The sequence below is a fragment of the Vibrio sp. 2134-1 genome (assembly GCF_033339495.1).
In genome coordinates, this window is the sequence record NZ_JAWOUS010000009.1 from 1 (window position 1) to 57,671 (window position 57,671).

40 protein-coding genes (1 of these 40 running past the window's edge) are annotated in these 57,671 nt (G+C 45.4%); 16 read left to right on the top strand and 24 right to left on the bottom strand.

Annotation, left to right across the window (positions count from 1 at the left end; genetic code table 11):
* Positions 1–87: 87 nt before the first annotated feature.
* From panC to sfsA, 7 genes are all read right to left on the bottom strand, one after another.
* Positions 88–993, bottom strand: a complete 906-nt coding sequence (panC, locus tag R7R78_RS11845) for a pantoate--beta-alanine ligase (protein ID WP_005380005.1) — start codon at positions 991–993, stop codon at positions 88–90.
* A gap of 11 nt (positions 994–1,004) precedes the next feature.
* Complete coding sequence (gene panB / locus R7R78_RS11850; protein ID WP_005386592.1) at positions 1,005–1,799, bottom strand: 3-methyl-2-oxobutanoate hydroxymethyltransferase; 795 nt, start codon at positions 1,797–1,799, stop codon at positions 1,005–1,007.
* Between the two features lie 24 nt (positions 1,800–1,823).
* Positions 1,824–2,309, bottom strand: a complete 486-nt coding sequence (gene folK, locus R7R78_RS11855; protein WP_017635910.1) for a 2-amino-4-hydroxy-6-hydroxymethyldihydropteridine diphosphokinase — start codon at positions 2,307–2,309, stop codon at positions 1,824–1,826.
* A complete protein-coding gene (gene pcnB, locus R7R78_RS11860; protein WP_225473645.1) occupies positions 2,306–3,673 on the bottom strand; it encodes a polynucleotide adenylyltransferase PcnB in 1,368 nt (455 codons plus the stop codon). The genes folK and pcnB overlap by 4 nt, the downstream gene beginning before the upstream one ends.
* A gap of 102 nt (positions 3,674–3,775) precedes the next feature.
* On the bottom strand, positions 3,776–4,639 hold the full coding sequence (gluQRS, locus tag R7R78_RS11865; RefSeq protein WP_005386586.1) for a tRNA glutamyl-Q(34) synthetase GluQRS: 864 nt from the start codon (positions 4,637–4,639) through the stop codon (positions 3,776–3,778).
* A gap of 95 nt (positions 4,640–4,734) precedes the next feature.
* Positions 4,735–5,181, bottom strand: a complete 447-nt coding sequence (dksA, locus tag R7R78_RS11870; protein ID WP_005386584.1) for an RNA polymerase-binding protein DksA — start codon at positions 5,179–5,181, stop codon at positions 4,735–4,737.
* Positions 5,182–5,317: 136 nt separating this feature from the next.
* A complete protein-coding gene (gene sfsA / locus R7R78_RS11875) occupies positions 5,318–6,034 on the bottom strand; it encodes a DNA/RNA nuclease SfsA (RefSeq protein ID WP_017635909.1) in 717 nt (238 codons plus the stop codon).
* A gap of 66 nt (positions 6,035–6,100) precedes the next feature.
* On the opposite strand from sfsA, the gene hrpB reads away from it, so the two are divergent.
* The 10 genes from hrpB (at position 6,101) to R7R78_RS11925 (ending at position 22,427) form a co-directional block, all read left to right on the top strand.
* Entirely contained in the window at positions 6,101–8,569 is a 2,469-nt protein-coding gene (gene hrpB / locus R7R78_RS11880) for an ATP-dependent helicase HrpB (RefSeq protein WP_225473648.1), read from the top strand.
* Positions 8,562–10,934 carry a penicillin-binding protein 1B gene (gene mrcB / locus R7R78_RS11885; protein WP_005380020.1) on the top strand — a complete coding sequence of 791 codons (2,373 nt, stop codon included), beginning with the start codon at positions 8,562–8,564 and terminating at the stop codon, positions 10,932–10,934. The genes hrpB and mrcB overlap by 8 nt, the downstream gene beginning before the upstream one ends.
* 122 nt (positions 10,935–11,056) lie before the next feature.
* On the top strand, positions 11,057–13,387 hold the full coding sequence (locus R7R78_RS11890; protein ID WP_064376528.1) for a patatin-like phospholipase family protein: 2,331 nt from the start codon (positions 11,057–11,059) through the stop codon (positions 13,385–13,387).
* 268 nt (positions 13,388–13,655) lie between these two features.
* Entirely contained in the window at positions 13,656–16,253 is a 2,598-nt protein-coding gene (acnB, locus tag R7R78_RS11895; protein WP_005380009.1) for a bifunctional aconitate hydratase 2/2-methylisocitrate dehydratase, read from the top strand.
* 99 nt (positions 16,254–16,352) lie between these two features.
* Positions 16,353–16,721: a YacL family protein gene (locus R7R78_RS11900; protein WP_017635908.1), complete on the top strand. Its 369-nt coding sequence runs from the start codon at positions 16,353–16,355 to the stop codon at positions 16,719–16,721.
* Between the two features lie 188 nt (positions 16,722–16,909).
* Positions 16,910–17,248, top strand: coding sequence for a P-II family nitrogen regulator (locus R7R78_RS11905; RefSeq protein WP_005386570.1), 339 nt, complete (start codon positions 16,910–16,912; stop codon positions 17,246–17,248).
* Positions 17,249–17,275: 27 nt separating this feature from the next.
* Entirely contained in the window at positions 17,276–18,505 is a 1,230-nt protein-coding gene (locus tag R7R78_RS11910) for an ammonium transporter (RefSeq protein ID WP_005386568.1), read from the top strand.
* 152 nt (positions 18,506–18,657) lie between these two features.
* Complete coding sequence (locus R7R78_RS11915; RefSeq protein WP_005386566.1) at positions 18,658–19,671, top strand: Fe(3+) ABC transporter substrate-binding protein; 1,014 nt, start codon at positions 18,658–18,660, stop codon at positions 19,669–19,671.
* A 99-nt stretch (positions 19,672–19,770) separates the two neighbouring features.
* On the top strand, positions 19,771–21,396 hold the full coding sequence (locus R7R78_RS11920) for an ABC transporter permease (protein WP_005386564.1): 1,626 nt from the start codon (positions 19,771–19,773) through the stop codon (positions 21,394–21,396).
* The gene (locus R7R78_RS11925; RefSeq protein ID WP_005380055.1) at positions 21,396–22,427 is read left to right on the top strand and encodes an ABC transporter ATP-binding protein; all 1,032 of its coding nucleotides are present in this window, start codon (positions 21,396–21,398) and stop codon (positions 22,425–22,427) included. Before R7R78_RS11920 ends, R7R78_RS11925 begins: the two co-directional genes overlap by 1 nt.
* Before the next feature lie 157 nt (positions 22,428–22,584).
* Here the strand turns inward: R7R78_RS11925 and R7R78_RS11930 are convergent, their stop codons facing one another.
* From R7R78_RS11930 to hemL, 14 genes are all read right to left on the bottom strand, one after another.
* On the bottom strand, positions 22,585–23,997 hold the full coding sequence (locus R7R78_RS11930) for a phosphoglucomutase/phosphomannomutase family protein (protein ID WP_225473651.1): 1,413 nt from the start codon (positions 23,995–23,997) through the stop codon (positions 22,585–22,587).
* 125 nt (positions 23,998–24,122) lie between these two features.
* On the bottom strand, positions 24,123–26,531 hold the full coding sequence (locus R7R78_RS11935) for a GH36-type glycosyl hydrolase domain-containing protein (protein WP_086047029.1): 2,409 nt from the start codon (positions 26,529–26,531) through the stop codon (positions 24,123–24,125).
* Positions 26,532–26,616: 85 nt separating this feature from the next.
* Positions 26,617–28,536 carry a beta-N-acetylhexosaminidase gene (locus tag R7R78_RS11940; protein WP_225473653.1) on the bottom strand — a complete coding sequence of 640 codons (1,920 nt, stop codon included), beginning with the start codon at positions 28,534–28,536 and terminating at the stop codon, positions 26,617–26,619.
* Positions 28,537–28,544: 8 nt separating this feature from the next.
* Positions 28,545–29,435 (bottom strand): N-acetylglucosamine kinase, encoded by an 891-nt coding sequence (locus R7R78_RS11945; RefSeq protein ID WP_225473656.1) that lies wholly within the window; start codon positions 29,433–29,435, stop codon positions 28,545–28,547.
* 2 nt (positions 29,436–29,437) lie between these two features.
* On the bottom strand, positions 29,438–31,177 hold the full coding sequence (locus R7R78_RS11950) for a glycoside hydrolase family 9 protein (protein WP_225473658.1): 1,740 nt from the start codon (positions 31,175–31,177) through the stop codon (positions 29,438–29,440).
* A 63-nt stretch (positions 31,178–31,240) separates the two neighbouring features.
* Positions 31,241–32,236 (bottom strand): ABC transporter ATP-binding protein, encoded by a 996-nt coding sequence (locus R7R78_RS11955; protein ID WP_005380041.1) that lies wholly within the window; start codon positions 32,234–32,236, stop codon positions 31,241–31,243.
* A gap of 47 nt (positions 32,237–32,283) precedes the next feature.
* On the bottom strand, positions 32,284–33,267 hold the full coding sequence (locus R7R78_RS11960) for an ABC transporter ATP-binding protein (RefSeq protein ID WP_005386550.1): 984 nt from the start codon (positions 33,265–33,267) through the stop codon (positions 32,284–32,286).
* Between the two features lie 2 nt (positions 33,268–33,269).
* The gene (locus R7R78_RS11965) at positions 33,270–34,295 is read right to left on the bottom strand and encodes an ABC transporter permease (protein WP_005380039.1); all 1,026 of its coding nucleotides are present in this window, start codon (positions 34,293–34,295) and stop codon (positions 33,270–33,272) included.
* A 2-nt stretch (positions 34,296–34,297) separates the two neighbouring features.
* Positions 34,298–35,284 carry an ABC transporter permease gene (locus R7R78_RS11970; protein WP_005380038.1) on the bottom strand — a complete coding sequence of 329 codons (987 nt, stop codon included), beginning with the start codon at positions 35,282–35,284 and terminating at the stop codon, positions 34,298–34,300.
* Between the two features lie 170 nt (positions 35,285–35,454).
* Positions 35,455–37,137, bottom strand: coding sequence for an ABC transporter substrate-binding protein (locus tag R7R78_RS11975; RefSeq protein ID WP_005380037.1), 1,683 nt, complete (start codon positions 37,135–37,137; stop codon positions 35,455–35,457).
* Positions 37,138–37,919: 782 nt separating this feature from the next.
* Positions 37,920–41,306 carry a response regulator gene (locus tag R7R78_RS11980; RefSeq protein WP_225473659.1) on the bottom strand — a complete coding sequence of 1,129 codons (3,387 nt, stop codon included), beginning with the start codon at positions 41,304–41,306 and terminating at the stop codon, positions 37,920–37,922.
* Between the two features lie 226 nt (positions 41,307–41,532).
* A complete protein-coding gene (gene rsmC, locus R7R78_RS11985; protein WP_017820412.1) occupies positions 41,533–42,558 on the bottom strand; it encodes a 16S rRNA (guanine(1207)-N(2))-methyltransferase RsmC in 1,026 nt (341 codons plus the stop codon).
* Between the two features lie 76 nt (positions 42,559–42,634).
* Positions 42,635–43,720, bottom strand: a complete 1,086-nt coding sequence (locus R7R78_RS11990) for an AI-2E family transporter (RefSeq protein ID WP_005386541.1) — start codon at positions 43,718–43,720, stop codon at positions 42,635–42,637.
* Between the two features lie 345 nt (positions 43,721–44,065).
* Positions 44,066–45,361, bottom strand: coding sequence for a glutamate-1-semialdehyde 2,1-aminomutase (gene hemL, locus R7R78_RS11995; protein ID WP_005380032.1), 1,296 nt, complete (start codon positions 45,359–45,361; stop codon positions 44,066–44,068).
* 246 nt (positions 45,362–45,607) lie between these two features.
* Between hemL and erpA the strand changes: the two genes are divergently transcribed.
* From erpA to vmeK, 3 genes are all read left to right on the top strand, one after another.
* The gene (gene erpA, locus R7R78_RS12000) at positions 45,608–45,949 is read left to right on the top strand and encodes an iron-sulfur cluster insertion protein ErpA (RefSeq protein ID WP_005380031.1); all 342 of its coding nucleotides are present in this window, start codon (positions 45,608–45,610) and stop codon (positions 45,947–45,949) included.
* A gap of 105 nt (positions 45,950–46,054) precedes the next feature.
* A complete protein-coding gene (locus tag R7R78_RS12005; protein ID WP_005386537.1) occupies positions 46,055–47,170 on the top strand; it encodes an efflux RND transporter periplasmic adaptor subunit in 1,116 nt (371 codons plus the stop codon).
* A gap of 9 nt (positions 47,171–47,179) precedes the next feature.
* Positions 47,180–50,284 carry a multidrug efflux RND transporter permease subunit VmeK gene (vmeK, locus tag R7R78_RS12010; RefSeq protein ID WP_005380029.1) on the top strand — a complete coding sequence of 1,035 codons (3,105 nt, stop codon included), beginning with the start codon at positions 47,180–47,182 and terminating at the stop codon, positions 50,282–50,284.
* 64 nt (positions 50,285–50,348) lie between these two features.
* Here the strand turns inward: vmeK and R7R78_RS12015 are convergent, their stop codons facing one another.
* Positions 50,349–51,641 carry a peptidoglycan DD-metalloendopeptidase family protein gene (locus R7R78_RS12015; protein WP_005386530.1) on the bottom strand — a complete coding sequence of 431 codons (1,293 nt, stop codon included), beginning with the start codon at positions 51,639–51,641 and terminating at the stop codon, positions 50,349–50,351.
* 130 nt (positions 51,642–51,771) lie between these two features.
* Between R7R78_RS12015 and tyrS the strand changes: the two genes are divergently transcribed.
* Both tyrS and R7R78_RS12025 read left to right on the top strand, forming a co-directional pair.
* Complete coding sequence (gene tyrS, locus R7R78_RS12020; protein WP_017820416.1) at positions 51,772–52,959, top strand: tyrosine--tRNA ligase; 1,188 nt, start codon at positions 51,772–51,774, stop codon at positions 52,957–52,959.
* A 418-nt stretch (positions 52,960–53,377) separates the two neighbouring features.
* Complete coding sequence (locus R7R78_RS12025; RefSeq protein ID WP_005380062.1) at positions 53,378–54,223, top strand: magnesium transporter; 846 nt, start codon at positions 53,378–53,380, stop codon at positions 54,221–54,223.
* Here R7R78_RS12025 and dacB read toward each other — a convergent pair.
* Positions 54,202–55,623 (bottom strand): serine-type D-Ala-D-Ala carboxypeptidase, encoded by a 1,422-nt coding sequence (dacB, locus tag R7R78_RS12030; RefSeq protein ID WP_005380063.1) that lies wholly within the window; start codon positions 55,621–55,623, stop codon positions 54,202–54,204. The genes R7R78_RS12025 and dacB overlap by 22 nt on opposite strands.
* Positions 55,624–55,809: 186 nt before the next feature.
* Positions 55,810–56,832 carry a porin gene (locus R7R78_RS12035; protein ID WP_005380064.1) on the bottom strand — a complete coding sequence of 341 codons (1,023 nt, stop codon included), beginning with the start codon at positions 56,830–56,832 and terminating at the stop codon, positions 55,810–55,812.
* Positions 56,833–57,378: 546 nt separating this feature from the next.
* Here R7R78_RS12035 and greA point away from each other — a divergent pair.
* On the top strand, positions 57,379–57,671 hold the 5' portion of the coding sequence (gene greA / locus R7R78_RS12040) for a transcription elongation factor GreA (protein ID WP_005380065.1). 181 nt of this gene lie beyond the right edge of the window; the window shows 293 of its 474 coding nt (coding positions 1–293); it begins with the start codon at positions 57,379–57,381; the stop codon falls past the right edge of the window.

A 57,671-nucleotide genomic window follows, 5' to 3' on the forward strand; every position in this document is an offset into this window, starting at 1 on the left:
TTTAAAATACAAAACGCCCGATGAAGTACATCGAGCGTTTTAGTTAAAAAGTGTCAACCCATATCAGGACGGGTCATGACTCAGAGCTTACTCTGCGCTCTCTGAGTTTGTATTGTTAGATTCAGCTTCTTCCTTCGCTTCGACAACCATATCTACCGTTTGGTTATCGATAAGACGAGCCTTGCCTAGGAACGCAGACATCAGAATGACAGCTTGTGTCGTTTCTGGTGTGATCACTTGTAATGTACGAGCATCACGAATGAAGATCTCATCAGGGTGCAGACCTGCAGCTCGAAGTTGGTCGCTTGCATCTTCGATGATCGATGCGTAGTCATCGCGTCCACCACGAATGGCACTGCTGATCCAACGCATTGTACGAGCAAGTACAGGCGCACGTTGACGCTCGTCCAGCGTAAGCAAGCCATTGCGTGAACTCATTGCTAAACCGTCCATTTCACGTACGGTTGGTACACCGATGATTTCAATGTCCATTGCTAGGTCATCAACCATCTTGCGGATAACAGCAAGTTGTTGGAAGTCCTTCTCGCCGAAGCACGCGACATCCGGTTGTACGATGTTAAACAGCTTATTCACAATCGTCGTCACGCCACGGAAATGACCTGGTCGAGATGCGCCTTCGAGAATTGTTGATAGGCCAGGGACATCGACGAAGGTTTGCTTATCCAGACCTTCAGGGTAGATAACTTCTGGTGTTGGCGTAAATACCACATCGACCCCTTCAGAGGTTAACTTGCTTAAGTCTTCCTCTAGCGTGCGTGGGTAATTATTTAAATCGTCTGCACGATCAAACTGCATCGGATTAACAAAGATGCTTACGACAACGATATCAGCGTATTCGCGTGCTTTACGCACTAAAGTTAAGTGGCCTTCGTGAAGGTTGCCCATGGTAGGGACAAACGCCACTTTACGACCTTCACGTTTAAAGGTTTTAAGGTGTTCACGAACTGCTGAGATTTCCGCAAAAGTTTGCATGCATTTATCCTCTAGGCAATGGTATGAGCGTCGTCTGGGAATACACCGTTGGCTACATCTTCAATGTATTTAGTAACGGCTTTGCGCATATCACCTGTTTCAGCAAGAAAGTTTTTGGAGAATTTCGGCATGTAGTTGGCAGAAATACCAAACATATCATGCATTACGAGAATTTGACCATCTGTTACGTTACCTGCACCAATACCGATAACAGGAACGTCAAGCACTTGCGTAATACGTTCAGCAAGCTCAGCTGGTACGCATTCTAGTAAGACGATTTGAGCGCCTGCTTCTTGCAGCGCTAATGCGTCTTTTACCATGCGGTCTGCTTTTTCTTGATCGCGACCTTGGATTTTGTAACCACCAAAAATATTAACAGCTTGAGGAGTTAAACCAAGATGAGCACAAACTGGAACTGATCGTTCAGTGAGCATTTTCACCGTGTCGACAAGCCAGTCACCACCTTCAATTTTTACCATATTGGCACCAGCACGCATCAGTTTAGCCGCATTTTCGCAAGCTTGCTCTGGCGTGGTGTAGCTCATGAATGGCATGTCTGCCATCAACAAACAATTTGGGCTACCAGCACGTACGCAACGAGTATGGTAAGCGATATCATCGACCGTTACTGGCAGAGTATCGTTGTGACCTTGCAAAACCATACCTAGAGAATCACCGACAAGAAGTACTGGCATTTCTTGGCTTTCAAACAGTTGGGCAAAGCTCGCATCATAAGCGGTTGAAGTAGCAAATTTACGACCTTCTTGCTTCCACTTGATTAGGTCGTTGATGGTCATTTTTTTCATGGTTTTATCCTTACTAGGAGTTGGCTATGACTGCCAGATACTGAGGCCGTTTCTATCTACTTGTTCCAGTAGTTCAGAGACCTCGGTCCCATCAGGGAGTTGTAAACTTGGTGCAATTTCCGCAAGAGGGTAGAGTACGAATTCACGCTCTTTCATTCCATAATGAGGAACGATCAGCCTCTCGGAATTAATCACCTCATTGCCATAAAGCACAATGTCGAGGTCCAAGGTTCTTGGTCCCCAGCGTTCGTCTTTACGGACACGCCCTTGTTCTTGCTCTATAGCTTGTGTGCAATTGAGCAATTCAATAGGCGTCAAACTGGTGTTAATAGACACAACCGCATTGATGTAATCCGGTTGGTTTTGTGGCCCCATTGGCGTGCTGCTGTATAGCGAAGAAGCTTGAACAAACTCTGATTTAGGCAGCGTTTTTAATGCTTCAATCGCTTGCTTCGCTTGGCTGACAGGATCAGCCAAGTTACTGCCTACCGCAATGTACGCTGTAATCATGATTTGGGCTTACTCTTTTTCTTGCGATAAGTTTTACGGCGGCGCTGGCCTGTTTTCGGTGATTGACCGTCTAAGTCGGCAGCCATTGCTTGACGCATTTCTCTGCCTGCATTTTGAAAAGTTTCCCACCACTTGGCAAGCTTCTGAGTGTCACCACCTTCAATTTCACCGCGCATTTCAAGAAAATCAAAGCCAGCTCTAAATTTATTGAGCTCCATAAGACGGAATGCACGTTTACCGCTACGTCGTGGAAGACGAAGCTGTAACTGCCAAATCTCGCGAATGGTTGCGGTGTGGCGTCTTGGAATGGCAATTGTGCGAACTTGCTCGTCAAGAATGATGTTGCTCGCTTCCATAATGGCGTCGTAATGGCCTAAGTTGCGCTCTTCCATCAGTTCGTCGGCTTTCGCACACAGTGGGTACCACAGCATTGCAGCAAACATAAATGCTGGATTGATGCGTTTCCCATCTTCGATGCGCATGTCGGTAGAATCTAGGACAAGATCCAACATCTGCTCAGTGTGAGAGGAGTAATCTTCTGTAAAGTGCGCTGCAATCGTCGGGAATAGTTGCTGGAATAGGTTGTACTCACGCAGTAGGTGGTAGGTTTCTAAGCCATGACCGGATTGCAATAATTTGAGTGACTCTTCAAAAAGACGCGCTGACGGAATGTCACCGAGCAACGGTGCCATGTGTTCGATTGGCGCTGCGGTGTCTTCTTCAATATCAAAGTCTAGTTTTACCGCGAAACGAACCGCACGCAGCATGCGCACAGGGTCTTCACGGTAGCGTGTTTCTGGATCACCAATCAGTCGAATTAGGCGATCTTCTAAATCTTCAATACCACGTGCGTAGTCGTGAATCGAGTAATCTGCGATGTTGTAGTACATCGAGTTAATCGTGAAATCACGGCGCTCAGCATCTTCATCGATGGTGCCGTAGACGTTGTCACGCAGCAGCATACCCTCTTTTGATTGCTGAGAAATGCTCTTATTCTTTTGCTCTTGGTGGTGACCACGGAATGTCGCAACCTCAATGATGTCTCGGCCAAACATAATATGAGCCAAGCGGAAGCGGCGACCAATCAAACGGCAGTTACGAAATAGCTGTTTGATCTGTTCCGGCGTTGCGTTGGTCGCAATGTCAAAATCTTTTGGTTTTTGTCCAAGCAGTAAGTCTCGAACCCCGCCACCCACAAGAAAAGCATCGAAACCAGCACCATTTAGGCGGTACAGTACCTTCAGCGCATTATCACTGATCTGCTTACGCGAAATGTTGTGCTCTTCACGAGTTATTACATTGAGAGCGAGCTCTGGAATTGTGGCAGGTTCGCTTGGTGTATAGTCGTTTGTATTCATGTGCATCTGGCAATAACTGGGTTTAATCCAATCTTGCTTTGGTTAGTTTTATACGCCTCTAGGGCCTAATTTGCGGCTAATGATAGCCTACACAATGCCATTTGAGAATCACGGTGTGATCTCGATCTCTGCTGGAAGCTGTTCCAAGCGCCAGTTTTCGCAGCCCCAACGAAGAATATCTTCTATGTTGGCCGCCCTTACGGTTTCAGGTATCTCGAAACCTAAAAATGTCATGGCGCGCAATAGAGTAGGTTTTGGTGTATCTATATCAATAGCCGTCGCGTGATTTTGTTTCGACAATTTATTGCCGTTGTTGTCCATCGCCAATGGTAAATGCAAGTAGCTAACTTCAGGCTGACCAAGTATTTGGTACAGGCTAATTTGACGCCCTGTCGGCTCGATTAAGTCTGCACCTCGCACGACTTCTGTGACGCCTTGGTCGATGTCGTCCAATACTACCGCAAGATTATAAGCAAATAATCCATCTCGACGTTTAATAATGAAATCTTCATTAACGAGTTGCTCTGGAATAGTAATGGTTCCCCGCTTTTGGTCGAGGAAATGAGCGACAGGCTTGGTCATTTTTAGGCGAATCGCGCCGTCTTTCAAGTTTTTATCGCGGCAAGTGCCAGGATAAAAACCGCCATGCTCTTTAATTTGCTTACGAGTACATTGGCAATAATAGGCTTCCCCATTTTCGAGCCATTTGTTTATTTGAGCTTGGTAAAGGTCGTGACGTTCGCTCTGGTATACCACTTCTCCATCCCAATGCAGCTGATAGGCCTTGAGTGCCTCTAGGATAAGTTGCGCTGCACCTGGCATTTCTCTTGGTGGGTCTAAGTCCTCAATACGTACTAACCAAGCTCCGTTTTGTGCTTTCGCTTGAAAATAACTGCCAAGAGCGGCAATCAGTGAACCAAAATGCAGTGGACCAGAAGGAGATGGGGCGAATCGACCTACATAGCGTGTCATGCGTGTATCTCGAATTTAGTAAACAAATAGGGTGCGAAGATAGCCAAAACAAAAAGGGAGCCTGAGCTCCCTTCAACAATCATAATGCTGGGTGATTAACCTTGCATTTGCTTCTCTTTGATTTCTGCAAGTGTTTTACAGTCAATACAAAGGTCAGCGGTTGGACGTGCTTCAAGACGGCGAACGCCAATCTCTACGCCACAAGACTCACAGAAGCCAAAATCGTCTTCTTTGATTTTATCCAAAGTCTTTTCAATCTTCTTGATCAAACGGCGTTCGCGGTCACGGTTACGCAGTTCTAGGCTGAACTCTTCCTCTTGAGAGGCGCGGTCAACTGGATCTGGGAAGTTTGCTGCTTCGTCCTGCATGTGGTGAACAGTACGATCCACTTCAGCTCTTAGCTGGTCGCGCCAAGCTGTTAAGATTTTCGTAAAGTGTTCAACCTGCTCTGGTGACATGTACTCTTCACCAGGTTTTTCCTGATATGGCTCCACGCCGGCAATGGCTAGGATGCCTATCGTTTTCTTCTTTGATTCTGGCATACAGCATCTCCTACTTACACCTAGTCAACTGCTACGCAGTCAATTTAAGGCGGGTATCTATAGCAAAAAGAGGCGGTGCAAGCAAATACTGAATCGCAAAGTTATCGTCAATGTGAAGACGACATCATTTTTTCTCTTAATTGATAAAATCAATAGCGGAAATCAGCTTCATTCCAGTATCGCTCAGTTCAGCTTTGTAGCAGAGAACTTCCACTCCAGCGTCTTGTGCTTGTTTGAGTAATAGTGAATATTTCGCGTCTATATGGTGCGCCGCGGATACTTTTTCAATACCTGAATGTAAAACAGTGAATAAAAGTATGGCTCTACTTCCATTTTGTGCCATTTCTGTGAGCTCTCTCAGGTGTTTTTGTCCCCGAGTCGTGACCGCATCTGGGAAGTATCCTTGTCCAGTAGAGTCGGTCTCATCAAGAAGAGTGACGCTTTTCACTTCTATATAGCACTTTGGCTTGTCGTCTGCGCTGAGCAAGATATCAATTCGGCTATTTTCATTGCCGTATTTCACCTCAGTTTGAAGTGTGTCATAACCACAAAGCTCTGAAATGACATTATTTTCAATAGCCTCTACGGCTAATTGATTGGCGCGCGCGGTATTGATACAAATACGGTGGCCTTGTTCGGTTTCACTCAACTCCCAACTATTGGGGTATTTTCGTTTCGGGTTGTCGGAAGTAGAAAACCAAACCTTGTTTCCGGGCGTTGCACAACCCGTCATTGCACCTGTATTTGCGCAGTGGATTGTACGGATTTCACCAGTATCGAGCTCGATATCGGCAAGAAAGCGTTTATAACGTTTGAGTAGAGTGGCGGACTCTAAAGCGGGTGTGAAATGCATTTGCTTATTTAGACAAAAAATTTTTTATGTACAATGTTGCCACCATTACACCATAAGGTATTTTCTTTGTCACAATTGCCGATTGAAGCCGTGATGCCTGAGTTGCTGACGGCGGTCAAAAATCAACATCAAGTGATCTTAAAAGCGGCGCCTGGTGCCGGTAAGTCGACTTACTTCCCTTTGCAGTTACTCTTAAATCATTCGGTTGCTGGAAAAATCATCATGCTTGAGCCAAGACGACTCGCGGCGCGTAACATTGCCCGTTATCTTGCTGAGCAATTGGGAGAACAAGTTGGTCAACGCGTGGGTTATCGAGTTCGTGGCGAGGCAAAGGTAAGTTCTGCAACGCAGCTGGAGATCGTGACCGAAGGGATCATGACCAGGATGATCCAAACTGACCCTGAACTGGATGGGGTTGATCTACTGATCTTTGATGAGTTTCATGAACGCAGCATTCATGCCGATACCGCTTTGGCATTCAGTTTAGAAGTTCAAGAGGCATTGCGAGACGATCTCAAGCTGGTGGTAATGTCGGCAACGCTTGACCAACAAGCATTACAATGGTTGTTGCCAGAAGCCAGTTACATTGAATCTGAAGGGCGCAGCTTTGATGTGGCAATGCGCTACCAGCCGTTAGGTGTGAACGAGCATTTACCTACGAGTATGGCAAAAACAATAGAAAGTCTTATGAACAAAGAGTCTGGATCTTTGTTAGCTTTCCTACCGGGTGTTGGTGCCATAAAACAAGTTGAAGAGCGGTTGTCTCATTTAGCGGATGATATCGACGTATGCCCACTTTATGGTCAACTGAGCTTTGCAGATCAACAAAAAGCGATTACGCCAGCAGAACAAGGTAAGCGTAAAGTCGTTCTAGCGACCAACATTGCAGAAACTTCACTAACGATTGAAGGCATTCGCCTCGTCGTTGATTCTGGGTTAGAGCGTATTGCCCGCTTTGATTTGAAAAACGGTTTAACACGCTTAGAGCAAACACGCATTGCACAGTCTTCAGCGATTCAGCGTGCAGGACGAGCGGGACGAATAGAAGAGGGCATTTGTGTTCGTCTTTATTCTGAAAACCAGTTCAAGCAGCAACCGCTGGTTCCCCAACCCGAAATTTTGCATTCCGATTTAGCTAGTTTAGTTATGGAGCTTGCCTTTTGGGGAGCGAGTGATATCCACGATCTAAAGTGGCTTGATGTTCCCGCTAATGCGTCATTGGAACAAGCGAAGCAGCTATTGGTGTCATTGGGACTACTGACGGAACAAGGGCAATTAACGTCCGAAGGAAAACAGGCGCATGAACTAGGCGTTGAGCCTCGTGCGGCTGCGATGCTAATTAAAGCGCAATCTTACAGTGATAAGATGTTAAATGCTGCTTTGGCGGCGGTCGCACTGATTGAAGAGCCAGAGAGAAATGTTACCAATATCGCTCATAGCTTGCATCGTTGGCTTGTTGGTACTCATCCAAAAAAGTCGATGTTGTTCAAGCGTGCTCAATCTCTGGCGTACAAATTGGATACGGTATTTGACCTGAAAGGCGTGGATGAAGATGCATTACCGCTGGTGTTAAGTTTGGCATTTCCAGATCGCATTGCGCAGCAGCGCACAAATCAATTTGGGCGATTTACTTTGGCTAATGGTCATGGTGCAGAATGTCATCAGGAAGACATGCTAGGTGGCTGTGAGTATTTGGTTGCCGTTGACTTAATGCGTTCTCATTCTAATTCAAGTCAAATTCATTCGGCATGTGAATTGGATGTCAATATATTGCGAACGACCTTTGATACGCTATTTTCGTCTGAAGAAGTAGTGGACTGGGATGAAAAAAGAGGCCGTCTAATAGCTGAGCGACAAACAAAACTCGGTCTGCTGGTCGTTGAACGCGAGCCGTTGCCAAGCCCGGGCAAAGAAAAAATGACACAAGCTTTACTCACGTATGTCCGCCGCCAGGGCTTACAGAGTCTAAACTGGACACCGGCAGCGGAGAGCTTGTTGGCTCGGATTCGTTGTGCGGTGGAATGGTTACCTGAGCAGTCATGGCCAGTGTTTGATGAAGCCAGTTTGCTGGATTCATTAGAGGAGTGGTTAGAACCATACATGACGTCTGTCAGCTCGGTTAAAGACCTGAGCAAGATAAACTTGGTCGAAGCGCTTAATGCTCTATTAGGTTGGCCACTCAATCAACAACTGGATGAATGGTTACCTGAGCATTACCAACTACCCACAGGTTCAAAGAAGCGTATCCGTTACCAATATGGCCACGAGCCGATATTATCGGTGCGTATGCAAGAAGTATTTGGGGAGAGTGGTTCCCCAACGGTAGCTCTTGGCCGCAAGCGTTTGGTGCTTGAACTGCTTTCACCGGCACAACGTCCATTGCAAGTAACGTCGGACTTGGCGGCTTTCTGGAACGGAAGCTACAAAGACGTTCAAAAAGAGATGAAAGGGCGCTACCCAAAACACGTTTGGCCAGATGATCCTGCCAATCATGTAGCAACAACGAAAACAAAAAGACAATTGAATAATGACTGACAGCAAGAAGCCTAGCGCGAAAAAAGCGCCAGCGAAGAAAAGTACAACCAATAAAGGAACCGCAAAACAGACTCGACGTACGCCGAGTAAAAAGCCGACTAACGAGAAACGTTCGTGGTTGAAAGTTCTGTGGTCGTTTAGCTGGAAAGCTGGCGTTGCACTTGCCGCTGTTTTGCTGTTTGTTGGGATTTACTTAGATAGTGTGGTGAAAGAACGCTTTGAAGGTCAGCTGTTTGAGCTGCCAACGGTGGTTTATGCCCGTATCTTGAATCTAAGCCCTGGTGAGAATATCACCATCCAAGAACTGCGCAACGAGCTAGATGTGTTGAATTACCGTAAAGTGAGTCAACCTCGTTACCCAGGCGAATATTCCTCTTCTTCCACTCGGATTGAATTGATTCGTCGTCCATTCGAGTTTGCCGATGGTCCCGAGCCGGATCGTCACATTATGCTGCATTTCTCTGATTCCGGCTTGCAACGTATTCAGTCTTTAGAATCTCGAGGAGACCTTGGTTACTTGCGCCTAGAACCGAAGATGTTGGGCATGCTGGAGAAAGACCGTGATGAACAGCGCCTTTTCTTACGTCGTGATCAGTTCCCTGAAATTTTGGTGGATGCACTGCTTGCGACCGAAGACCGGGATTTTTATCAACATGACGGGGTGTCACCGCTCGCGATTGCACGTGCATTGGTTGCGAACATTAAGGCGGGTCGTACTGTTCAAGGTGGTAGTACGCTGACTCAGCAATTGGCAAAAAACCTGTTTTTGACTCGTGATAAAACACTGTGGCGTAAAGTTCGAGAAGCGTATATCGCGCTAATTTTGGATTACCGTTACAGCAAAGATCGTATCTTAGAAGCCTACCTAAACGAAGTGTACCTAGGTCAAAGTGGAGGTGAAGCGATCCACGGGTTTGGCTTGGCGTCGCGTTACTATTTTGGGCAGCCAATTCAGGAGTTGCGAATCGATCAGCTGGCGATGTTAGTTGGGATGGTAAAAGGACCGTCTTACTACAACCCAATTCGTTACCCTGAGAGAACGAAAGAGCGTCGTGATCTCGTTCTGCGCCTGTTAATGCAGCAAAACATGTTGACTTCAGAGCAGTATGAACAAGCTGTAAGTCGTCCACTCGATACGCAAAGCAAGCCACGTATTGCGAGCCGTCAGCCAGCTTATTTCCAACAATTGAGTATTGAATTAAAAGAAAAAGTTGGGGAGCGATTTAAGGCAGAGACCGGACTGCGCGTATTTACGTCTCTGGACCCAGTATCGCAAAGCAAAATGGAACAAGCTATCGCGAAAAAGATCCCAGAACTAGCTAAACGGGGTGGTAAAGAGTTAGAAGCCGCTGCTGTGGCCGTTGATCGCCATAGTGGTGAAATCCGTGCGATGGTTGGTGGTAAACGTGTCGGTTATGAAGGCTTTAACCGAGCGCTCAATGCCAGTCGTCCAATTGGTTCTTTAGTGAAACCAGCGATTTACTTAACGGCTCTAGAACAACCGGATAAATACAACCTAGGCACGACGCTACACGACACGCCGTTAAGTCTGAAGAGCAGTAAAGGTAACGTGTGGACGCCGCGCAACTACGATAGAAAATATCGTGGTGATGTGCCACTTTACATTGCTTTAGCGAAATCACTTAACGTACCAACCGTGCGCTTAGGTATGGCACTTGGCATTCCTGAAGTGTCCAATACTTTAGAGCGTTTGGGCGTGAACAAAGACGAAATTCGCCCAGTGCCTTCGATGTTTTTGGGTTCGTTTTCTTTGACGCCATTCGAAGTTGCACAGATGTATCAGACTCTGACGAATTCAGGTAAGCGTGCAAAACTGACCGCTCTGCGCTCAGTCATGGATATGGAAGGTAATGTGCTGTATCAATCCTTGCCTCGTTCATCAAGAGCCGTGGATGAACAAGCTGCATGGCTAACGACCTACGCGATGAAACAAGGGGTTGCTCAAGGCACTGGCCGCTTCTTACAAAGCCAGTTTGGTTGGGCTGCATTGGCAGGAAAAACGGGTACCAGTAATGACAACCGCGATAGTTGGTTTGTCGGTGTTGATGGTCGTGAGGTGACGACAATTTGGCTAGGCCGCGACGATAATAAACCCGTGAATCTAACGGGGTCGAGTGGTGCATTACGAGTGTACGCAGAGTACTTGAAGCAGCGTATTCCTGAGCGCTTAGAGCTCCCATGGCCAAGAGAAATCACCACATTAGGGTTCAAGCCTACATCTGATGGAGGTTTAGAAATGAACTGCCGTAGTGATTACAAACTGCCGGTTTGGGATAAAACCGGTCAGATAAAGCAACAGTGTGAGAAGAAATCAAACTGGTTAAATAGCATATTTGATTGGTAGCATCGCCAAATCAACAACATTAGCTTGTTTATCTGATTAATTCTTAGTACATATTAGGGCGTGTTAGTACAGTACTGCTAGCACGCCCTACTTGATCAGATATTCAATAAAGGAAGAAGTGAATGTTCAAAAAGCTGTTATCAAGCCCATCGGTTCGCAACTTTGCGCTTTGGGTTAGTACCTTTTTGATGATCACTCCTTCTGTTTCCCTCGCAAACTCTCTAACAAAAACGGATGACTTGGAACCTCGACCAAAGGTGGCGGTTGTGCTCGCTGGTGGAGGAGCGAAAGGGGCGGCACACATTGGGGTTTTAAAAGCATTGGAAGAAATGCAGATCCCTGTCGATATTGTGACCGGTACCAGTATGGGCGCCTATGTGGGTGGGCTTTATGCCACGGGTATGAGTGCTGATGAAATCGAGAGTTTTATCTACACCGTCGATTGGGGCAGCGGTTATCGAGATCGTGTTGACCGTAGCCAACGTCGAGTTCGTGACAAAGAGTATGAAGACCGCTATCAAATTAATACCGATCTCGGCTTAAGGTTCGGTGAGGTACGAGCACCAACGGGTGTGGTGCAAGGCCAGAACATGTTGCGAGTATTGCGTGAGACTACAGGGAACTTAGGGCGATTCGATTCTTTTGATGATCTTGCCATTCCTTATCGTTCTGTTGCGACTGATATTCTTGCCCTAGAAGAAGTCGTACTGGGCAATGGTTACCTTGTGGACGCCATGATGGCTAGCATGTCTGTACCAGGAGCGCTTCCTCCCTATAAGCTCAATGGCCATATGCTTGTTGATGGCGGCGTCGTCAATAACATGCCTGTCGATGTGGCTCGCGCCATGGGGGCTGATGTCGTTATTGCCGTCGATATTAGCACCGACTACAAAACCGAAGATGAATTTACGGGGCTGTTTACTGTCGCGGACCAACTCTCTAACTATCTCGTTCGTCGTAGTACACAACAGCAAGTGGACGAGCTTGAACCTCAAGATATCTATATTCGTCCCAATGTGGGCACCATGGAAACCGTCGAGTTCGACAAAATGCCTTGGGCTTTTCAAGCTGGGTACGATATTACCAAGCAATTAAAAGACAAGCTGAAAGAGTTACGCTTGTCCAACGCGGACTATCAAAAATACATCGACCGCAAACAAGAAGTTCGTAAAACTCTGATTTATGGCGATCAGCGTGTGGTTGATGACATTGTGATTGTAAATAACACGCACTACAGCGATGTGTTGTTGACGAATCGTATTGAATTAGAAACCGGACGTCGTATTTCAACGGCCGAAATTGAGAAAGCCGTTGAAAACCTCTACGCGTTAGATCGGTTCGAGCTCATCACTTATCACTTTGAAGAGGTTGATGGTGAGACATTGTTGGTTTTTGATGTTAACGAGAAGTCGTGGGGGCCTAATTATCTCAACTTCCGATTTTTTCTTGAAGATGACTTCGATACAGATAGCCAGTACGGCATAGGGATATCAACCAACTTTACCAACTTGAACTCTCATGGCGCGGAGTTGGCGTTCAACGTAGAAATGGGCACGGATAAGCTGATTGAAGCTGAGTTGTATTCCCCTGTTTTATCTAGCCAAGAACTTTTTGTATCGGGGCGTATTTCCTATGGCAGTGAGAGCCGAAACTTACCTTTAACAGAGCCTCAAGCACCAGATTTAGAGTCAGTAAATGACTTTTTTCCGGTCACTTACGATGATTTTACAACAGAGGTAGCGATAGGTATCCAACCCACATTGTGGCAAGAACTTCGATTTGGCGCTCGCTACTCAACCGGAGATATTGAGCTTTCTACTTTGGCTTCTGCTGGTAAATTGGATTTTGAACGTCGTGGCCTGTTTGCCAATTATCGCCTAGATACACTCGATGATTTCGCATTTCCGACTCGTGGGCTTTTAGTCGATCTCGAATATTTAGTGTCTCATGATCAAAGTCCTCAGGGCGTTAGCCTTTTAGAAACTGACAAAATTATTGAAGATACCGTTTATGAAATCTCTGCACGATTTAAAGGTGCAGTGAGTCATCAGCGTCATACTTTAGTCGGACATGCTGAATATAGTTTTGTAGAGAGTAAAAACTCATCTTTACCGCTTGATCCCAGAGAGTTGGGCGGCTTTTTAAGTCTATCTGGAATCCCAAGAAATAGCCTGATCGGACAGAACTTATTTTTCAGCAGTTTGGTGTACCGATATAAGTGGTTTGATAATGATTTCGGATTGTTTGAAGCTCCAGTCTACCTGGGCGCATCGGTCGAATATGGCGGTGTTTGGTCTGATAATGATCTGAAACTAAACGAAGCGCCGCTTTACAATGCTGGCTCCATCTTCTTTGGTGTTGACTCACCAATAGGACCAATAATGTTGGCATACGGTCGTACCGAGCAAGATTTGGATGCTGTGTATTTGATCGTAGGAACATCGTTTAATTAATCGGGTATGAGAAAGCAAAAACTTGGCATATTTGGTCAAAATTAGCAGAACTTTAGTCGTAAGTTGCTATGTTGGTCAAAATGATAAGATTTTAATTTAAGGTTAAATTTGCTATTATTTTGCCCACAGTTTGGCCTCTACGGCGCTGTTTCTCAATCATAATTGAATGAAAACAAGGGCAATGGAGAGCCAAGTTTCCAAGGATGTTCACTCCTTTACTTTAACAATAGTAATAATAGAGGAGGAACCGCAATGAGAGGAAAAAGTCGTGCTTGAAGCCTACCGTAAACACGTCGAAGAGCGTGCTGCTGAAGGAGTTGTTCCTAAACCGCTAGACGCAGAACAAGTTGCTGGACTTGTAGAACTTCTGAAAAATCCCCCGCAAGGTGAAGAAGAAGTCATTCTTGACCTACTTGAAAACCGTATCCCTCCAGGTGTTGATGAAGCTGCTTATGTAAAAGCGGGTTTCCTAACAGCAGTAGCAAAAGGTGAAGTTAAATCACCATTAGTGAGTCGTGAAAAAGCGGCTGAACTGCTAGGCACTATGCAAGGTGGTTACAACATCGAACCGCTAGTTGAGCTATTGGATGATGAAGCACTGGCAGAGATCGCAGTAAAAGCGCTGTCTCATACGCTGCTGATGTTTGATGCTTTCTATGACGTAGAAGAGAAAGCGAAAGCAGGCAATGCGCATGCACAGAAAGTACTTCAATCATGGGCTGATGCTGAGTGGTTCCTTTCTAAGCCTAAGCTTGAAGAAAAAGTCACTCTAACCGTATTTAAAGTAACAGGTGAAACGAACACGGATGACCTTTCACCTGCACCTGACGCTTGGTCTCGCCCTGATATTCCAGTACACGCACTGGCGATGCTTAAAAACGAGCGTGAAGGAATAAACCCTGATCAACCGGGTACTATTGGCCCGATCAAGCAAATTGAAGAGTTAAAAGACAAAGGTCATCAATTGGTTTACGTTGGTGATGTTGTTGGTACTGGCTCTTCACGTAAATCGGCAACCAACTCAGTGCTTTGGTTTATGGGTGATGATATCCCTTACGTTCCAAACAAACGAGCTGGTGGGTATGTGCTTGGTGGCAAAATTGCCCCTATCTTCTTTAACACAATGGAAGATGCTGGCGCACTACCAATTGAAGTTGACGTAACTAAGCTCAACATGGGCGATGTTATCGATGTTTACCCATATGAAGGTAAAGTTTGCAACCACGAAACTGGTGAGGTTCTAGCTGAGTTCTCGCTAAAAACAGAAGTACTGATTGATGAAGTTCGTGCTGGTGGTCGTATCCCATTGATCATCGGTCGTGGTTTGACAGACAAAGCGCGCCAGTCTCTAGGTCTTGAGCCTTCGGACGTATTCCGTAAACCTGGTGAAATCGCAGATTCTGGCAAGGGTTACACGCTTGCACAGAAAATGGTTGGTAAAGCGTGTGGCGTAGAAGGCATTCGCCCTGGTACCTACTGTGAGCCGAAAATGACGACAGTAGGTTCGCAAGATACTACTGGCCCTATGACTCGTGATGAACTTAAAGACTTGGCGTGTCTCGGCTTCTCTGCTGATCTTGTCATGCAGTCTTTCTGTCACACATCGGCTTATCCAAAACCAGTAGACGTTAACACTCACCATACACTTCCGGACTTTATTATGAACCGCGGTGGTGTATCTCTTCGTCCTGGTGACGGTATTATCCACTCATGGCTGAACCGTATGCTACTGCCGGATACTGTTGGTACGGGTGGTGACTCACATACTCGTTTCCCTCTGGGTATTTCATTCCCAGCTGGCTCGGGCTTGGTTGCCTTTGCAGCTGCGACAGGCGTTATGCCGCTAGACATGCCAGAGTCAATCTTGGTTCGTTTTAAAGGTGAAATGCAACCGGGTATTACACTGCGTGATCTTGTTCATGCCATCCCTTACTACGCGATTCAGCAAGGGCTACTAACGGTAGAAAAAGCGGGCAAGATCAACGAATTTTCTGGCCGTATCCTTGAGATTGAAGGCTTAGAAACGCTAACGGTTGAGCAAGCATTTGAGCTTTCTGATGCATCTGCAGAGCGTTCTGCGGCAGGTTGTACTGTGAAATTGTCTCAAGAGTCGATCGAAGAGTACTTAAACTCTAACATCGTGATGCTGAAGTGGATGATCTCTGAAGGCTACGGTGATCGCCGTACTATCGAGCGCCGCATTACTGCAATGCAAGAGTGGCTAGCAAACCCTGAGCTGATGCAAGCAGATAAAGACGCTGAATACGCACATGTGATTGAAATCGATATGGCTGAAATCAATGAGCCAGTACTATGTGCACCGAATGACCCAGATGACGCTCGTTTGTTGTCTGAAGTACAAGGCACAGCGATTGATGAAGTGTTCATCGGCTCTTGTATGACGAACATCGGTCACTTCCGCGCAGCAGGTAAATTGCTTGATAAGTTCAATGGCCAGTTAGCAACGCGCCTTTGGGTAGCGCCACCAACAAAGATGGATAAAGACCAACTGATTGAAGAAGGCTACTACGGTATCTTCGGACGTGCAGGGGTTCGTATTGAAACGCCAGGGTGTTCACTTTGTATGGGTAACCAAGCGCGTGTTGCAGATAAATCAACAGTAATGTCGACTTCAACGCGTAACTTCCCGAACCGTCTGGGTACTGGTGCGAATGTTTACCTGTCGTCAGCTGAGCTAGCTGCAGTAGGTGCAATTCTAGGTAAGATTCCAACCAAAGAAGAATACCTAGAATACGCGAAGCAAATCGACGCTACGGCAACGGATACGTACCGCTACTTGAACTTCCATAAAATGGATCAATACACCAAGAAAGCGGACGAAGTGATCTTCCAAGAACCGGCATAATCAGAAATGCACAATTCGAAAGCACCTCATATGAGGTGCTTTTTTTATGGGAGCAATTCGCTATACTCGCACCAAATTGATACGAAATAGGCAATCTCGGTGGAATTTGAATTCATTCGTAACACGTTGATGGGCGAGTACTACGTAAAATGTAGCATGGGACATGAGATTGTAGGGCGCTGGTTGCAAGAAGAAATTGGCAAAGATCCGATGAAGATTGCACAGGTTGAAAAGCTAATTGAGCGGTCATTTTCAGCGCCTTCTCAGGAGCATAACCTAACAGGCACGGAAATTAGCTTGATGATTCAGGGCGACGAAGTTCTTGTACAAGAAAACGCATTAGCCCATGAATATGATGTCGAGATGGAAAGTGAGTTCGACTTCTACAATGCAGAAAGTACAGCAAGTTGTGGGATAGAGGATTTCATGGCACTTATCGAACAGTGGAAAGACTTTTTGAACATTTAATGCACAGTTTTGGGTAACTTCTCTGCCGTTGCTTTAAATTTGTGAAAAGGGCGCACCGATATGGTGCGCCCTTTTTGTTTATAGATATGTAAATTGAGGTTAGTTTTTATTATTCAATAACTTAAAAACTTGGCACGTAGATTGGATTATAAGAAGTGTTTCAGGATGAAAGCTTCGGAGATAACTCAATGAAAATAATCAATGCCATTATTAAGCCGTTTAAATTAGACGATGTACGAGAAGCATTGGCTGATGTCGGTATCGAAGGGATGACAGTATCAGAAGTTAAAGGGTTCGGTCGTCAAAAAGGTCACACGGAATTGTATCGCGGTGCAGAGTATCAAGTCGATTTTCTACCAAAGGTGAAAATTGAAATCGCGACTCACGCAGACAATGTAGATCGCGTTGTTGAAGCAATTACAAAAGCTGCGCAAACCGGAAAAATCGGCGACGGTAAAATTTTTGTTTACGATCTGAACCAAGCGGTGCGTATCCGAACTGGCGAAATGGACGCAGAAGCACTTTAAGAATTCAAAGGATTGGAGATACTTATTATGGAATTAACAACAACAGTAACCGAGTTACGTTACGCACTTGACACCTTTTTCTTCCTCATTTCCGGTGCGTTGGTAATGTGGATGGCAGCAGGTTTTGCGATGCTAGAGGCTGGCCTTGTGCGCTCTAAAAACACAACAGAAATTCTTACGAAGAACATCTGTTTGTACGCCATCGCATGTACGATGTTTCTGATTGTCGGTTATAACATCATGTATGTCGATAATGGAGAAGGAGGCTGGTTACCTTCATTTGGTACGCTAATTGGTACTCAAGGTGAAGGGGCCGACCACTCTTTAGAGTCTGACTTCTTCTTCCAAGTTGTCTTCGTTGCAACTGCCATGTCCGTCGTTTCTGGTGCGGTAGCTGAGCGCATGAAGCTTTGGTCTTTCTTGATTTTCTCTGCGATTTTAACTGCGTTTATCTATCCAATGGAAGGTTACTGGACATGGGGTGGAGGCTTCCTAGCAGAAGCTGGATTTAGTGACTTTGCGGGTTCTGGTATCGTACATATGGCAGGTGCTTCTGCTGCTCTTGCTGGTGTGTTACTGCTTGGCGCGCGTAAGGGTAAGTACGGTAAAAATGGTGAAATCTATCCGATTCCAGGTTCTAACATGCCTTTGGCAACGTTGGGTACTTTTATCCTTTGGTTTGGCTGGTTTGGATTTAACGGTGGCTCTCAGTTGATGGTTTCAGATTTTGAGAATGCTACAGCGGTAGGTCAGATCTTTCTAAACACTAACGCAGCAGCGGCTGCCGGTGCAATTGCGGCGCTATTCGTTTGTAAAACTACTTGGGGTAAAGCCGATTTAACGATGATTCTCAATGGCGCGCTAGCTGGCTTGGTTGCCATCACTGCAGACCCTCTATCGCCATCACCACTGTACGCGGTTGCGATTGGTGCGGTGTCGGGTGCACTAGTAGTATTCAGTATCATTGCTCTAGATAAACTTAAAATTGACGATCCAGTAGGTGCTATCTCAGTTCACGGTGTGTGTGGTTTCTTCGGCCTAATGGTAGTGCCACTGAGCAACGGTGATGCAACGTTTGGTGCACAGCTTTTAGGTGCCGTAGTTATCTTTGCTTGGGTATTTGGTGCCAGCCTAGTTGTGTGGGCAATCTTGAAAGCAACCGTTGGGATTCGCGTTACAGAAGATGAAGAAATGGAAGGTATGGACATGCATGATTGTGGTGTTGGTGCTTACCCAGAGTTTGTTACGGTGAAATAATCATTAGCTTGTAATAAATGGTTACACACTTAACACAATAAAACCTGCTCCGATGAGCAGGTTTTTTAATATTCGTCATTGTCTTCTTATTGAACATACATATAATAACGCAACTGATAAACGTTATCATTAGCATGGTAAAGGATTAAACAATGAAAAAACTGCTAACTCTTTCAGCACTAACTTGCGCTACTCTAGCTCCAACAGCAATGGCTGCTGAAGAAGTGAACGTCTACTCTTACCGTCAACCTTTCCTAGTTGAACCTATGTTCAATGAGTTCACTAAAGAAACTGGCATCAAAGTAAACGTAAAATTTGCTAAAAAAGGCTTAGCAGAAAAGCTAGCTCAAGAAGGTGAGTACAGCCCTGCTGACGTTATTCTTACGACAGACATCAGCCGTCTAGCTGAACTGACAAACAAAGGTTTAGTTCAGAAAGTCGATAGCAAAATCATTGAAGAAAACGTACCTGCTCAATACCAAGATAAAGAGAATGAGTGGTTTGCTCTAACTCTACGTTCTCGTAGCGTTTATTCATCACGTGATCGCGTAGGTAAACTAGGCGCAGATTTCAACTACGCAGACTTAGCTAAGCCAGAGTTCAAAGGTAAAATTTGTACTCGTAGCGGTAAGCACCCGTACAACGTTTCTCTAGTTTCAGCAATGATTGCTCACAATGGCGAAGCAGAAACCAAAGAGTGGTTGGAAGGCGTGAAAGCAAACCTTGCTCGCAAACCACAAGGCAACGACCGTGCACAAGTTAAAGCGATCAAAGAAGGCCTATGTGATGTTTCTCTGGGTAACAGCTACTACCTAGGTAAAATGGTTAACGACAAAGAGCAAAAGGCTTGGGCTGATGCAGTTTACATCAACTTCCCTAACCAAGAGACTACAGGCACTCACGTGAATATCTCTGGTATGGCGATGGCGAAGTACTCTCCAAACAAAGACAATGCTGTGAAGCTAATGGAATTCCTAACGGGTGACAAAGCGCAGCAAATGTACGCAGAAGTTAACTATGAGTACCCAGTTAAAGAAGGCGTGAAGCGTTCTGAGCTTGTGGAATCTTGGGGTGACTTTAAAGCAGACAAGCTTTCTCTAGACGATATTGCAGCCAACCACGAAGCGGCAATTAAGCTATTAGACGAAGTGAAATTTGACCTTTAATTCCTTGTGGGGGTATAACAGTACCCCCATTTGATTAAAGGATATGAGATGTATTTGCAACAGCATTTGTATTTCATACAGCCTTGCAGTAATTAGGCGATGAAAGATAAACACTCTTTATGGAAAACCAGTAGTGGGGTAATAACTCTGCTACTGGTTTTGCCGATCTTAGCGATCTTCTACACCGCGATTGGTGAAACGGATGATTTGTTTGCTCATTTAATGGCAACGGTCATGCCGACTTATATTTTTAACACGGTTGCGCTAACTGTTGGCGTAATGGTGCTGTCCTTAATTCTTGGTATTCCAAGCGCTTGGATAATGGCCATGTGTAAACTGCCGACCGAAAAATGGTTGCAGTGGGCATTGGTACTACCTCTTGCAATGCCAGGTTATATCATTGGTTATATTTTTACTGATTGGTTTGATTTTGCAGGCCCGATTCAGATCTTTTTGCGTGATGTAACCGGATGGGGACCTGGCGAGTATTGGTTCCCTGACATTCGTACGTTGCCTGGTGCGACCTTTGTGTTGGCTTTGGTGTTGTATCCTTACGTGTATTTATTGTGCCGGGCTGCGTTTATGGAGCAAAATGTCTCTTTATTGCAAAGCGCGCGTTTGCTCAAGTGCTCTCCATGGGAAAGCTTTTGGCGCATCTCGATGCCGTTAGTAAGACCCTCTATCGCAGTGGGTTTATCATTGGTCGCAATGGAGACCATTGGCGACTTTGGTACGGTAAGTTACTTCGCGGTGAATACGTTAACCACAGCGGTCTACGATACTTGGTTGGGGTACTCTAATCTTAATGCGGCAGCCAAGATTTCTGCCATGATGCTCGTCATTGTAGTACTGCTTCTTAGTGCAGAACGATACAGCCGCCGTAAACAAAAGCTTTTTCAAAGCCAATTTAACAGTCACGAAGATTTTCGTTACGAGTTGACGGGCTGGAAAAAGTGGACCGCACTAGTTTGGTGCTGGGGCTTGGTTTCGGTCGCGTTTATTTTGCCGCTACTACAGCTGATTGATTATGCGATCACTTATTTTGCACAGAGTTGGACCTCAGAGTTTCGTGAATACGCATGGAATAGCTTAGTTGTGTCTGTTATTGCTGCGATTATTGGTGTTGCTGTCGCACTGATCGTTAACTTTACCCATCGAGTCAATGGTAAACGAGAAAGCTTGGCATTTATGCGTCTTTCTTCTATGGGCTATGCAGTACCAGGAACGGTACTAGCCATCGGTGTGATGGTCGCTGTGCTGTTTATGGATCATCGTGTCAACGACGTTGCTAAAGCCATGGAGTGGGGAAGGCCGGGACTTATCTTTTCTGGTTCCATGTTCGCACTAGTATTTGCCATGGTTGTGCGCTTTTCCGCGGTAGCGATTGGTAGTATCGAAAGTAATTTAAATAAAATTTCTCCGTCGTTAGATATGGCATCGCGCACTATGGGTTGTAAGCCCAATGCCATGCTGTGGCGCGTGCACTTTCCGCTGGTTAAGCGCGGTGCACTGATTGCGGCTTTATTAGTGTTTATCGAGTCAATGAAAGAGCTCAATGCGGCTTTGTTACTTCGTCCGTTTAACTTTGAAACACTAGCCACATACGTTTATAACTTCGCCTCGGATGAGCATTTAGAATTGGCCGCTTTGCCAGCGGTTCTGTTGGTTCTTGTTGGGTTGATCCCGCTTGTTGTTGTTAACCGTTCACTGGAGCAAAATCACTGATGAGCTGTGCATTATCAATTAAAAACCTAACGTGCCAATATGACGATCAAACCGTACTCGAATCATTGTCTCTTGAGGTAGAACAAGGGCAGATTGTCTGTTTGCTAGGAGCTAGTGGCTGTGGGAAAACAACACTATTAAAGGCCGTTGCGGGATTATTGCCGTTAACGTCAGGCGAAATGAGTCTAAATTGCGTCACAATTGATGATGGGGAAAACTGGTTGCCGCCAGAACAGCGTAATATCGGGATGATTTTCCAAGATTACGCACTTTTTCCTCACTTGACGGTGGAGCAAAACATTGCCTTTGGCTTAAAGCAGTGCTCGACAAAAGAGAAAAATGCCAAAGTTCAAGAGATGTTAGAACTCGTGCATCTTCAAGGTTATGGCGATCGTTATCCTCATCAATTGTCTGGTGGACAGCAGCAGCGTGTTGCGATTGCTCGCTCATTAGCTTACAGCCCAGACTTATTGTTACTTGATGAACCGTTTTCTAATATTGATACGCAAGTTCGCCATGAGTTGATAAGTGAGATCCGTAAGATTTTTAAGGCCCAAGGTGTGACTGCCATTTTTGTTACGCATAGCCGTGAAGAGGCTTTTGCTTTCGCCGATAAAATGGCAGTGATGAACAATGGAGTCATCGAGCAATATGGCACAGCATCTGAGCTTTACTACCAGCCTTCAAGTAAATTTGTCGCTGATTTCTTAGGTGGTGGCAGTTACCTTGCTGCTAAACGGGTTTCGAATTCAGAATATGAAACCCACTTGGGCGTGGTTGAAGCCACGGCTCAACAAGATATTCCAGTACAGGCGGAGTGCTCTTTACTGCTAAGACCGCAGCATGTGCAAATTCAATCCGATGAAGATAGTTCGGTAACCGTATTGGAACAGCATTTTATGGGTGATCACTGCCGTTATGTGATTAACGCGAATGGTGACCGTTTGTTAGCTACAGCTTCGCAAGCATTAAATATAGGTGAGTCCGTCGCGGTGAAAATTGAAACGCAAGGCGTCCTGGCATTTGCTTAACGCTCCTGAGTATCTTTTCTATCTCGTTTACGACTTCCCAACATACAATAAAAAAGCCCGGCTGTGGAGCCGGGCAAGTGCTCTTCTCCTGTTGATGAGCGCCTTTTCAGACAGCGTTGACTCTCATCATAGTGCTCGAAGCGGGCACAAGGTTCAGTTATAAAGACAAGAAGTCTTTAAACTGTTGAAGAACACGTTCCGCAGTGTCCTTATCTTGCATCTCTGCAAAAATTCGTAGCAGTGGCTCAGTGCCAGAGAAGCGAGCGATGATCCAACCGCCGTTCTTGAAGTAGACTTTCGCACCATCTTCATAGCTGACTTTTTCGATTTCAAACTCAAACTCAGGCAACTGCTTTTCAACATAAATCTTGTTGAACAGTACGTCTTTTTGCGCTGGTTTGAACTTGCAATCGCATTCTGCCATGTAGGCATAGCCGTACTTGCCGTAGATTTCATCCAGCAACTCAGACAGCTTCTTGCCGGTTACTGAAATCATTTCTACCAATAGGCTTGATGCGAATACGCCGTCTTTACCTTTGATGTGGCCGCGAATGGTTAGGCCACCAGAGCTTTCCCCGCCAATCAGTGAGTCATCCGCTTCCATTTGGGAGCTGATGTGCTTAAAGCCTACAGGAACCTCAAAGCATTTCTCGCCATGATCTTCGGCGACTTTATCGAGAAGGTGGGTGGTTGCGATGTTACGTACCACGGAGCCTTTCCAGCCTTTGTATTCAAGTAGGTAGTAGTAAAGCAGCAGTAGCACTTCATTTGGATGAATGAAGTTACCTTTTTCGTCGATAATACCAAGACGGTCCGCATCGCCATCAGTACCGATGCCAATATCGTAACCTTGCTCTTTCACTAGGTGCATCAAACGGTAGAGTGTTGCAGCGCTTGGCGAAGGCATTAACCCACCGAAGTCTGGGTTTTTGCCATCGTTAATCACATCAACGTCACAGCGGCCGTTGATTAATACGGTTTGCAGTGCGTTTTTCGCGACACCAAACATTGGGTCGATCAAAACACGTAAATTCGCCTTCTTGATCGCTCCGATGTCGATAAAGTCGATGATTGAGTCAACGAATTCGTTCATCGGATTGATGATTTCAATCAGCTTATCTTCAACCGCTTGTTCAAAGTCGACGCTTTTTACATCTTGCGCAGTGAGCGCGTCTATTTGTGATTCGATTTTTTGGGTGATGATTTCATCTGCGTCACGACCACCTTCAATGAAGACTTTAATGCCGTTGTAATCGGCAGGGTTGTGTGATGCGGTAATACATGCCGAGTATGCGCAGCCCATTTCTTTCGCTTTAAACATTACGATAGGTGTTGGGACAAATTTGTCGATAAAGCTAACCATAATGCCGTTTGCTGCTAGAACTTCAGCGAACCAACGACCTGCTTTATCGGAAAGAAAACGACGGTCATAGCCAATCACAAAACCGCGATCAGCAACCGATTCGTTATTCGTGATGTTTGCAACTGCTTGGGCAACCAAGCGTACGTTATCTTTGGTGAACTCCTCACCAATAAATGCACGCCAACCGCCTGTACCAAATTTGATCATGATTCGATCCTCGATAAGAGCGGCATCCCACCGCGTCTTAAATCTTTGCTAGCGAACCGATGCACTTGTAAAACATAAATGCACCGGATAAATCAAAAGGGGAGAAGGACTCCCCCAAAAGATGATTAACCTAGAGTAACGATAACTTCGTTTACTGAACCTTCCGCTTGAACTGGTACAGATGCACCATTTACAGCTTCACCGTTCACGGTAATCGACTTAACGCCTTTGCTTACTGAGTCTGGGTTAACGACTTTGATGTTGTACGTTGCTCCTAGCCATTGGCGAGTCACTTCGAAACCAGGCCAGTTCGTTGGGATACATGGATCGATAGTTAGGCCATCGAAGCCTGTACGCACACCAAGAATAAAGTTGGTAACAGCGAAGTAAGCCCAGCCTGACGTACCTGTTAACCATGGGTGGTTTGCACGACCGTGGTCTTGGTGGTCACGACCCATGATGAACTGAACGTATGAGTATGGTTCTGCAATACGTTTTTCGATGATGTCGTTCTGGTTGTATGGGTTTAGCGCATCGTAGAACTTCATTGCACGATCACCACGACCCAGTTTCGCTTCAGCTACCCAAGCCCATGGATTTGGATGCGAGAAGATCGCACCGTTCTCTTTTACGCCTTGGTAAACACGAGTTACGAAGCCGATATCATCATTCGGTGTTGCAAAAGATGGTGAGTTTAGGTGGAGGCCGTATTCAGAGAATAGGTTCTCATCGACAGCGTCCATCGCTTTTTCGCCGCGCTCTTGAGATACCGCACCAGAAAGTACCGCAAGTGTGTTTGACTCTAGGTGTACTCGGCCTTCCGATTGTTGCGCAGTACCGATCTTGTCGCCATTCTTCGTCAGACCACGGATGTACCAACCGCCTTCGTCATCCCAAAGGTGGGTTTCACACGCTTCACGAACGTTTGCTGCCATCACCGTGTATTTTTCAACGTCGGCTTCTTTGCCTAGGTATTTAGCTAGGTCGATGAACTCCTGCAGTGCCCAGAAATGTAGGAACGACACCATTGACGATTCGCCGCCACCTAGGTTCAGACAGTCGTTCCAGTCTGCACGCAGACCTTTACAGATACCGGTTTGACCTACGTATTCAGCCGAGAAGTCTAGCGCGGCTTTCATGTGGTCATAAACCGTTGCATCGCCACCGTCGGCGTAAGGGATCACTTCGTCGAAGAAGCTGTGCTCACCGGTTTCCATCACGTACTTACAGATGGTTGGAACTAGCCATAGATGGTCATCGGAACAAGTGTCTTCGATGCCGTGAATCTTGTCTTCATCAGAAGGTGTTGGAACTACGGTTGGGGATTTCGATGGTTTAACATCCGCTTTTTCTGGATCAAACCAATCTGGATCGAATAGGTGTAGACCGTAGCCCGCTTTTACTTGGCCGCGCAGTAGGTCAACGATACGTTTGCGCGTCATTGCTGGGTTAGCGTGAGGAACTGAGATTGCATCTTGCGCTGTATCGCGGTAACCAAGACCAGTACGGCCTCCCACCTCGATGAATGAAGCAAAGCGAGACCACACCACACACGTTTCCGCTTGGTATAACGTCCAAGCGTTGATCATGGTATCTAGACCTTCGTTTGGTGATTTCACTTGGAACTTGCCACAGCGTTCATCCCAGTGTGCTTTGATACCCGCAAATGCATTGTCGACTTCTGCAAGGTCTTGGTACTTAGCACGTAGACGGTCACCATTGCCTTTACCGATACCTAGAATGTAAGCAAAGCGAACTTCTTCACCCGGCTGGATAGTGAATTGCTTGTGCAGAGAGCCACAGTGGTTGTAACACGTTTGTGCTGTATTGAAACACTTGCCTTGTTCTACCGCTAGCGGGTTTGCTTCGTCACGGTATAGGCCAAGGAAGCTGTCACGTTGACCGTCGTATGAATCTGGGTCAAATGTTGAAGCTAGGTAGTAGAAGCCTTCGAAATCGTTGGTGTTGTAGTACAGGTCGTACTCGATCACGCCTTCGTTGTAAGCCGTACCTGCCGAGTACAGAGACATCTGATGGTTTTGATTATCAGATTGAATGTGGCTGAATGAGAACTCAACAAATGAGAATGCACTGATCGTACGTGGTTTGTCAGAGGTGTTTTTAATCACTACATCCCAGATTTCAGCGTCTTCGCCTTTTGGCACGAACAGAGTTTTTGTTGCGGTAATACCGCTGTATTCACATTTGAACTTAGAGTAAGACAAGCCGTGACGAACTTCGTAGTTTGCTTCGTCTAGGCTCTTCGCAACTGGTTGCCAAGAGATTGACCAGTAATCACCTGTCTCATCATCACGCAAGTAAACGTAGTGTCCTGGGCGATCGAATGTCGCATTTGGACGGAATTTAGTAACACGGTTGTATTCTGGAGAGTTGTAGAACGAGTAGCCACCCGCGTTGTGCGAGATAACCGTACAGAACTTCTCAGTACCTAGGTAGTTGGTCCATGGTGCTGGTACGTCAGGGCGAGTGATGACGTATTCGCGATTCTCGTTATCGAAATAGCCGTATTTCATTTGTGTCTTTCCTTTTTTACGAAGCTGCATCAGCAGCCAAAATTTAAAAACTCTTCAAGCGTGATGTTTCGACATCAGTTTTGTATTACTTCCACGGTTTACGGTAATTCACTCCCTGCAAATCAAGCAGAGGTAGATGGCCTTTCAAGCGTGATAAATAGTCGGTCCAATCTCGGTGTTGTTTGTCTGTCCAACATGCTTCTGCCATTGCAGTTAAACGAGGGAAGATCATGTAGTCCATGCGAGGTTGGTTATTGATAATTTCGCACCATAATGCTGTTTGAATGCCCCAAATGCGCTTACGTATTGGGTCGTCAGCAGGCACTTCAGCGAGCGGCTCGTAGTTGTAAGCTTTTTCTAGTGGCAGTGGGTTTGCCCAGTCCACGCCCGGTTCTTCAGGTGCGTAGTCTTGGGTCATATCTAGGTAAGTGGTTTGTGCTGGTTGCAGCACCACATCAAAGCCTTGGCGAGCACAGTTCAATGCCGCTTCTTCGCTTAGCCATGAGTAGATCACCGTATCTTTACTGACTTTGTCGCCGTGTTGAGCTTCTTCCCAGCCCAGCATGCGTTTGCCCAATTTACGAAGTTTGTCTTCGGCATAACGCAAGAAGTGTCCTTGCAAATCTTTGTAGTCGCTGTAACCCAGTTGTTCCATTAGTGCTTGGCATGCTGGGCTTTTTGACCATACGCCGTTAGGTACTTCGTCGGCACCAATATGAACGTAAGGCGCAGGAAAAAGCGCAGAGACCTCTTCTAGCACTTTGTCGATAAATTCATAACTCCCCGGCAGAGCAGGGTTAATGACGTTGTCGTTGTAATGCTGAATACTGCGGTATTCGGTGGTATCTTCCGCTTCTACCAATAGGTGTGGTAACGACTTGATGGCGGCTCGGCAATGACCAGGTACATCAATTTCAGGAATGATGGTGATGCCGCGTTGCGATGCAAATTCGATAACGTCTTTGATGTCTTCTTGCGTGTAGAAGCCGCCGTAACGTTCATTAAAGTGCGTGTACTGTGGTTCATTGATCTCATCCAATCCGCGCCAAGCACCAATATCGGTCAGTTGAGGCAGTGATTTGATTTCAATTCGCCAACCCTCATCGTCGGTAAGATGCCAATGGAACGTATTGAACTTGTAATGAGCCAGTTGGTTGATCAAGCGTTTGACTTGCTCAACGGAGTGAAAATGACGAGCACAATCCAGCATCATACCGCGGTAACGAAAACGTGGCCTGTCCTTGATTGAACAACAAACTACTTCCATTGAGTTAGGTTGATCGCCAACTTTGATTAGTTGTAATAACGTTGCACAAGCATGGGTAAAACCAGACGAAGATCCTGCTTCAATTTGGATTGACTCTTCGGCTACTTTCAGTTTGTAAGCGCCTTCATCCAAGGTTGGGTTGCCTTTGAAGATGATCTGACTGCCATTGTCTGATGCGAACTCAAATTGGTGAATGCGCTTAAGCTCTTCAAGTAGCCATTCTTTAGCTGAATTGGCCAGGCTTGAATAGACCGCGACGCCAGCATGATGATCAAAGCTAAAATAGTGATCGCTGACCTCAATATGGTTTGGTTTTGGCAGCAAGGGCTGTGCATGGGTTAAACTTGCCGGAATCTCACTGCGTTCACGGTATGGTGAAGCTAATACGATAGGCGTGACATCCACTTGTGCGCGCTGTGGGTTTCCATCAACGACAAAGTTGATCATCGCTTCGTTAAAGCCATCCGAGTAATAACGGAATGGGTTCGAACCAATACTGAATTCACAGTAATAGTGATGGTTGGCAGCCAGTACCACCCCTTCTGGTTTAAGTGTGCAAAAACTACCAATTTGAGTCAGTTGACCATTTGAAACGCTGTCTGGAAGAATGTAACGATCGAAAGCGAAAGTTAAGCTCCAGCTGTTTAGGTCTTGGTCGCTCAAGTTATGAAAGGTGAGGCCAAAGCGGCAGTTTTGTTTCTGCTCAGAAAGGACTACGAGATCAACACGATATTCCATATCTACTCCTACGCCGCACTGAGCGAGTAAAGGTTATGTTCTGGTTTGCCTGCAAACATAATTGCGCCTTCAATCGCGTCAAACTGTGGCTCAACAATCCATTGCTGAACTGGTGGTGAAAGCCAACGTACAATGCGTTCAGCTATGCTGCCCATTAAACAAATACGTGTTGCGCCGCGCTTGTTTAATGCCACGAGAAACATTTCTATATCCGCTGCGGTTTGCTTCAGCATTTCAATGGCCAGTGCATCGCCTTGTTCCGCATGTTGGAAAATAGCCGGAGAAAACTGCCCATAATCACGAGGAAGCGCCTGTTTTGACCACGCCACCACGTTGTCGACCTCATTTTCGAAATGCGTCATAACGTATTGTGCTAGGGGCGTTTTTTCTCTGATGCCGTCTTCAGCTAACAAAACTTGCTGAACTAGGCGTAGCCCCATCACTGCGCCGCCACCTTGATCCGAAATAGGGAACTCACGACCACCGACAACGTGTTGCTCCAATCCTTTAAGGTAGATGCCACAAGAACCGGTGCCCGCAATCATGATTGCGCCATCTTCGCCATTGTGCGCACCAACGCACGCACCGTAAGCATCGGTATTCAGAGTTATACTGGCAAATGGATGAGGAAGAGACATGAAGGCTTGCCAAGATGCTTTGTGCTCTGCGCCAGCAAGGGCTAAGCCGACGTGCATCGACGCGAAATCTTGTTGTGTTAGACCGCCTTGCTCGGTAGCCGAAGTGATGGATTCAAGAATCGAAGCCATTGCTATTTCAGCACCTAGCATGATGTTGGCACTGCCGCTTTTGGCCTCGCCAAGAAAATTACCTTGTGAATCTTTAATCCTGGCTCGACATGACGTGCCGCCACCATCGATACCGACAAAATACATTCCCATGATTATTCTTCCTTCATATTTTTAGAGGTCGCCAACTGAGAAACATGCTGAGCTTGACTGATTATCGCGAGTAAGTACCAAGCGCCATGCGGGATCCATTGTTCGCCCCAGCGCCAGTTTTGTAACACGTCTTCTTTTTGTGCAGGTGGGTTAAATGCAATGTCTTCCTCGTCTTCAAAGCCGCCAGTGATTCCGTTACACACGCCACCTTTTGCGTTGAAGAAACCATATTGAGGGAGGTAATCAGGGTTGTTACGACCATGGCCATCTAGCATGCACATGTCGTATGGGTTTAAGCCTACAACCCAGTTCAATGCATCTTGAGCAAACACAGAAAGTTGTTGCTGTACTTCTTGCGACGCTATATGCGGTTGAGCAAGGTACGCCATGGTCGCGAGTGAGCCCAGTCGAGCATTCTCGCCTTGCCACCAATAGCCGGATTCATTGTTGTGTGCGACAAAAAATGCCTCGCGTTTTGACTCATTTACGCCTTTAACATATTGGCGAGGGTAACCGAATGGGTTGATCACTTTATTCGATATTGTGATCTCAAACTCACACGCTAGGTTGACGATACGTTTTACCGATTCCGCTCGTGCTGAGTCGTCTTCAATAGATAGATATTCGCATAGGGCAATAACTGGTAGACCAGCTTCGGCTGCGTGAAAATATGGACGGCTGCCGTTTTGGTTTGCTGACCAAAAGTGTTGAATCTGCTCGTCGCTCATTTGGCGTGCAACTAAACGTTGCGCCCACAAACGGCTCTCTTCCAAGTAGCGAGTTTCTTTGGTTGCTTTAAACAGTTCTACACAAGCCAGTAGCGCACAGTATTCGTCGATAATGTTTTCTTCCCCATCATTGAGGTACTGCGTATTGTGCTCTTTTAAGTGCCAGTAACCATTTTCGGCAGCGTTGCGGTATTTTTGTTGATCGTATTCACCGTGAACACTTAAACGCGACGCTGCCGCTAGCGCTGCAATGGCGACACCGCCACCTTGTCGAAAGCCTGCTTGATAGTCGTCAAATTTGTGACCAAGTTGAGTTTCGTACGCGCAAATCTCGCGTTGCGCAGTATCTTTGCTCCACTTGTCAAAGACCGTCATGTAGAAAAAGCCTTTTTCGTTTTGCATACGCACAAGAAAGTCTGCACCGAACAGGGCTTCTTCAATCAGACGTGTACGTGTGAAAGCTGCAATGTCTTCGCTTCCTTCAAGCAATGAAACCCCTTTTAGGATGTTCCAAACCACCATTGGGGTTTGTTGAGGATTCAAATAATTCGCGTATGAAAGGTGGCTTAAATACTTGCTAACGTCTCCTGATGCGTCGTACCAGCCGCCGTGTACATCAACCTTTTTATTGGAGTTTAGTACTGGAAGTTGTCGATCTTGTTGATCGAAGATCCCGCCGCAACGTTGCGATTTGAAGTAGTGGATCACATCTGACAAAGTTTTATCCAACAGAATGTGTTCGCCAATGATGAAAGAGGAAGAGCGCGTATCTTCTACTTGCAAGAAATAGTCACCTGACGTTGTGAAAGAGGAAAAGTCGATGAGGTAGAAATAGCCCTGATGCCAGTTCGCCACTTTACCTTGTTCTTCAACCGCAAAAGTTGCCACGGTTTGCTCGCTAGTGGCACAAATCAATTGAGCAGTGTAAGAAGACAAGTGTGGTTGTTCGGTCTGGATAATGGCTTTCTTTGGGCCCAGACGTTCATAACCAATGTGGTTAGTCAGTAGCAGCATTCAATGTCTCCGGGAAACGATAAAAACAGGAATGGGCCAGGCTGAACCTGACCCTCGTTATGATTAATCTTCAAATAAGTAACAGCGGACAAAGTGGTTGTCGGACAGTTGAGTGACGCCCGGTAGTCGTTCGCGACATTTGTCGGTAGCGTGTACACAACGTCCAGCAAATGGACAGCCGACAGATTCTGGTGTCCAAAGTGGGATTTCCCCTTTGTTGCCTTTCAGTTTCTCGTGAATAGACTTCGATGGATCTGGAACCGCAGATACCAACAGTTGCGTATATGGGTGTTGAGGATCGTGAATGATTTCTTCAGTATCGCCCCATTCAACCATGTGACCTACGTACATGACCGCGAGATCTTCAGCAATGTAACGCGCTGTTGCGATGTCGTGAGTGATGTAAAGCAGAGACATTTGTTTCTCGAACTTCATCTCTTCCATCAAGTTCAGAACACCGGCACGGATTGATACATCGAGCATCGATGTTGGCTCATCCGCCAATACCACTTCTGCACCAACTGCGATGTTACGAGCTAGGTTTACACGTTGACGCTGACCGCCAGATAGCTGGTGCGGGAACTTTTGCGCCGTTTCTTTTGGTGGAATAAGGCCAACTTGTTCAAGTAGGTCGTACACACGCTCTTCCAGTTCTTTCTTGTTGCCCGGTGCTACTTTCTTATGAATCAGCAGCGGGCGCGCAATATGGTGGAAAATGTTGTGTGTTGGGTTTAGCGAGCCGAATGGGTCTTGCCACACCATTTGTACACCTTCACGGTAGGTCATTAAATCGTGACGAGAGGTGATGTCTTGGATATCACGACCTTTGTATTCAATGATGCCATCGGTTGGTGCGTACATTTTTGCAATCATTTTTGCAGTAGTAGACTTACCTGAACCAGATTCACCTACCACTGACAAGCCGCGGCTCTTGTACATTTTGAAAGAGACGTCGTTGATTGCGCGCATCTTAGATTGTTTGATTGAGTTACTGTTTAAAGGGAAGTCCTTAACGACATTTTTACCCTCAATCAGCAGTTCGCCGAATTGTTTGCTCATAATTCTCTCCAGTGTAATTTTTGTTCTTAGCTAGCGTTTTTTTGTTGTTAAACCTTAGCTTGAGCAATGGTGTCGCCGTACAAATGGCAATTTGAGAGGCGACCTGGTTCAATTTGACGTAATTGGGTTGGTACACGTGTACATGCTTCATGTACGCGGTCGCAACGAGCTTGGAAGCGGCAGCCTTGTGGAACTTCTAGCAAGTTCAACGGGTTACCTGGAATACCAGTCAATTTGGTCTTTGGTCCAGTTAGTGGAGGGAAAGAGCTACCCAAACCTTTGGTGTAAGGGTGGTAAGGACTTTCCAGAATTTGCTTAGAAGGCGCGACTTCAATCAACTCACCTGAGTACATGATGCCGATACGATCCGAGAACTCGACCATCAATGACAAGTCATGTGTGATGAATAGAATTGAGAAACCAAACTCTTCTTTAAGCGCGTAAATTTTTTGTAGAATTTCACGTTGAACCACTACATCCAATGCGGTAGTCGGTTCGTCCATGATGATCATTTTTGGGTTCAGAGCCAAAGCGATTGCGATTACTAGACGTTGACGCATACCACCAGAGAACTGGTGCGGGTAATCACTCAATCGGCTAGGGTGGATATCAACGATTTCCAGCAGACCTTCAGCGCGTGTTTTTGCTTGAGCGCGAGTCATATTGGTATGACGCATGATGACGTCACAGAACTGCTCTTCCATGGTTAAAACAGGGTTCAAAGCGTTCATCGCACTCTGGAATACCATCGACATTTCACTCCAGCGGAACGCTTGCATGCGATCATCGCTGTACTGAAGGATATCTTCACCGTTGAAGATAACCTCACCACCTGTGATAAACGCTGGCGGCTTATGAAGGCGCATTAGTGAGAAGGCAACAGTGGATTTACCACAGCCAGATTCACCAGCCAGACCGAATACTTCACCTGGTGCAATGTCGAAGCTCACGTTGTTACAGGCGCGGACATCGCCCGCGTCTGTGATGTAGTCTACGCATAGGTTACGGATGGAAATTAGTGGTGCAGTCATGATTATTTATCTCCGCTCCATAGTGCATTTTGTGGTGCCAGTTCAGGCTCACGCTCTTTCTTGTCTTTTGCTGCTAGTTTTTTCCAGCGTTTCATGCCTTTGTGAGAACGAAGTTGAGGGTTCGCAATTTCGTCAACGGCAAAGTTCAACAGAGCAAGACCAGTAACCAGTAGTGTTAGGGCAATACAAGGTGCTAGTACTTCCCACCATGCGCCAATCAGCATGGCTGATGAGGTTTGCACGTTGTAAAGCATGATGCCCCAACTGATCGTGTTGGCATCACCCAAACCTAGGAACGAAATGACCGCTTCAGTGTTGATCGCCAGCATTACTGAGCCAATGAAGCTCGCACCGACAATCGGGATAAGGTTTGGTAAAATCTCAACGAAGATGATACGGAATGAAGACTCTCCCAATACTTCGGCAGCTTTAACGAACTCTTTCTCGCGTAGTGCCATAGTTTGAGAGCGGACAACACGTGCACCCCATGCCCAAGAAGTACCAGCGATAATCAAGGCAATGGTGAGTGGGCCTGCTTCACCGATAAAGGCCGCCAGCACGAATAGCAATGGATACTGCGGAATTACTAACATGATGTTCATTGCGGCACTCAATATGTCATCCACTTTACCGCCGAAGTAACCTGCCGATATACCAATGACTGTTGCTAAGAAACACACGATGATGCCAGCACCAAAGCCTACACCCAGTGATACTCGTGCACCGTAAGCCACCTGCGACCAGATATCGCGACCCATTCGGCTAGTACCTAATACGTGGTCGGCCTTTTTAGACATAAGCAGTGTACGACGATCGTCTGCTAGGTTTTTAGCGACCCAACCATCAGGGTTGTTTTGTGCCTGTTTTACAACAAAGCTTGGGTATTCGTGTGGGTTACCGGTTCGCTTGTCTGGCGCATGTTTCGTAAGTAAAGGAGCTGCGATCGCAACGAATACGAATACGGTAACAATACCAAGACCGATTCGAGCGAATGAGTTACCTAAAATAAGTTTGAATAGTTCTTTCATGATTATTTGCCTCCCGTACGTAGGCGAGGGTCTAGAATCATGTACAGCATGTCAGCCATTAAGTTGAAGCACAGCATGAACATCGTCATGATAATTAACTGACCTTGAAGTACTTGGTAGTCACGAGCGTGAATTGCGTTCAATAGAACAGTACCTAGGCCTGGGTAGTTGAAAATCATCTCGATGATTAATTGACCTCCAATGGCCATACCTAAAGACATAGACAGTGCGGTAACACTTGGAAGTAGTGCGTTACGTGCGGCGTAATTAAAGACGACGCGGTTTTCACTCAGCCCTTTACCTTTAGCCATCGTGATATAGTCTTCGGCGAGAAGGTTGATCATGTTGTTACGCATGTTAACTAGGAAGCCACCAATTTGAACGATGGTTGCACAGAATAGAGGTAGTACAGCGTGGTAACCCACGTTCTTGATGAACTCCCAGCTTGTCCAATCAGGAATAGTACCTGGCGTGTAAGCATAGCCAGATGGGAACCATTTCAGGCCAATCGCAAAGGTAAACAGCGCTAACATTGCGATAACCATTTGTGGAATAGCTTGAATGATCAATGTGCCAGGCGTTACGAATGCATCGTACTTACTACCGCGCTTCCAGGCGGCAAAAATACCAAGGACAGAAGCGATGGAGAAAGAAAGTACAACCGCAGTACCAGCTAGAAATAGTGACCAGCCAAATGCACTACCTAGTAAAGAATTAACTGAAAGTGGGTAGAACTGGATTGAGGTGCCCAATTCCCAACTTAGAATGTTTTTAATGTACGAGAAGTACTGAATGTAAATTGGCCCATCAACGAAACCGAGCAGTTCTTTCATTGCTGCGATTCGTTCTGGAGTCACCTGTACTGAAGCATTAGCAAACATCATGGTAACTGGGTCACCAGGCATTGCTCGCGGAATAATAAAGTTTAACGTCGCTGCAACTAAGAGCGCGACAAGATAGAACGACAAACGTCTTAAAAAATAACCCATAACTCACACCTTACTCACCCAGATTTTTTCCCTGTTTCTGGTTTCAGGTCGCTCCTAGCGAAATTTAGAGCGAAAAATCCCCTGACGACGAGCGCCACATATTGGTTTCGTTAACAAGGGATTTTTATAGGCGGCACACGGGATGTATGCCGCTTGAAATGAACTTCTACTTATTTAACTGGTTTTAGGTCCAGTACGTGAAGTAGACGCTCTGGGATACCTGCCCAAATGTTTGGACGGCCCTTAGGGTTTTCTTCGTTCCACCAACCAGTGAAGCGAGTTGTGTTGTATTGGTACATGTACGCGCCAGATAGCACAGGAATAGTTACTTGGTCTTGAGCAATGATCTTCTGAATGCCATGAGCGATCTCTAGCTGTTCTTGCTTATCTGCTGTCTTGTAGAAGCTGTTAAGAAGACCGTCTAGCTTATCGTTCTTGTAGAAGTGCATTGCAAAGCGAGGCATGCCGTCACCAGCTTGTAGCTTCGAGTTGTAGCCACTATCCCAGTACAAGTGTGGATCTGCACCGTGGAAGTAGTTGGTGTAAGCAACGTCGTAAGTACCTTCTAGCATAGCTTGGTTGTATACCGAGAAGTCCGGTGTACGAGCACGAGCTTTAATGCCCACTTCTGCTAGTTGCTCAACGGCTAGTTGTACCGTGTTGTTGAAGTCAGTCCAACCGTTTGGTGATTGAATTAGAAGCTCGAAAGACTTGCCAGATGGTGTATCCACAAAGCCATCTTTGTTTACATCTTTGAAGCCAGCTTTAGCTAGAAGCTTTTTCGCACCTTCCGCGTTGTATGTGTTGTAGCCTTTGTACTTGTTGTGCGTCTCTTCATCAGACCAAGCTTCGAATGCGTAGCCAAGGCCAGATGCGAAGTCGTTCACTGTACCGCCGCCGTAGAAAGCGATATCAATGATAGTTTGACGGTCTAGCGCCATAGAGAACGCACGACGGAAGTCAACGTTAGTTAGTGCTTCGTTTTTCGCAGCGTCTGGGTTTTTGAAGTTCACTACAAATGCTTGAGTACCCGCTGGTGGGTACCAGTAGTGGTGATTCGGACTTGCTGCAGCGTACGTACGGTCGATGTCTGGTACGAATGAAGACGTCCAGTCCATTTCGCCGTTAACGATTTTGCCCAAGAATTGGTCGTTGTTCGCGATTTGTGGCACACGCAGACAATCTACATCTAGGTTGTCAGCATCCCAATAATTCGGGTTCTCACACTGGATATATAGCTGCGGTGTGAAAGTGTCGATTTCAGTAAATGGACCACTGCCTACTGGATTTTCGTTTGTGAATGTTGCTGGATCTTTTACTTTGCTCCATACGTGCTTAGGTACGACTGGTACTTTCGCAATTTCGTAAGGAACGTTTGAGTTTGCTTCGCTTAGACGGAATTTAACTTGGTAGTCGTTAACTTTTTCTACGCCAGTCACCCAAGAGTTGATACCAGATTGGTCTAGCTCTGGCTTCTCTTTAACTAGGTTGAAAGAGTAAACAACATCATCAGCGGTAAACGCTTTGCCATCAGACCATTTTACGCCCTTACGGATATCGAAGGTTACGCTCATCAGGTCATCAGCCATGGTAAAGTTTTCTGCTAGACGAAATACAGGCGTATTACCGTGCATTTCGTTAAAAACAACGAGCGGCTCGTAAATAAAGTCGGTTGTTGTGTGCAGGTTAGTTGCACCCAAGAAAGGGTTAAAGTTACGAACGAAAGTTGTAAACTCTTTAGGGTGGATAGTCAGTTCACTGCGTTCAGCCGCAGTAGCTACCGATGCAAAACCTGTAGTAGCCGTTGCAATAATTGCTGTTGCTAGTGCTGTTTTTTTAATATTGGCAAGCATAGCTGTTCCTTACTATTTGCTTTCATTTCACTAAATGGAATTGAATGTCATCAATTGATAAACACTCTCTAAGACCTACCTCTTGTACATGCCTTACTCATTACAACATTGAGTTTCGCCAAGAGTGGCCTGTAGGCCTTAGGCAGGAGTAAGAAAACACCTTATCCATAAAATAATCAAACTTGATTCCCGTTAAAAACGTTAAAATCTCTGAGCTCTCCGTTATAAACGTTATTTTGGCTAATTTTAACCAGCATTGGGCCAAAAAATAAACGTTGATATGCGTCGCAGTTTATATCCTTGTTAATAATTAGTGTTGGTGATTACTAACCTGCTGGTCCTTTTTAAATATACGTTTCCTGCTTGTTTTCTAGGTTCGGAGATCTCGCTCACATGCAGAAATGGTGTTAATTAATCAGCTAAAAATTAATCTGCCGTTCTGTTGTGATTAAGTTCGCAATCTCTATCAATAGTTCGTCAAAATCCGCTTGTTATCTGAAAAATGGCCTTTTTTATCGACAGTTTTCTTCCGTTTGTTGTCCTTTTTTTATTATATGAATGAAGTTTTTTCGGTTGCTCGAACTTACCTAGTTAAGACAAGTAAAATGGATAAGGTCGTACGTTTTGAAGACCAACAATAGATAGCGTTGTCTAACCGAATGTTCGTTATTGGAAATAGGGTAATGGGGTAGGAAGAGGCGGTCTCTTTTATCTCTAGGAAGGGAATACTCGAATAACAAAAAAGCCCAGCATGCACGCTGGGCTAGTTTTTTTGATAAATATTAGCTGGTCAATAGTCGCTGTAGTTTATCTCGTTGTGCTTCTATGTATGCTCTCTCGGGGCTCTGTTCTTTGCAGTGTTCGAGAATGAACTCTATCGAGCTTAGCACCGTTCTCCAACGTGGTGTTTTGGGTAATGTTTCTATACGCATGTATTTATCTAAGGTGCGTGTTTGTAAAGTACTTCGGTCTAGATAAACGCGCCACAAGCCACTTTGCTCTGCAAATGCGAATTTACTTTCACCCGTTACAGATTCCCAATACTCTAAAGCATGTGTCATTGCGTCGACTAGAACTTCCCGCATAAGTTCTTGCTTGTCCTTTTTATTACCGAGTGCTTTGTCTGCAAGGCGCGTAAATTCTCCGCCAAGCTCTTTTAGCTTTTGCAATTGGTCTTTGTCACCATCAAATGCATAACTTGAAAGCACTTCTACGGCGGTTTCTAGATTATGTATGCGAGCGGCACTGGCTCCACCGCCGACATTAAAGATGTACATGATATCTAACCCTGAACCTTCAGGGAGCTTAAGAATGTCTGTTTCGATGTTCTGACGAATATCTTCAATATAGATATCAATCTTGCCACAGTAATGAGGTTGTTTGACGGTTAGATATTTAGGGGCAATCAGCTCATCAGCAGATGAGCGCTTTAGCTGTTCTAAGCTGCGCTTGAATAGCTTACAAGCAGCTTCGTTAGCAAAGCGAATACGCTTGTCTTCACGTAGACAGATGATAGCTTCAGGAGCCGATTCTAGCTGTTCCAACAAACGACCTTGAGTCTCAAGTAAGCTTGCTTCAACGACTGCTCGCTGTCTAAGTTCAGACTCTAGCACTTTGTTTTCCATATGGCGCATTTCTGCTTTACTTGCCGTTAAATGCGCTTGGATACGTGCCGCCAACTCTTGTTTATTAAATGGTTTCGATAAATAGTCGTTGGCTCCTGCTTCAAAACCTCTTACACGATCTTCTGTTTGACTGAGTGCGGTGAGCATAATGATTGGCAACTCGGCATGATCATAGGTTTCACGTAGTTCACTACAAACTTGGTAGCCGCTCATGCCTGGCATCATGATATCCAATAACAGAAGTTCCGGCTTCTCTTGCTCGACGAGCGCTAACGTTTCTGGCCCATCGGAGACGGTACGCACACGATAGCCCTCTAAACGTAAAAAGCTTTCAAGCACGCGTAAGTTTACTGGTTCATCGTCAGCAACATACAGTAACGGGCCGTCTGGGTTCTCTGGAAGTGATAAGTCTTCGCTGTTCTCTACATTAACTTCAGGAATTTGGAAGTGCCCGTGCGCAGCTAGAGTCTGGGTTGCTTGGATTTCTTCTTCACTGGCGAGCGGTAAAGTGAAACTGAAGGTAGTTCCGACCATTGGTTGGCTACTGACGTATAACGAGCCTCCCATTAACTCGATCAATTGACGGCTAATGGAGAGCCCAAGTCCTGCACCTTGACGATAACGGCTCGCGTCTTGCCCTGCTTGGATGAGTGGTTCAAAAATATGTTCAAGTTGTTCTGCGGGAATTCCTTGTCCAGTATCCACGACTTGTACGCGTACATGATCATCTACCACATTAGCGGAGATAACAATTTTACCTTCTGAGGTGTATTTAATCGCATTGCCAATCAGGTTATATAGCACTTGTTCAAGGCGTTGCGGGTCAGCTGACACTGCTTTTAAATCCGCTGGGACTTGGTTGATGATGCGGATGGTTTTACTTCCGAGTAAATGGCTAGAAAGCTCTAAAACCAATCGTGTTGCACTGCCCAAACTCACTGCTGATTTCTGGATATCCATGCTTCCATAACGCATTTTATGATAATCCAACAAGTCATCGACTAGATTAGCGAGACGCTGACCACTTTTAATGATGATATCAAGCTGATATTTCTGGCTAGCGGGGATCGCACCATTGGCGCCGGACGCTAAGGTTTCAGCAATCCCGACCATGCCGTGTAACGGTGTACGAAGTTCATGAGAAGTCGTGGCTAAGAACTCATCTTTTAATTTATCGGCCAATTGCAGTTCTTCATTCTGTTTCTGAATGATCTGTATGTTGCTTTCTAGTTCTTCATTTTGCTTCTTAATGGTTTGAATCTTCTCTCGAATAGAGCGTTGCATTCGTTCAAAGCTTAACGCAAGCCGACCAATTTCATCTTTACGAACCGTATTAAAAGACGTGTCATCAAGATCCCCTGCAGAGACCTTTTCGGCAACCCAAGTCAATTTCAGCAACGGAGAAGTGATAAAGTTTGATAAATAGTGAGAAGCGATCACCACAAGGATAATGGCGATCAACATAGCGATAACGAATAGTTTTTCGAGTTGATGGATACGAGCGAAAGCTTCGTTTTCTGGTAACTGTACGACGAGCGCCCAAATCACACCACGAGTTTCAATCGGTGCATAAGCCGCGATGATCTCTTCACCTAAACCGTTTGTGTAAGTGCCGACACCAAATGCACCAGAGAGTGCTTTATCGATCACTTCTAAACTGTTCTTAATGTCGTCTTGTTTCGTGTTAATTGTGCGAGGTTGGTGATCATTTCCAACCAGCAAGGTGTTAATTGATGACTCTCGGTTGGCGTCTGCGGCTAACTTAGTGATGCCATTATTTGGCAAGCGGAACATGGCATAGCTGTGTAGATAACCTTGCTGAACAATTGGTGCACCTAGCCAAGCGACTGATTTCCCCCCTTCCAGCTCGAAGTCAGACACAATCACAGGAGTGTAGTCTTCATTTACTTTTCGACGTTCAGTCACATCATCGGCGAGACGCTTGAAAGTTTTGCCAAGTGCCGAGTCTTTGTAGGGGCCTGATAACAAGTTCGTTCCGTAGTTATCGTCTTTGTTGATCGAGTAGGTGACGTTACCATTGATGTCTACCAGCAAAATGTCATTAAAATCAGAGCGCTTGAGGAGCTCTAAGTAGGCCCAATGATAGCGTTTATGTAAAAGCCGGTAACGTTCACTTCCTACATAGTTGGATGACTCGGGTAACGTTGAGGTTTTGATTTGGTCTCCGCTGCCCTCGATGTAGCGCTGTTGGGCGTTTTTACGAGACTCTTCAATATCATTGCCTAAACGACTAAAAGCATTGACGAGACCGTAGAATCGGCCACCACTGGCGTAAGCCAACTCTGAGCGCACAAAGCCCATGACTTCGGTTTCTCGTGCCTCAAAGTAGTCGATGATTTGCTGCTGTTTTGTATCTCGAACAGACAGTAAGTGCGAGGTGCTTTGTTCTTGCAGATCTTTACTGTGGGACTGCAAGAAAAAGATCGCAGTAATGGTAAGAGGTGTGATACTGAGCACCAGAAATGCGGTCATCAGTGTACTCTGAAGGCGCTTAAATTTCTGTTTTTTGTAGAATTTAAACATGGATAAGATTACAACTCATAATGGGCAGTTCTAAAACATACTTCGCTGCCGAGGTTCTCGTTAAAAACGGATAAGATGTTCAACTAGATAGAATTAACAAAATTAACGAGTTTTTTTTCTTTGACAAGAAAGTTAGTTGTAAAGCGTGCAGGGTGACGCAGTTTTTCTTATGAGTGTTGAATTTATGAGAAAAAATCGCGCAGGTTTGTGCCTGCGCGGGGGGAAGTTATGATTTTTTCGCGTAGTAGATAGAAAATTTATTGGTCTTATTTAGCGTCTCGCAATTATTAAACGCCCGCTCGATAATTGGTGGGTATTTTAAGAAGCTATTCGCGACAATCACCATTTCGCCGTCTTTGGTTAGATATTGTGGTGCCTGACCCAACAAGGTTTCCGCTGCGTTGTAATTTGTGTCTAGACCACTGTGGAATGGCGGGTTGCTGACGATAAAGCGGTAGTCTTTTGCGGTATCCGAGTATATATCTGATGCAAATACGCGTCCGGATAAACCATTCGCTTCTAATGTGGCTTGGCTAGAAGTGATCGCATAAGCATTAATGTCACACATCTCAATCGCGATCTCTGGATTCGCTTTCGCCATAAACGCACCGAGCACACCTGCACCACAACCAAAGTCGAGCACTTTGCCCGACAGCTTAGGTAAGGTTTCAAGCAGCAATCGGCTACCTAAGTCGAACTCGCCATGGCTGAATACGCCAGGTAGGCTCTTAACCGCTAGCGACTGCTCACCGAGTGTAACAGTGTAAGACTTAAACCAATCTGCTTGGTTGAAAGGTTTTGGTTCATTGAGGCAATTACCCCAGTAAAATGAGCAGCGACGAGCAGAGTCGTACTTGTTCACAGGGCCGTATTCTTGGAACATCTTCTCGATGCTCTTGATGCCGGAGCGGTTTTCACCAACGATGACGATTTCGGTGTTAATGCCCAGTTTCGCCATCAACATCGCCAGCAAGTATTCTGCTTCGGCTTTTGCTTTTGGCCAGTATAAAAGGACCATGTCTGCTTTTGTTTCAACATCAAACACAGAGCCAAAATGACTTTTCACTTTGTCAGAGGTTTGAATTTGGCGGTAGTAGCTATAGTTGGAAGTAAACACTTCAACAGACTCACAATGAGCCACTAACTCAAGAGGAAATAGGTCTTCAACTTCACCAGCGACTAAAACGTGTTTTCCATTGAAGTATTCAAGTTGGCGCTGAGCTATTTGGCTAGGAGCGATATAAGCAGACATAAATTTGGTTCATCAGAAATAATTTGGGGCAGATTTTCGCACAATCTGCCCCAAGCTTGAAGTGATTAAGCGGTGACTAGCTGTTGTCTTGTTGGTTAAGGAAGTCTTTGAATTCTTCCTCGTAGATATTAAACAGTACCATGGTCACGGCAAAAATAAGTGGGCCGTAGATAAGACCAATCAAACCAAACAGATGCAGACCACCCAGTAATGAGAAGAAAATCATAAGGGTATTCATGCCGGCGCTGCCTTGCATTAGCAACGGACGCAATAGGTTATCTATAGAGCCAACGACGACTACACTCCACACCGTCAAGAAGATAGCCCAAGTCATATCGCCTGTTAAGAACAAGTACGCTGCTGCAGGAATCCAGATTAGCGCGGTTCCTACCACTGGAATGAATGATGCAAAGCCCATCATCGTTCCCCAAAATAACCCAGGGAAGCCTGCTAGCCACATACCGATACCGCCAGCCAGACCTTGAGCAATCGCTGTCATGAATGAGCCCATTACGGCTGATTTAGAAACTTGCTCTATCTCTGTCAATATGCGGTCTTCTTGGCTACGTGAGAGTGGCAGGATATGACGAATCGCAGAGATAATTTTGTCGTGGTCACGAAGCAGAAAAAACAGCACAAACAGCATTAAGAAGAAGTTCATTAGGAAGTTGGTTGCGTCTCCTAAAATCTTTGCGCTGATAGCGACTAAGTTAGAGCCAAACGATGTGGCAAATTGCCCAATTTTCTCAGCAATGGCTTTGGGCTCGATTTTATCAAAAGGTAAGTACTCATTAACAATCGCTAAGCCTTTGATAACGAAAGGATGTTGGAATATATCTTGGATACCACCATTGGTAACCCAATTATATGTATTTTGTGAGAAAACAGAGCCTTGCTGAACAATGGCGGCAAACACAAATAAAAGCGGGATAACAATAATAAACGTCAAGACGACACATGACAGCAGTGCCGCCATATTGGGGTGCTTGGGAATTTTCTGCTCAAACCATTCGTGTATCGGAAACATGAGCAAAGAAATGATAAAAGCCATCACAATGGAATTGATATATGGCTCAACCAATAAGTAGCAAGCAAAAGCAGCGGCGAGTAAAGCAACCATTAGTACTCGGTGACTCGACGTTATTTTTACATTATTTGGCATGGTATTAGTCCAACTTACAGGTGACGTTTACGGTTTATGCCTTCAATGATGGCGTGTAACCTTTATTACTTTGCACTCTTAACTCTTTCAAGCTTATGACAATGCCGAATTAGAGCAGGGCGATGTACCTTGCTATAATGACTACAAATCAGTCGGTTATCAATCAAGAGATGAGCTATGGGTTGTTGCAACGGTGATAAAAAGTGTCAAACCGAGAAAAAAGCTAAGCGAATACCGTGGTTTGGCATTGTCGTTGGGGTATTAGCGATATTGGTTATTTTGAATTGGCAATAAAAAAGGACCGTTACGGTCCTTTTCTAAATGCGTTATCGCCGTTTTTAGCGATTATTTCGCTTCTTCTGCAAGAACAGCAAAACAGCGGTCAGCAGCTTCTAGTGTGGCATCAATCTCTTTTGAACCATGAGCGAGTGAAGTAAAGCTCGCTTCAAACGCAGATGGCGCAAGGTAGACACCGTGTTTTAGCATTAAGTGGAAGAAACGCTTGAAGCGTTCTACATCGCACTTCGTTACGTCTTCGTAGCAAGTTACTTTTTCTTGGTCAGTGAAGAAGAAGCCGAACATACCGCCCACTTGGTTAACAACTAGCGGAATACCGTGTTTTTCTGCTAGAGACTTAAAGCCTTCAGCAAGTTGTTTCGTTTTAGAAGCTAGGCGCTTTTCGTTGCCTTCTTCTTTTAGAAGGTTCAAACATGCGTAGCCTGCTGCCATTGCGACAGGGTTACCGGAAAGGGTACCAGCTTGGTAAACTGGGCCTGTAGGTGCAACGTATTGCATCACTTCTTTACGGCCACCGAAAGCACCTACTGGCATACCGCCACCAATCACTTTACCCAGTGTCGTTAGGTCGGGTTTGATGTTGTAGTGTGCTTGCGCGCCGCCTAGAGCAACACGGAAGCCTGTCATTACTTCATCAAAAATTAGTAGCGCGCCTTCTTGATCACAGATTTCACGTAGCCCTTCGTGGAAGCCTTCCACTGGTGGAATACAGTTCATGTTGCCTGCTACTGGCTCAACGATGATACAAGCAATTTCGCCTTTGTTAGCAGCAAATAGCTCGCGTACAGAATCTAGGTCGTTGAATGTTGCTGTTAGCGTGTGCTTAGCAAAATCTGCAGGAACGCCAGGAGAGCTTGGTTGGCCTAGAGTTAGTGCTCCAGAACCTGCTTTTACTAGCAAGCTGTCAGCGTGGCCGTGGTAACAACCTTCAAATTTCATGATCTTGTCGCGACCGGTGAAGCCACGTGCAAGGCGAATCGCGCTCATAGTAGCTTCAGTACCAGAACTTACCATGCGGATTTGCTCCATTGATGGAACAAGCTCAGAAACTAATTCTGCCATCGCGATTTCAAGCTCTGTTGGCGCACCGAAGCTAAGACCGCGTTGCGCTGCATCAATTACTGCTTCGCGGATAACCGCGTGGTTGTGGCCAAGAATCATTGGACCCCAAGAGCCAACGTAATCAATATACGCTTTACCATCGGCATCAAAAATCAGTGGACCGTCTGCTCGTTCGATAAATAGCGGAGAGCCGCCAACGCCGTTGAATGCACGAACTGGTGAATTGACACCGCCAGGGATGGTTTGCTGAGCTTTTTGATACAGCTCTGATGATTTGGTCATGGGGTTATCCTCTTTTGATTGCTCGGACCAAGTGGAGCGCATTGTACCTAGCTATAATCAAGTTAGAAACGTTTTGCTTAATTTATGTGTTGTTTCGCAGTGTAATCTTATATATCCGCATCTGTTATAAAGAATCGGCGGCGAATACTTGAACGAGTTTGTCAGGTATTGGATAATCGTCTCAATTAGCACAAATTTGACGTCTTGCTTCAGGCTTGACGCATTACACGAGTGAGAGAGGTCTTCGTGAGCGAAGTAAACGTACCATTATCTTTTTCTGACGCAGCAGCATCTCGCGTTAAAGCATTGATTGCTGAAGAAGAAAACCCAGCATTGAAACTGCGCGTATACATTACTGGCGGCGGCTGCAGCGGCTTCCAATACGGCTTTACTTTTGATGAAAATGTAAACGAAGGCGATACGACAATCGTAAACAGTGGTGTAACACTGGTTGTAGACCCTATGAGTCTGCAATATCTCGTTGGCGGTATTGTTGACTACACAGAAGGGTTGGAAGGAGCGCGCTTCTTCGTAAATAATCCAAATGCAACGACAACATGTGGTTGTGGTGCATCGTTCAGTGTGTAATTAACACCTAACAGGCAGCTAATGGCTGCCTGTGCTTTATGTAGAAGGATGTCACGTAAAGCGCACGCTCGCAGATATGCAGAGAAATAATAAAAAGGACTTTATATGTCTGGACTTTCTTTTGGACGCCGAATTGTCGAGCGCCCTTGGCTAGTATCTCTTATCCTCGTCTTACTTCTTGTTGCATGGCTAACCATCGGCCAACTCAAAGCACAAGATGATCATCCTAACTCTTCAACATCCACGAACACGACACCACTTGCAAAGGTGATGTTTGATACTTTTCTTGCCGAACCTACCAGTAAAACCATTGAATTGTATGGACGAACAGCGCCCAATCGTCAAGCGCGTCTTGGCGCCGAAGTTGCCGGTAAAATAGTCAGTCTTAACATAAAGAAAGGCCAAGCGGTCAAACAGGGACAAGTGATCGCAAACATCGATAAGCGCGACCTTGGCATTCAACTTAAACGGGCCCAGGCGATGCTGTTGGTTAAAGAGAAAGAGTTTAATGCAGCTAAATCGCTAAAAAGTCGTGGACTGCAAGGTGAGGTTGCATTTGCGACAGCGCAAGCAGCGTTGGTAGATGCACGTGCGAATTTGAGTAACGTGCAAACGGCTTTAAGAAATACTGAGGTTAAAGCGCCATTTGATGGCATCGTAGATCACCACTTTGTTGAGTTAGGTGATTTTGTCGGGATTGGCGATCCTATTGCGACGGTCATTGATTTGGATACTTTAGTGATTGAAGCCGATGTCAGTGAACGGCATATACAATACCTTAAGGAAGGCCTAGAAGCCGACGTAAGAACCATTAACCAACAGCATCATCAAGGTCGTGTGCGCTACATTGGACGTGTTTCTTCTGCTTCTACTAATACATTTCCAATTGAAATCGAAATTGATAATCAAGACGCAAGAATTCCTGCCGGTATGAGCGCAGAAGTACAGCTGCCTTTGAGTGAAGTGTTGGCAGTAAAGATTACGGCTGCCATGTTAGCACTAGATGAAGAAGGTAACTTAGGTGTCAAGACACTGCGTAATGAGTATGTTGAGTTTGTTCCAATTCAACTCGTTAAGGCCGAGGATGATGGTGTGTGGCTCTCTGGGTTAGGAGAGCGTGCAGATATTATCGTGCTGGGACAAGGTTTTGTGCGAGATGGTGATCAAGTACTGGCCAATAAAGTTGATGACGTAGTTGTTGAAGCGGCTAGTGAGCAGTAAGGAGCACTTATGTACACTCTGATTGATGCTGCGTTATCCCGCGCTCGCACCATGCTGACATTACTGGTGATGATCTTAATTGCCGGTGTCATTACTTACGTCACTATCCCCAAGGAATCGAGCCCTGATATTACCATTCCGATCATTTATGTTTCTGTTGGACATCAAGGTATTTCTCCTGTCGATGCCGAGCGTTTATTGGTTCGTCCAATAGAGCAAGAGCTGCGTTCTATTGAAGGCGTAAAAGAGATGACCTCTGTGGCATCAGAAGGTCATGCTTCGGTGACGCTGGAATTTAGTGTCGGAGTGGATCTTGATAAAGCGATGGCAGATGTGCGTGATGCGGTTGATCTTGCGAAGCCAAAGTTACCAGAGGACAGTGATGAGCCGACGGTAAACGAAGTCACGTTTGCATCTGAAGAGCCTGTTTTGACCGTTGTGCTCTATGGCACCGTACCAGAGCGAACCATTGTTCAGATTGCCAGAACGTTACGTGATCGTTTGGAAAGTTTCCGTCAGGTTCTTGAGGTTGAAATCGCAGGAGATCGCGAAGACATCGTGGAGATAGTTGTCGATCCGCTATTGATGGAAAGCTACGGTCTCGATCAAGCGGATATCTATAATTTAATTGCCTTGAATAACCGAGTTGTGGCAGCGGGGTTTGTCGATACTGGGTATGGACGCTTTTCGGTAAAAGTCCCATCGGTTTTTGATTCACTGAAAGATGTGCTTGAACTACCGATCAAGGTGAATGGCAAAGAGGTGATCACTTTTGGCGATGTGGCGACAGTACGACGTGCATTTCGCGATCCTGAAAGTTTTGCTCGTTTAGATGGCGAATCTGCCATCGTTTTGGATGTAAAAAAACGGGCAGGGGAAAACATTATTGAAACGGTTGAGCTGGTAAAAGAAGTACTGGCTCAGGGACAGAAGCGTGCCGAGTGGCCCGACAATTTGCAAGTTAAATACACTTGGGATCAATCCGACGATGTCAAATTGATGCTCAGTGATCTACAAAACAATATCTTATCCGCAATTATCCTCGTAGTTATCGTCATTATTGCCATATTGGGGGTTAGGACCGCGCTTCTCGTGGGGATTTCTATTCCAGGATCGTTCTTGACTGGGTTGTTGGTGTTATCGGTATTTGGGCTGACGGTCAATATCGTCGTACTGTTTGCTTTAATTATGGCAGTAGGCATGTTGGTGGATGGTGCCATTGTGGTGACAGAGTTTGCAGATCGGCGCATGCAAGAAGGAACGCCACGTAAAGAAGCCTATCGAGATGCAGCAAAGCGAATGGCCTGGCCTATTACCGCATCCACAGCAACCACATTGGCTGCGTTTGCTCCGTTACTTTTCTGGCCAGACATTACTGGTGAGTTCATGAAGTACTTACCACTTACTTTAATTGCTACTTTGGCCGCTTCGCTGATGATGGCTTTATTGTTCGTTCCTGTCATCGGCGGGATCATTGGCAAGCCTCAAGTCGTCAATCAGAAAGCTCAGCGAGAAATGGTTGAGCTGCATAACGGCAACTTTGAAAAAGCGACAGGCATTACCAAGCTTTATTACCAGACTCTGTCGGTAGCGATTCGTCATCCATGGAAAGTCTTACTCAGCGCGATACTGCTAGCGGCAGGTGTCGGCTTCACTTACAACAAAGCTGGCTTGGGTGCAGAGTTTTTCCCTGAGGTGGACCCTGCCTTTTTTACCGTTAAAGTTCGTTCTTATGGTGACCTGTCTATTCACGAAAAAGATGTTGTTATGCGCGAAATCGAGAAGGTGATGCTCGGTCATGACGAGTTTGAAAGTGTCTACACGCGCACAGGATCGAGCGATAATGGGGACGAGATTGGCCAGATTCAAATAACGCCTGTGGATTGGCAGTATCGACGCAAAGTGAAAACCATTATTGAGGAACTAAAAGAGACGACAGACCGCTTTTATGGTGTTGAACTTGAGTATAAATTCCCGGACGCAGGACCGCCTGTCGAGCATGATCTCGTGATTGAAGTGTCATCACGAAATTTGAGTGTTAGTGCGTTAGATGAAGCAGCCAAAAAAGTACGACATTGGGCTGATGGTAATCCTGCACTGACCAACTTGAGTGATACCACTAATAAGGAAGGGATTGATTGGCAAATTGATATCCAGCGAGATGACGCCTCTCGCTTTGCAGCGGATGCTACTTTAGTCGGGAATACCGTCCAGTTTGTTACGAACGGCTTGAAAATAGGCGATTATTTGCCCGATGATGCGGATGAAGAAGTCGATATTTTGGTGCGCTATCCGCAAGATAAGCGCGACATAGGTCGATTTGATCAACTGAGAGTGAAAACGGCAGCTGGTCTGGTACCGATTACGAATTTTGCTCAAATCAAACCAGATCATAAGCAAGACACTATTCGTCGGGTCGACGGTCATCGAGTTATCAATATTAAAGCGGATATGGTGGAAGGTTACAATTTGGCGCTTGAGTTACCTAAGATTGCCGCTGGAATGGAACAGCTCGACTTACCGGAAGGCATTGAATATAAGATTCGGGGTCAAAATGAAGAGCAGGAAAACTCATCAGCATTCTTGCAAAATGCTTTTATTGTCGCGCTTGGTGTGATGGCTTTGATTTTAATTACGCAGTTTAATAGCTTTTATCAAGCTTTCTTAATCCTTAGTGCAGTGCTGTTTTCTACCGTTGGTGTCTTCGCCGGGTTACTTATTTTCCAAAAGCCATTTGGCATCATTATGTCGGGAATTGGAGTGATTGCGTTGGCTGGTATCGTGGTAAACAATAATATTGTTTTAATCGATACTTATAATCAGATGCGTAAACGTGGTTTAGAAAAATCTGAGGCTATTTTGCGTACGGGTGTGCAGCGTTTAAGACCCGTTTTACTTACGACGGTGACCACCATATTAGGCTTATTGCCAATGGTGTTAGAAATGAACATCGACTTAGTTAATCAGAAAGTGGAGTTTGGCGCACCAAGCACTCAATGGTGGTCTCAGCTTGCGACCGCTGTCGCGGGTGGTTTGGCGTTTGCGACTTTGCTAACGTTAGTTCTGACACCGTGTTTGCTTATGCTCGGGAGAGAGCATCACTCCGAACAGTAAGCTTTATCGTGATGATATCGACAAAACAAAAAGGGCAGCTTCGCTGCCCTTTTCAATACCTGGCTTACTTCATTGCTAGCAGTTTGCTGTAGCGTTCAAGCTTGTCCATGCTAATTTTCGCGTTTGCCATGAAAGTTTGTCTCGCTTTGCCTGTCAGGGATTTAGATTGTGGCAAATTCACCGTGCGCGGGTTTTTATGGACACCATTCACAAGGAACTCATAGTGCAGGTGAGGGCCAGTTACACGGCCAGTTCCGCCAAGCGTACCAATGGTTTGGCCTTGCTTAACGCGTTGACCAGCTCGTACAGTACGTTTGGTTAAGTGCAGGTACTTGGTAATGTAAGTATTGCTATGTTTAATGAAAACGTAGTTACCATTAAATTTGTTGTAAGACGATTTTTGAACAACGCCATCACCAGCCGCCCAAATCGGGGTGCCCACTGGTGCCGCATAGTCCGTGCCTCTATGAGGACGAACGCGTCCCGTCACTGGATGTAAGCGGCGTGGGTTGAAATTAGACGAAACTCGACGGAAGTCCAACGGCGCGCGTAAGAATGCTTTTTTCATTGCACGCCCATTTTCGTCGTAATACTTGCCACTTTTCTGATCCAATATTGCGGTAAAGGTATCGCCTTGGTTTTTAAAGATCGCAGCAATGATTTTTCCACGGCCGATTACTTCACCTTCTACCACTTCCTCTTGGTAAAGTACTCGGAAGCTGTCGTTTTTACGAATATCTAAAGCAAAGTCGATGTCCCAACCAAATATGCCAGCCAGTTCCATGATTTGGTTACCATTTAATCCAGAAGATATTCCTGCATTCCAAAAGTTTGATTTGATGGTGGCTTCAGCGTAGTTGTACTGGAAGTCGACTTCTTTTTTATCAACTTCAGAAACGTACTTGCCGTCTTTTAATGTGATACGAAAAGTCTCGAACGCGCTTAGTGTTCTTCTTAGCTGCACCAAGTCGTTATTTTCGTCAAAACCAAATTGCAATCGGTCACCAGGTCGAAGCCGAGTTAACTGTTTTTCCACTTCTTTGTCTGATGACACCAGTTCATGTAATAGACGAGCAGAAAGCCCGACGCGACTAAATAAGATGGCAGCACTCTCGCCATTTTTTACCTTGTATGTCTCCCAGCGCAGCACGGCGGGAACCGCAGGCGATGAACTATTTAGTGCACTGAGTTCGAGGGAAACTGGCACAGGATAATGTTGACCAACTTTTAATCGGCTCTGCTGCGGGTCTAGGTCTTGCGGATCAGGTAAAAAGAAGAGCGCGAAGATAATCAGCGCACTAAAAAAACCGATCAATACTTTGTGCAAGAGTGGAAGTCGGACAAAAATCGAATGCATGAGGTACTTGATTGCTAAATTAAACGGAAAAAGTGACAACTACCTAGTCTAACGTGTTTCAAAATGCATCGCTATTCAAGTAATATGTTCAGCTATTATATTTTTGCCAAATCTGTGGGAGTGAACAAGAATGGCGAGCATTGAAGCTGCACTAGCCGAGATTAAGCGCGGTGTTGAAGAGCTGATTCCAGAAGAAGAGCTAATCGCAAAACTAAAAGAAGACCGTCCTCTACGTATTAAATTGGGCGCTGATCCAACAGCACCTGACATTCACCTAGGCCATACGGTTATTTTCAATAAGCTTCGCTTGTTCCAAGAACTAGGTCATGAAGTGACGTTCCTAATCGGTGACTTCACTGCAATGGTTGGTGACCCAACAGGTAAAAACACAACTCGTCCACCGCTAAGTCGTGAAGACGTATTGCGTAACGCTGAAACGTACAAAGAGCAAGTGTTCAAAATTCTCGATCCTGCAAAGACTAAAATTCAGTTTAACTCTGAGTGGCTGTCTGAACTGGGCGCAGAAGGTATGATTCGCCTTGCGGCAAACCAAACCGTTGCTCGTATGCTAGAGCGTGACGACTTTAAAAAGCGTTACGCGGGTGGTCAGCCAATTGCTATTCATGAGTTCATGTACCCACTTCTACAAGGTTGGGACTCAGTAGCAATGGAAACGGATGTTGAATTAGGTGGTACAGACCAGAAGTTCAACCTTCTAATGGGTCGTGAACTGCAAAAGTCTCACGGTCAAAAACCTCAGGTTGTACTGATGATGCCGCTTCTAGTGGGCCTTGATGGCGAGAAGAAGATGTCTAAGTCAGCAAACAACTACATCGGTATCAGCGAAGCGCCAAGCGAAATGTTTGGTAAAATCATGTCTATTTCTGATGACCTAATGTGGAGCTACTACGAGCTGCTCTCTTTCCGTCCTCTGGAAGAGATTGCTCAATTCAAAGCTGATGTAGAAGCGGGCAAAAACCCTCGTGACATCAAAGTATTGCTAGCAAAAGAAATTATTGCTCGTTTCCACAGTGAAGCCGATGCCGATGCAGCAGAGCAAGAGTTCGTAAACCGTTTTGCGAAGAACCAAATTCCTGATGAAATGCCAGAGTTTGACTTTGACGCAGGTCGCCCAGTGAGTAATCTGTTGAAAGAAGCAGGCTTATGTCCATCATCGTCAGATGCGATGCGCATGGTTAAGCAGGGCGCTGTGAAGATTGATGGTGAAAAAATTGCGGACAGCAAATTTGCTCCAGAAGCGGGTACTTATGTGTTCCAAGTAGGCAAACGTAAATTTGCTCGTATTACTATTCAGTAATTCATAATGACTGCAAATGAAAGCGTCCGAAGGGCGCTTTTTTTGTATGAAAATATAGCAAAAACGGCAAAGTAAAACTTCCATACCTGATGAACTTTGCTACTATACTTGCGCTGCCAATAATGGCAGCGCTATCGGAGATTTACATGAACAATACCGACCATCCTCCCAGTCGTTGGGTGAGTAAGATTAAGGGAGCGAAATAACCCGCTTCGGTATTGGCGATCTCCGCCTTACCTAAGTGGTGAGGCATCTTTTCTAATTTTCTTCTCGTTATTTCCTTCATACATTCTGAATAGACAGTGCATTCGCATTGGTTTTCTCTGTGCATCTTAATTGTTGTCTGACTTTTAGCGTGCAAGAGTGGCTTTTCATGCTTTGTCGATGGTCGTTACCAATGCCAATCGGGAGATTCGCCATGACGGTAATGAACAACACTTTTATTGAAACAACACCAAACTTTTCTGAAGTAGAAATTGGTGCAGCTCGCAATGCATTCTTGCAGTACGAGCAAGAGCAACAAGTCCATTTGCTTACGGTTATGCCGATTGATGAGGCTGTAGGTATTTTACAGCATTGCTCTGTCGGCTATGTGAATAGTCTTATTGCTCAACTTGAGCAAGCAGGTCATGACAAACGCGCACGTCATTATGCTCACCAACTGGGTCTGCATATGTCTGAAGTTGATACACCCGATGGTTATTTATCAACTAGTGTTTTAGGGCATGTAAAACAGCGTATTGGATGGATCATTGCGCTGGCTCTTTTAGGGATAGTGTCAGGCTTGATCATCGCTCAGTATGAGGACACCCTTAGTCAGCTTGTTTTACTTGCAGTGTACATGCCAGTGATTGCAGCTGCTGGTGGTAACACAGGAACACAAGCAGCAACTTTGGTGATTCGTGCTCTTGCTACTGGAGAGTTAAAAAAACGCCAATGGTTAGAAGTTTTGTGGAAAGAGAGCCGAGTCGCTCTATTTATTGCGCTAGCGATCGCTATCGTGATGATTGGACGCATTATGTTATTTAGTGCAGGACAATCAACAGGAGGCTTTGAACTGACCGATATCGCACTGGCAATAGCAGTTGCGCTGTTCATTCAAGTCACCATTTCTACAACATTGGGCGGGCTGTTGCCAATTATTGCACGAGCTTGCAAGTTGGACCCAGCCGTATTGGTGAGTCCAGTTCTTGCGTCTATCGTCGATATTTCAGGAATGTGGATTTACTTTAACGTGGTGAACTATTTCTTAGGTATTGCCTGACTAAAGTTCACAATGTCATTGTAAAAAAGCTGCTCAAAATGTGTAATCGGGGCGATGACAGGTGTGTTGTCGTCCCTTTTTTCTGGGAAGTAGTCTGAAACAAACTGAACAAAAATGGTGTTAGGTTGACCATTTTTGTCCAAGCCATATCCAGCCATATTGTAAGTCCCGTAGATAGAGCCACTTTTCGCGATCAGCTGTCCTTTAATTGGAAGTTTTCGCATACTTTGTCGGTACTTTAATGTGCCGGATTCACCTGATTTCGGCATGATGGCAATCAATTTGAGTTCGTTTTCATGCTTCCAAATATAGCGCAGCATTTCAGCCATCTTGGTCGCGGAGATCCGGTTATTTCGCGAAAGTCCTGAGCCGTCTTCTAGGCGCGCATTACGAATATCAATACCAGTGTTGGCGAAAATGATCTGCTTGATCGCTTCTGTACCGTTAGTAAAACTGCCTGGCTGAACGAAAAATTTAGCACCAAGTGTTTTGGTTAATGTGTCGGCAATCAAGTTGTCAGAGTTTTTGAGCATATCTTCGAGAATGTCTGGTAAGGCTTTTGATTGATGCATTGCGATGAGTTTTCGCTGCTTTTCTGGCGCCGTACCGACCCTAATCTGTCCTGATACCCCAATGTTGAGCTCCTTGAGCAAAGCCGCCAACCTTTGACTGGTGTAACGCTCAGGGTCTTGAACCGCAAATTTCAGTGGCAATGGTTTGTCTCTTTCAACCAAGCACCCTGTTAGCTTGTAGTTGTTATCGGGATTTGCAACTAAACCTAAGTCACAATGACGACTTTTCTTAATGGTTTTAGAAACTGTTTCTACGGTACTTGTGACACGAATAGGTTGATGCTCTGGTACGTAGACCCGCGTTCCACCATCTTTTTGTGTATAGATAGAGGCTTGTACACAGTTGTTATTGAGTGTGATGGTCGATGCCGGAGCGCTGTAGCAAACTCCCAAGATATCCCACGGCCAGCCCACCGCACGGTTATAACCAGTGAATGCGCTGTTATCGAGCCATAGGTCACCGTTAATCCGTTTTAAGCCATTTTTCTTAGCTAGAGTGAGAAGTGATTTTAAGTCGTTGGTTTGGAGTGTTGGGTCGCCGACAAAGTAAATCACTGCATCTGAGTTCGACGTTTCCAGCTTGGTTCGAAACCGGAAATTATCACCCAGTTCTAGCTTTGCGGCTAATGCGGTGACGATTTTTAATGTACTCGCTGGTGGGAACAGTTGTTCGGTAGGATGAACACCGTCAAGCTCAGCATTTTCACTGAGTTTTTCCGCAACTAAACTGATGCGGGCGCCTTCAGGCAACACCTCTTGATGAGGGTACGCTTGTGAAAAAGCAGAAAGTAATGAAGAGAATATGAGCAAGGGCCAACGTAAACGCATAATGATACTTTCTAAGGTGAGTTATGTGATTGAGTATACGCAAGTCCTTTCAATATGCTAGGTAACTAAAGAAATGCTTCAAATGTCTTCATGAATGAGACACGAGAGAAAGGCGCGCTGCTTAAAATGAAGTATAAAAAATGCCCGCTTAAAGCGGGCATTCGATATTCTAGTCAAAGACCGGAATTAGAAGTCGTAACGTAGACCTAGAGCTAGCTCGTCTTCAGCATCGATCTTAGTTGCAACTGTTTTGCTCGTGTCAGTTGAACCAAACTTGTCACCTGCATCAATCAGGTTGAAGTTGTAAGAAATGTAACCACGGAAGTTAGGCTTGAAGTAGTAAGAAGCATCAACAGCGAAGTTGTTTGCAGAAGTTTCGTTGTTAGTTTCTGCATTGTTGTATGATGTTGTAAATACTGTTTGGCCTAGAGTGTAAGCACCCGCTAGCTCGTAACCAGTGTAATCAACTGTGTTACTGTTGTTTGAATCTTCCATTTTCTCGCCGTCAGTGAATACACCAGCGAAGTAAAGATCAGACATTGTGTAAGATGCAGCTAGCATGTACTCGTTAGCTTTGTCTTGATCTGCGTAACCAGCACCTAGCTCAAGACCAGTGTCAGCTAGAGCGTAGATTGCAGATAGAGAGTAACCGTCTTGTTTGTTGTCGTAGTACTCACCAGTGTTTTTGTTTTCCATACGATCAGCGAAGCGGTAGCTTGCTTTTACGCTTAGGTTTTCAAACTGGCCTTTGTAAGCCATCATGTTGTCTGTACGGTCTGATACAGCTAGTTTGTCTGCTGCAGAGTTACCGTGGTAAGCCATGATATCTGTGAAGTCAGTGATAACGCCTAGTGCACCTTCAGTTTTACCGTATGCGAACTCACCGTAAGCACCGCCAAGACCAGCGTAAGCAAGACGAGTTTCTAGATCGCTCTTGTCGTCGCCGTCTACAGTACCGTTTTGAGCAGTCTCAAATTCACCTTCCCAGAAACCAACACCGTATAGGTTGTCATTGATTTCTTGTTTACCAAGGAAGTTTAGACGGATGCGAGATTTGTCTTGAGCGTCGCCATCTTTCATAGATAGACGTGCTTCAGCACGGCCGCCCATTTCTAGAGAAGTACCGTCTTGGTTGTAAAGTTCAGCTGCGTTTACGCCAGTTGCCATAGCTGCTGCAGATACAGAAAGAGCAATTAGAGTCTTTTTCATCTTATTTGTCCTAGTTAGCTGTCCATAATCATTGTTGTATGGGGGAGAGGTGATCTCTCACAAGTTGTTGGTCCAAAATTGGCTAATTGAGCGATATAGTTCGCACTTGTAAGCCATTGATCTAACAACTCGCTGGACATGTTTTACTGCTAAAGTTTCCGTATGAGTTAGTAAAATGATATAAATCCCACTGATGAACACTGTTCAATTGTGCGTTGTTTTTATTTAAATTACTGTTTTTTATTGAAATTATTGGCAATGACATTGGCCTGACATTGATTAGTTTTTATCTTTTTTGAGGTTTTTGGTGTAATGAACAGTGTTGTTTTTCAATAAATTGAGAAGGTGATTCGCCCTAGAACCGCTCTAAAAGTGAGTTATATCATTATGCCGAAAAGGCATAGTCTTGCTGTCTTTCGAATTAAGATGATTTCGTCCGGGAGTTTGTTTACACTAAACGAAATACATCTTTAAGCGCACTACCCAGTCCTATGACAGGGTGGGCTTTTTTTTGTCCAAAGACCCATTTGGGCTTGAGGTTATAAAATGGAAAAAGTTCCAATGACACTACGTGGCGAGCAAAAGCTACGTGCAGAACTCGATCGTCTACTTAAACTACGTCCTCAGATCTCAGAGGCAATTGCTGAAGCTCGTGAGCTAGGTGATTTAAAAGAGAATGCTGAATATCACGCCGCTCGTGAAGAGCAGGGCATTTGTGAAGCACAAATCCGTGACATTGAATACAAACTGTCAGTTGCTCAAGTTATTGATGTAACGAAGATGGAGAACACGGGTAAAGTTATTTTTGGTTCAACCGTAACCTTGATTGATATCGACAC

Coding starts and splice junctions, on each gene's coding strand:
- R7R78_RS11935 (WP_086047029.1), bottom strand. CDS start 26,531: ATGAAATACGGCTATTTCGATAACGAGAATCGCGAATACGTCATCACT.
- R7R78_RS11940 (WP_225473653.1), bottom strand. CDS start 28,536: ATGGAATATCGTGTTGATCTCGTAGTCCTTTCTGAGCAGAAACAAAAC.
- R7R78_RS11915 (WP_005386566.1), top strand. CDS start 18,658: ATGAAAAAACTGCTAACTCTTTCAGCACTAACTTGCGCTACTCTAGCT.
- tyrS (WP_017820416.1), top strand. CDS start 51,772: ATGGCGAGCATTGAAGCTGCACTAGCCGAGATTAAGCGCGGTGTTGAA.
- R7R78_RS11960 (WP_005386550.1), bottom strand. CDS start 33,267: ATGACTGCACCACTAATTTCCATCCGTAACCTATGCGTAGACTACATC.
- dacB (WP_005380063.1), bottom strand. CDS start 55,623: ATGCGTTTACGTTGGCCCTTGCTCATATTCTCTTCATTACTTTCTGCT.
- R7R78_RS11930 (WP_225473651.1), bottom strand. CDS start 23,997: ATGATCAAATTTGGTACAGGCGGTTGGCGTGCATTTATTGGTGAGGAG.
- R7R78_RS11920 (WP_005386564.1), top strand. CDS start 19,771: ATGAAAGATAAACACTCTTTATGGAAAACCAGTAGTGGGGTAATAACT.
- dksA (WP_005386584.1), bottom strand. CDS start 5,181: ATGCCAGAATCAAAGAAGAAAACGATAGGCATCCTAGCCATTGCCGGC.
- R7R78_RS11975 (WP_005380037.1), bottom strand. CDS start 37,137: ATGCTTGCCAATATTAAAAAAACAGCACTAGCAACAGCAATTATTGCA.
- pcnB (WP_225473645.1), bottom strand. CDS start 3,673: ATGCACATGAATACAAACGACTATACACCAAGCGAACCTGCCACAATT.
- R7R78_RS12025 (WP_005380062.1), top strand. CDS start 53,378: ATGACGGTAATGAACAACACTTTTATTGAAACAACACCAAACTTTTCT.
- R7R78_RS11910 (WP_005386568.1), top strand. CDS start 17,276: ATGGAATTAACAACAACAGTAACCGAGTTACGTTACGCACTTGACACC.
- hemL (WP_005380032.1), bottom strand. CDS start 45,361: ATGACCAAATCATCAGAGCTGTATCAAAAAGCTCAGCAAACCATCCCT.
- R7R78_RS11950 (WP_225473658.1), bottom strand. CDS start 31,177: ATGCTGCTACTGACTAACCACATTGGTTATGAACGTCTGGGCCCAAAG.
- R7R78_RS11980 (WP_225473659.1), bottom strand. CDS start 41,306: ATGTTTAAATTCTACAAAAAACAGAAATTTAAGCGCCTTCAGAGTACA.
- sfsA (WP_017635909.1), bottom strand. CDS start 6,034: ATGCATTTCACACCCGCTTTAGAGTCCGCCACTCTACTCAAACGTTAT.
- panB (WP_005386592.1), bottom strand. CDS start 1,799: ATGAAAAAAATGACCATCAACGACCTAATCAAGTGGAAGCAAGAAGGT.
- panC (WP_005380005.1), bottom strand. CDS start 993: ATGCAAACTTTTGCGGAAATCTCAGCAGTTCGTGAACACCTTAAAACC.
- R7R78_RS11890 (WP_064376528.1), top strand. CDS start 11,057: ATGTTCAAAAAGCTGTTATCAAGCCCATCGGTTCGCAACTTTGCGCTT.
- rsmC (WP_017820412.1), bottom strand. CDS start 42,558: ATGTCTGCTTATATCGCTCCTAGCCAAATAGCTCAGCGCCAACTTGAA.
- gluQRS (WP_005386586.1), bottom strand. CDS start 4,639: ATGACACGCTATGTAGGTCGATTCGCCCCATCTCCTTCTGGTCCACTG.
- R7R78_RS12035 (WP_005380064.1), bottom strand. CDS start 56,832: ATGAAAAAGACTCTAATTGCTCTTTCTGTATCTGCAGCAGCTATGGCA.
- R7R78_RS11955 (WP_005380041.1), bottom strand. CDS start 32,236: ATGAGCAAACAATTCGGCGAACTGCTGATTGAGGGTAAAAATGTCGTT.
- R7R78_RS11970 (WP_005380038.1), bottom strand. CDS start 35,284: ATGGGTTATTTTTTAAGACGTTTGTCGTTCTATCTTGTCGCGCTCTTA.
- R7R78_RS11965 (WP_005380039.1), bottom strand. CDS start 34,295: ATGAAAGAACTATTCAAACTTATTTTAGGTAACTCATTCGCTCGAATC.
- folK (WP_017635910.1), bottom strand. CDS start 2,309: ATGATTACAGCGTACATTGCGGTAGGCAGTAACTTGGCTGATCCTGTC.
- R7R78_RS12005 (WP_005386537.1), top strand. CDS start 46,055: ATGTCTGGACTTTCTTTTGGACGCCGAATTGTCGAGCGCCCTTGGCTA.
- R7R78_RS11945 (WP_225473656.1), bottom strand. CDS start 29,435: ATGGGAATGTATTTTGTCGGTATCGATGGTGGCGGCACGTCATGTCGA.
- R7R78_RS11990 (WP_005386541.1), bottom strand. CDS start 43,720: ATGCCAAATAATGTAAAAATAACGTCGAGTCACCGAGTACTAATGGTT.
- R7R78_RS11905 (WP_005386570.1), top strand. CDS start 16,910: ATGAAAATAATCAATGCCATTATTAAGCCGTTTAAATTAGACGATGTA.
- R7R78_RS12015 (WP_005386530.1), bottom strand. CDS start 51,641: ATGCATTCGATTTTTGTCCGACTTCCACTCTTGCACAAAGTATTGATC.
- vmeK (WP_005380029.1), top strand. CDS start 47,180: ATGTACACTCTGATTGATGCTGCGTTATCCCGCGCTCGCACCATGCTG.
- R7R78_RS11925 (WP_005380055.1), top strand. CDS start 21,396: ATGAGCTGTGCATTATCAATTAAAAACCTAACGTGCCAATATGACGAT.
- mrcB (WP_005380020.1), top strand. CDS start 8,562: ATGACTGACAGCAAGAAGCCTAGCGCGAAAAAAGCGCCAGCGAAGAAA.